The sequence below is a fragment of the Pseudomonas sp. BF-R-24 genome (assembly GCF_019947335.1).
Classification (GTDB): Bacteria; Pseudomonadota; Gammaproteobacteria; order Pseudomonadales; family Pseudomonadaceae; genus Aquipseudomonas; species Aquipseudomonas jessenii.
This window is the reverse complement of record NZ_JAGYGG010000030.1, coordinates 1-57,671: the sequence shown is the minus strand read 5'-3', so window position 1 is coordinate 57,671 and position 57,671 is coordinate 1. Positions and strand designations below refer to the sequence as shown.

Genomic DNA, 57,671 nt, shown 5'->3' with positions numbered 1-57,671 from the left:
TCGAACTCTCCGGCGATCAGGCGCAGGCTGCCGGCGTTGTCCTTCAAGGGGATGGCCGGGATGTCACGGTCGAGAATCGTCTGGTAGCCGGGGTCGGCCATTTTGTCCCTGGCCGGCAGGTTGACCCACAGTTGCACCATCTCCAGGGTGCCGCCGCTCTTGGCGAAACCTTCGGAGTGAAACTCTTCATGCAGGATCCCCGAGGCAGCGGTCATCCATTGCACATCGCCAGGGCCGATCTTGCCGCCACTGCCTGTGGAGTCCCGGTGCTCCAGTTCGCCCTTGTAAACGATAGTCACGGTTTCGAAGCCACGATGAGGATGCTGACCAACGCCACGCCGTTCGGTGGTCGGGGTGAATTCAGCGGGGCCGGCATGATCCAGCATCAGGAACGGGCTGATGTGTTTGCCCAGGTTGTCGTAGGAAAACAGCGTGCGAACCGGAAAACCGTCGCCAACCCAATGGGTCCGTGGACTGGTGTAGATACCGATGATGTTTTTCATGGTGTCTCCTGGTGAGGTGAGTGAAGCCATGGACAAAGCTTAAAACCGTGACCTTTGCTGCGCTAGACTGCAAAAATCAGCTTTAGCGTTCTATTTGGAGAACGATGGTGGAAGACCTCAACACCCTCTACTACTTCACCCAAGTGGTGGAGCATCACGGTTTCGCCGCGGCCGGCCGGGCACTGGACATGCCCAAGTCCAAGCTCAGCCGACGCATTGCCGAGCTTGAAGAACGCCTTGGCGTGCGCCTGCTGCACCGCACCAGCCGGCATTGCTCCTTGACGGAAATCGGCCAGGCCTACTACCAGCGCTGTCTGGCCATGCGGGTGGAGGCGGAAAGCGCCGCCGAACTGATCGAACGCAATCGCTCCGAGCCTCAGGGCCTGGTGCGTGTCAGTTGCCCGACGGCGCTGCTCAATTCCTGGGTCGGGCCGATGCTGACCCGCTACATGCTCAAGTACCCGCTGGTGGAGTTGTTCATCGAGAGCACCAACCGCCGGGTCGACTTGATCCATGAGGGCTTCGACATTGCCCTGCGGGTACGTTTCCCCCCGCTGGAAAACACCGACATGGTGATGAAGGTGCTGGGCAACAGCACCCAGAGCGTGGTCGGCAGCCCGGCCTTTTTATCGCGCCTGTCGACACCGGCCTCCCCGGCCGACCTCAGCGGTTTGCCGAGCCTGCACTGGGGCGCGGCGCAGCGCGAATATCAGTGGGAACTGTTCGGGGCCGATGGCAGCACCGCGATGATCCGGCATGCACCGCGCATGGTCACCGATGACCTGTTGGCCTTGCGCCATGCGGCGGTCGCCGGGATCGGCATCGTGCACCTGCCCAGTGTGGTGGTACGTGATGAAATCGCTGCCGGGCAACTGGTGGAACTGGTCCCGGGCTGGGCACCGAAAAGCGGTGTCATCCATGCGATCTTCCCCTCGCGTCGGGGCCTGCTGCCTTCGGTGCGCACGTTGATCGATTTTCTTGGGGAGGAGTTCAGCCGTAGTGATATTGCTTAGGGGCGGGGTAAGGCTTTGGACCGAGTCGCCGCCTTCGCGAGCAAGCCCGCTCCCACAGGGATTCACTGCGTCCACAGCATTTGTGTACGACCCGGATCATTGTGGGAGCGAGCTTGCTCGCGATGGCGCCAGACCAGACACCTTCAATACATCGGTCTGACCCGATTCTTGACTTGCGGTAAACATTGCTTTGCCGCTCCAGCGGTTTTTCTCACGGATACAGGCGCCGATACTGCCGCCCATTCCCACTGCAACCTCTGGAGTCTTCAATGTCTATTCCCGCTTTCGGCCTGGGTACGTTTCGCCTGCAAGGCCAGGTGGTCATCGATTCGGTGAGCACCGCCCTGGCGCTTGGCTACCGGGTGATCGATACCGCACAAATCTACGAGAACGAAGCCGACGTCGGCGAGGCTATCGCCGCCAGCGGCATCGCCCGGGAAGAGTTGTTCATCACCAGCAAGATCTGGGTCGCCAACCTGGCCGGTGATCGTCTGATCGACAGCTTGAAGGAAAGCCTGCGCAAACTGCGAACCGACTACCTGGACCTGACCCTGATCCACTGGCCGTCGCCGGACGATCAGGTGCCGGTCGAAGAATTCATGGGCGCCCTGCTCGAAGCCAAACACCTGGGCCTGACCCGGCAGATCGGCGTGTCCAACTTCACCATCGACCTGATGAAACAGGCGATCGCCGCCACGGGTGCCGAGCACATCGCCACCCACCAGATCGAACTGCACCCTTACCTGCAGAACCGCGAGGTCGTCGAGTTCGCACGCAGCCAAGGCATCGGCATCACCTCGTACATGACCCTGGCTTACGGTGAAGTCCTCAAGGATCCGCTCATCCAGCAGATCGCCGATCGTCTGCACGCGACACCGGCGCAGGTCACCCTGGCCTGGGCCATGCAATCGGGTTACGCCGTGATCCCGTCGTCCACTCGCCGGGCCAACCTTGAAAGCAACTTGAAGGCTCGCGAGTTGACCTTGAGCGAAGCCGACATGGCGTTGATCGCAACACTGGATCGCGGCCACCGTTTGACCAGCCCAAAAGGTATCGCACCGAACTGGGATTGAGCCTCAATCCTGCTCCAGATGCCGGTCCAGGCGGGCCATGGCTTGCTGTAGCTGGTCGACGGCGTCGTCGATCAGTGCCCCGCGGCCGTCATTGCACGCCTGCTCCAGTTGTTCGCAACACTCGACCAGGGCGAGCGCTCGCACCATCAGCGCCCCGCCCTTGATCCGGTGTGCCAGTTCCTGCAAGCCCGGGCGATTGCCGCCGGCATGCAAGGCCAGTAAATGCACGCGATCCTCGCGGTTGCTCAGCGCCAGATCGTGCAACAGTTGATCGATCAGCTCACGGTCCGCATCCGCAAAGCGCTCCAGCCCGCTCAAATCGAATTCGGCGACGCCATGGTCGTCAGTTGGCGCGGAGGGTGCGCTGGAAAACCGCTGGGCGAGCCACGCCTGCAAATCCACCAGGCGAATGGGTTTGAACAGGCAATCGTCCATGCCCGCCGCCAGGCATCGGACTTTCTCCTCGGCCTGCGCATTGGCGGTAAATCCCAGAATCAGCGTCGGCGACAGCCCCTGCACCCGCTCTTGCTCACGTATTGCACCCGCCAATTCGTAACCACTGAGCACCGGCATGTTGCAGTCGGTGATGACCAGGTCGAACCCTTGCCCACGCCACTGCTCAAGCCCCTGCACCCCGTCTTCAGCCAGCACCACGCGATGGCCCAGGTAGCTCAGCTGCCGCGAGAGCAACAGGCGATTGGCCGGATAATCGTCGACCACCAGAATCGACAACGCCCGGGTCGTGAGCTGCGCCGGATCCAGGGGTTTGCCCCCCGCGGGTAACGCTTGCAGGGCGGGCAGCACCAGGCTGATGTCCACCCGCGTCCCATGCCCAGGCTGACTGTCGAGTTGCAACCGGCCGCCCATCATTTCGCACAGGGTACGACTGATCACCAGACCCAGGCCGGATCCTTGCCGGGCGCTCTGCTGGTTGTTGCCCGCCTGCACGAACGGGCTGAACAGGCGTTGCTGGTCGAAAGCGCTGATGCCGATGCCGCTGTCCTCGATCTGTACGCTGACGGCGAGGTGCGCCGGGGCTTGAGGTCGCACTCCCAGCGTCAGCTTCACCTGGCCTTCCCGGGTGAACTTGATCGCATTGCTCAGCAGATTCGACAGCACCTGTTTGAAGCGCGTGGGGTCGAGCATCACGTCACAGTCACTGTGTTCGTCGAGTTCGACCCGCCACTGCAGATTCTTCTGCACCGCCAGCCCTTCGAAAACCCGGCAGACCGACGTCACCAGCGCCTGCAGATTGACCCGCTCCGGCGCCAGCGACAAATGCCCGGATTCGATCCGCGCGACGTCCAGAATGTCGCCGATCAAATCCAGCAATTGTTGCCCGGCGTTGGACGCGACCTCGATGGCGGCGCGGTCGGTCTCCCCTTCATCGGCCCGCTTCAGCGCCAGTTCGAGCATGCCGATCAAGGCGTTCATCGGCGTGCGGATTTCATGGCTCATGGTGGCCAGGAATGTGGTCTTGGCCCGGTTGGCGTCGTCCGCCGCGTCCTTGGCTTCCTGCAGTTGTCCGAGCAATTGCTGACGCTGGCGAATCTGGCGCCGCTGCCAGACGATCCCGGCCAACGCGAGTAACAGCAAGACACCCGCCACTGCAAACGCCTTCACGATCGCCTGCCGGTGTCGCAACCAGTAACTCTGCTCGACCATCGAGTCATAGCGCCAGGGCTGGGTCAGCTCGTCAATTTCTTCGGGAGGGATGCTCAACAGCGCCTTGTCCAGGATCGAATGCAGCTCGGTGGCCTCGCGACTGGTCGCCAGGGTGCTTCGTGCAGGGTCAGTGCCCACGGTGCTGGTCACTTGCAGGCGATCGCGATACTGCCGGGAAATCAGGTAACGGGCGCTGATCAAGGAGTTGATGCCGCCGTGGGTCTTGCCTTGGGCGACCATTTCCATGGCGTCCGTCGACAATGGTGCATCCACCAGCTGGATCAGCGGGTAATGCTGGCGAAGGTACTCGCCGACAATGTTGCCCTGGGTCAGTGCCAGGGTTCGCCCTGCCATGTCATCCAGCGTCCCGGGGCTGTCCGCGGCCACGCGGGTCACCAGCACCGAAGGGCTGCTCAGGAACGCCCGGGTGAACAGCAATTGATCTTCACGCTGGGAACTGAGGCCGATACCGGCCAGCACATCGATCTGCCCGCCCCTGATGCCGGTCATCATCTCGGCTACCGATTTCATGCCCCGGATGTCGAATTGCAGGCCGGTGCGCAAACTGATTTTCGTCAGCACATCGACGCCAATACCGCGGAACTTGCCTTCGCTGTCGATAAATGAAATCGGCGGAATGTTTTCGTTGATCGCGACCCTCACCCGTGGGTGGCGTTCGAGCCAGCGTTGTTCGGCCACGCTCAATTGCAATGACTGGGTGCCGGGGATAGACACCCCGTTTGCCCCCCAACGACGCAGGATGTTCATTTGTTCATTGGTGGTGATGGCCGCCAGCGCCTTGTTGACGATGCGCAACAGCGAATCGTTGTCGCGGGCCATCGCAAAGGCAAAACGCCCGGACTCCATGGGCGAGAAGTCCGTCAGGTGTACGTTGTTCAGGTAATTTCTGCTGATCAGGTAATGGGCATTGATCGCATCGCCCAGGTAGACATCGGCCTGGCCGAAAGCCACGGCGCCCATCGCCGCCAATGTCGAAGGAAACAGCTGGACCTGCGCCCTGGAATAGAACTGTTGCACGCTGTATTCGGGCAGGTAGTGATACAGCATCACCAGCCGCTTGCCGGCCAGTGTCGGGTCGAGCACTGGAGGGAAATCGGTGCGCGTGACCAGCACCGGTTGATCGACCGCGTACGCGCTGGACATCTGTAACTGCGGATCTTCGGCTTCAAATCGATTGGCCGTTCCCAGCAGATCTGCCTGCCCTTCCTTGATGGCCTGCACCGCGTCGGCCCGCGACGGATAACATTGGACCTCAATGACGACGTTCAGCAATTGTTCGAGCAAGCCGGCGTAATCGGCTGTCAGGCCTTCGAACACCTTGCCCGCCGTGTTGAACTCGAAGGGCGGATAGTCCGGCGCCGAGACAGCCAGCACCAATCGGCCCTTTTGCTGTAACCAGCGCGACTCGGTTTCCGACAACCTGACGCTCAGGCCTTCGACACTCGAGCGTCCCAACAGGGTCAACGACTGTTGCGCACAGACCGTCGATGCCCAGAGAAAAAGGCCGATCAGCACCCCACCTGCCAGTCGTCGGAGTGCGTTCATTCAGATCAGATGATTGCGCAGGGCGAAATCCCTCAAGTGCACCGACGAGCTCACGTTGAGCTTGAGGGTGAGTCGGGTCTTGTAGGTACTGACGGTCTTGTAGCTCAGGTGCATGATCTCGGCGATTTCGAGGTTTTTCGACCCCCGGGCCAGGTACTGCAGGATGGTCAACTCACGATTGGACAGCCTGTCGATCAACTGCTTTTCGCTGCGTTGCAACTCCCCCATCGACACGGAACTGGAGGGAATCTGAGCGAAATAGGTGTAGCCGGCCATCACGCAATTCACCGCCGCCTTCAGGTCATCCAGGTCCTTGCTCTTGCAAACATAGGCAACAGCCCCGGCACGCATGCAGCGGTCCTGATAGAACTGGGCCTCCAGCGAGGTGAACACCACCACGCGACATCGCATCTTTTCGGTCTTGATACGGTCCATCACCTCAAGCCCCGCCACACCGGGAAGGCCCAGATCAAGCAGCACGACATCCGGTTGATGCTCCCGGATCAACGTCAGGACCTTATCGCCACGGCAGGCCTCGTAAATCCGCTTGAACCCTTCGCCCTTGAGTACGAGTTTGATCATGGAGCGAACCACCGGATGATCTTCCGCAATCAGTGCTGACTTCATGACATCTCCCGTGCAAACCAACACGATCGGGCAAAAAATGCCCTCCAGGCACCGCAGCGGTTGGACATAACGCTGCGCATAGACTTTTGCATGGAAGGCTGGAAAGAACTACCTGACAGAAATGACAGTTCCGACGAACGGTAGCCGACGATCGACAGCGCTCATCAGCTGCGTAATGGACACCAGGTCAGGCAGGGCAGTCCGGCTGACCTGGACATTGCCCGCGACACGCGGCAACGGCGTCTGCTGTTCATTGAAGATAAACGCGTGATGAACCTGCGGGTTGTCGGCAAAGAAACTCAACAGGTCCAGCCCTTCGCTGGCCATCGCCCCGTTGATAAGCACCAGGTCCAAAGGCTCGCAACCGTACTCCACCAGTGGCAGGAGCTCGTCGAGGCTCTGCACCGGTGCTACGCGAAAGTAGCCGAGCTGATTGAACAGCCGCTCGATCCGCAGGCGGTTGAAGTGCTGCGTATCGGCGATCAGGATGCGCAAGGATTTGTTCGGCATGGTGACCTCCAAAAGGATGTCGATTTCAAGAGGTCGCAAAGCCTACGGAAGACCTTCCTGGGTTTATGTAGGAATTTTCCTAAATAAATACCGGTTAGTCTGACGCTTGCCAGGGAAACCTCGGCCCTTACTCCGTGGTACTCGGACTCCAGAACGCCTGCACCACCAGGGTCGATGTCGAAATCCGTGCCACCAGCGCATCCAGCTCATCACCATCGACCGAAGTGGTGGCCAGGGTGGCTTCGATTTCAATTTCATCCGTGCCGAAGGCGTGCACATCGACATCGCTGGCCGGGTAGTTGCTGCGTTCCAGCTCGGCTTCGAGCAAGGCCAGCACGGCTTTCTGCTGCGTGCGTCGGGCTATGACATAGACGATGTTGGTGACCTCCGCCGAAATCACATCCAGCGGCTGACGGTTGATGTTGTTGACGATCGGCCGCAGCAAGGTGTTGGCCGCGAGCACAAACAAGGTGCCAAGCAGCGCCTCGGCCAGCAGGTCGGCACCGGCGCAGGCACCGACTGCCGCCGAGGTCCAGAGCGTGGCGGCCGTGTTGAGACCGCGCACGTTGCCCTCTTCGCGCATGATCACCCCGGCACCGAGGAAGCCGATGCCGGAAACTACGTAAGCTACGACCCGCACGGCACCTTCGGCACCGGCGAGACGGTTGGCCATGTCGACGAAAATCGCCGCGCCCACCGCCACCAGCACGTTGGTGCGCAGGCCGGCGGTGCGCTGCCGGTACTGGCGTTCGAAACCGATCAGGCCACCGAGGATGAAGGCCGCGCTGAGGCTGACCAGGGTGTCGAGCAGGGAGGTCAGGTTGAGGTTGTTCAGTGCTTGCATGATGAATCCTTTGAAAAACACACGATCCCCTGTGGCGAGGGGGCTTGCCCCCGTACGACTGCGCAGCAGTCGCAAAGCCTGCCAACTCAATCTATCTGATCGTTCGCGTCGCTTTGTTTTGGGACTGCTTCGCAGCCCAACGGGGGCAAGCCCCCTCGCCACAGAGTTATATGCGGTCGCAGTGACAGCCACTGTTATTGCCAGCCAAACCGGCGAATGTAGAACCCCTTCACCGCCTGGGTCAGTGCCATGTACGCCAGCAGGATCACCGGCAGGAACACGAAATACAGCGAAGGCAACGCCTGCAATTTGAAGTAATGGGCCAACGGTCCCATCGGCAGGAAAATCCCCACGGCCATGATCAGCCCGGTCATCACCAGCAAGGGCATGGCCGCGCGGCTTTGCAGGAACGGGATCTTCGGCGTGCGGATCATGTGCACGATCAGCGTCTGGGTCAGCAGCCCGACCACGAACCAGCCAGACTGGAACAGGGTCTGGTGATCCGGGGTGTTGGCATCGAACACGTACCACATCAAGGCGAACGTGGTGATGTCGAAGATCGAACTGATCGGCCCGAAAAACAGCATGAAGCGCCCGACATCCGCCGGCTGCCAGCGCTGCGGTTGCTTGAGCATTTCGTCATCGACGTTATCGAACGGAATGGCGATCTGCGAAATGTCATAGAGCAGGTTCTGCACCAGCAGGTGCATCGGCAGCATCGGCAGGAACGGGATGAACGCACTGGCCACCAGCACCGAGAACACGTTGCCGAAGTTCGAACTGGCGGTCATCTTGATGTACTTGAGCATGTTGGCGAAGGTCCGGCGCCCTTCCAGCACACCCTCCTCCAGCACCATCAGGCTCTTTTCCAGCAGGATGATATCGGCCGCTTCCTTGGCGATGTCCACGGCGCTGTCCACCGAAATACCGATGTCGGCGGTACGCAGGGCCGGGGCGTCGTTGATGCCGTCGCCCATGAAACCGACCACATGGCCGTTGCCCTTGAGCAGACGGACAATGCGCTCCTTGTGCGAGGGCGTCAGTTTGGCGAAGACGTTGGTGGTCTCCACGGCTTTCGCCAGTTCGGCGTCGCTCATGCGTTCGATGTCATTGCCCATCAGCAGGCCCTGCTGCTCCAGGCCGACTTCGCGGCAGATTTTCGCCGTCACCAGTTCGTTGTCGCCGGTCAGCACTTTCACCGCCACGCCATGGGCGGCCAGGGCCTTGATGGCCGGTGCGGTGCTTTCTTTCGGCGGATCGAGAAATGCCACGTAACCGATCAGCGTCAGTGCCTGTTCGTCTGCCAGGCTGTAGGTATCGCGGCCTTCGACCATTGGCCGTGCCGCTACCGCAACCACCCGCAGGCCCTCGGCGTTGAACGTGGCCGTGACCTGACGGATGCGCGCCAGCAGTTCTTCGGTCAAGGCTTCATCGACTTCGCCATGACGCACCCGCGAGCAGACCGAAAGCACCTCCTCCACCGCGCCCTTGCAGATCAGCAGGTGCGGATGATCGCGCTCGGCGACCACCACCGACATGCGCCGACGGGTGAAGTCGAACGGAATCTCGTCGACCTTGCGAAACGCCGTGCCGACTTTCAATTCACGATGGATTTCGACGTGTTCGAGCACCGCCACATCCAGCAGGTTTTTCAGCCCGGTCTGGTAGTAGCTGTTGAGGTAGGCCATTTCCAGCACGTCATCGGAGTCATGGCCCCAAACATCAACGTTACGCGCCAGGAAGATCTTGTCCTGGGTCAGGGTGCCGGTCTTGTCGGTGCACAGCACGTCCATGGCGCCGAAGTTCTGGATAGCGTCGAGGCGTTTGACGATGACTTTCTTGCGCGACAGGAACACCGCGCCCTTGGCCAGGGTCGAGGTGACGATCATCGGCAGCATTTCCGGGGTCAGGCCCACGGCGATCGACAGCGCGAACAGCAGCGCTTCGGTCCAGTCGCCCTTGGTGAAACCGTTGATGAACAACACCAGCGGCGCCATCACGAACATGAAGCGGATCAGCAGCCAGCTGACTTTGTTGACCCCGGTCTGGAACGAAGTCGGCGCCCGGTCGGTGGCGCCGACCCGCTGGGCCAGGGCACCGAAATAGGTGCTGTTGCCGGTGGTGAGAATCACCGCCATGGCCGTGCCGGACACCACGTTGGTGCCCATGAACAGGATGTTGTCCAGGTCCAGGGGATTGAGCGTGTCACGGTCCTGCTGGCGGGGAAACTTTTCCACCGGCATCGATTCGCCGGTCATGGCTGCCTGGCTGACGAACAGGTCCTTGGCGCTGAGCACCCGGCAATCGGCGGGAATCATGTCGCCGGCAGACAACACGATCAGATCGCCCGGCACCAGGTGCCTGATCGGCAATTCGATACGCTGCGCGCCGCGGTCCTCAAGGTCCCGGCGCATCACCGTGGCGGTGTTGCTGACCATCGCCTTGAGGGCATCGGCGGCCTGGTTGGATTTGGTTTCCTGCCAGAAACGCAGGAAGGTCGAGAGCACCACCATGGAAAAAATCACGATGGCGGCTTTCATGTCTTCGGTCAGCCAGGAGATGACCGCCAGCAACGTCAGCAGCAGGTTGAACGGATTCTTGTAGCAGTGCCACAGGTGCGTCCACCAGGGCAGTGGTTGTTCGTGCTCGACTTCATTGAGGCCGAACTGCTCGCGCAAGGCATCGGCTTCAAGCTCGCTCAAGCCGTCGGTGTGACTGCCCAGGGTGTTGAGCAATTGACCCGTGTCGCTGCCGGCAGCGGCCACCAGGGTTTGCGCCAGGCTGGGCGGGACTTCACGGCTGACCGTGGTGTCGGTGAAGGTTTCCAGCAACGCCAGGCTACGGAAGTGCCGGGCGATGTGGCGGTTACGCAGGAAGCCTGCGAAGAATTCCTTGAGGTTAAGTTTCATGGCTGGTGCCCCTTTGGTCAGCCGGGAAACCGTCGAGCAGGCGGGTCCACGCCTCTTGCGCCGGAACAACCGGCAAAGCAAGGCCTGGCACGCCGGTCACGAATGACAGGCGTGTCGATAGAGCGGCGGCCACGACAACAAGTCGAAACCACGCACTGTTCAGCGTCGATGAGAGGGGCGTCGGGACACGGCCAGGACGGGCCATGATCGGGATGCCGCTGCTCGCTTGTCGGCGAGACAACGGCACAGGAGACTGCGCGTTATCTTGCCGAGAAAATGCCGGTTACCGAGACCGGCCGACAACTGTCACTCGAACAAGTACCCACTGTGGGTCTCCGTAATGGATGAAAACGCGCGAAGCTTACGCCCCGAAGTTTGGAGAGTAAACCCGCTATAAAAGCTTACCGGGGGGAATCGCGGGGTTCTTCAGGAAGGGTTCAGGATTCAATATTTGCGGTGTTCTTTCTGGCCTCTTCGCGAGCAAGCCCGCTCCCACAATTGATCTGTGAACACAGGTCAAAATGTGGGAGCGGGCTTGCTCGCGAAGAGGGCCTTACAGCCACCGAAAATCTCAGCTCGCCGTGGCCAACAACAAATCCACCACCGACCGGCCATGCCCGCGATGCTTGCCGTGTTCATACAGCGAGCCGGCAATTTCATCGGCGCGAATCGGCAGGATCGACAGCAAGGTGTCGCTCAGCCCATGGCTGGCCTGGCAAAAGCCCTGCATGTAGAGGCCGGCCTTGCAGCGTTCATCGGTGATCAGTTTGTAGTTGCGGTCGACCTCGAAATCACCCAGGTACTCTTCGAGCGGTGCCAGCAGCTTGCGGTGCATCTGCCGCTCGTAACCGGTGGCCAGCACCACAGCGTCGTAGTGACGCATCGAGACTTCGCCAGTGGCGTTGTTGCGCAACACCAGTTCGATGCCCCGTTCGTTGGCGGTGGCCTTTTCGATGGTGGTGAGGGTGTGGAACGCATGACGGGCGATGCCCGAGACTTTCTGCCGATAGAAGATGCCGTAGATTCGCTCGATCAGATCGATGTCCACCACCGAGTAGTTGGTGTTGTGGTACTCGTTCACCAGCCGCTCGCGCTCGCTGCCTGGCTGCTGGAACACCAGGTCGGTGAACTCCGGGGAAAACACTTCGTTGACGAAGGGGCTGTCGTCGGCCGGCTTGAGTGCCGAGCCGCGCAGGATCATGTCCACCTGCACCGACGGGAAGCTGTCGTTCAAATCGATGAAGGCCTCTGCCGCGCTCTGCCCGCCTCCGATGATCGCGATGCTCATCGGCCGGTTGTCCACGCACGGCTGCTTGGCCATCTGCGCCAGGTACTGGGAGTGATGGAACACCCGGCCGTCATCCCTGAGTGCCTTGAATACCTCGGGAATACGTGGCGTGCCACCGGCGCTGACCACCACCGACCGGGTGGTGCGCACCTGCTGATGCCCGGTCGCATCGCGGGAAATCACCCGCAACGCCTCGACCTGATGGTTGTGCAGCACCGGCTCGATGGTCAGCACTTCTTCGCCGTAGCGGCTTTGCGCGGTGAACTGTCCGGCGACCCAACGCAGATAGTCGTTGTACTCCATGCGGCACGGATAGAAGGTGCCCAGGTTGATGAAGTCCACCAGGCGCCCGTGGGCCTTGAGGTAATTGACGAACGAGTAAGGGCTGGTCGGATTGCGCAGGGTCACCAGGTCCTTGAGGAAGGAAATCTGCAACTCGCTCTGGGTCACCAGGGTGTTGCCGTGCCAGCGGTAGTCGGCCTGCTTGTCGAGAAACAGCACATCCAGGTTGCCCTGGCTCGCCCCGCGCTCTTGCAGTGCGATGGCCAGTGCCAGGTTCGAGGGGCCGAAACCGACGCCGATCAGGTCGTGAACGAGGGGCGATGCAATTGCCTGTGTCATTTCCAGTGTCCTCTGGATGTTCCCCTCAAAAGCGGGGGCATTGAACCTAAGTGACCTGACCGACCAAGGGCCGCACAACAGGTCGTCTGTTGAGTAGGAACGAGGACCGTGAAAAAAAATTTAACCGCGCAGGCTCACTGGGTGTCCCACTGTCGCATCCGTATACGGCAATGCTTCATGGCATTGACAATGTGCTTCTCGACCATTGCCCGGGAAATGCCCAGTTGCTCGGCAATTTGCGGATGGGACAGGCCTTCGATCTTGCGCAGCAGGAAACTCTCGCGGCACAACCTCGGCAACTCCGCCAGGGCACACTGGAGCATTTCCAGACGCTGGCCATGATCGAGCACGTTATGCGGCGAAGGGGTGAAATAGCGCTCTTCATTGTCGAGCACCTCAAGAGGTTCGGCCTGACGCAGGGTGTTGCGCCGATGGTCGTCGATAACCAGGTTGAGGGCGGTGCGATAAAGGAACGCCCGGGGTTGCTCGATCGGCGTATCACTGGAACGCTCCAGGACCCGCAGATAAGCGTCATGCACCACATCTTCGGCCACCTGACGGTTGCCCAGCCTGGCGTTCAGGAAACACACCAGTTCGCGATAGTAGTTTTCCAACATGACTCCCGTCCGCACGGGGGTGCGGTTTCTGTCCTTGAGCCCTTTGCGTGACCGTTGAAATAAGCAGTGGCACGATAATGGCAGTTCGAGTCGCGTAATTTATAGTAATTCTCATATAGATTTAAAGTACTGCTTCAACTTGCCTGGTATTTAGTCACAAACCCTGTAGGAGCGAGCTTGCTTGCGAAGGCATCAAGGACAACGTGTTGACCCAGACAGCACGCGTTATCGTTGACGTCCATCGCGAGCAAGCTCGCTCCTACATTAGTTTGTGTCAGCACCTAAATTCCCCGGCGCTTTCTACGTTTACAGGACAGCTCCCCGTCCCTGTCCGGCCCTGCCGGCAGCGTTCAGCCATCGACCCGCTGCTGAACGACGGGCCGATTTCCCTAGGCTGGAACCCTGCATGAAACGTCCCCGACAGACCCGACGCGCCCTGCTTGCAGCACTTTGTCTGATCCCTGTGGTTGCCGTCGCCGCCTGGCAGTTCATCCCGCCGGGCCGCGACGGGCTCGTCACCGTTCAGGTCAGCCGCACCGACATTGAAAGCAGCGTCACGGCATTGGGCACCCTGCAACCGCGGCGCTATGTCGACGTCGGCGCCCAGGCCTCCGGGCAGATCCACAAGATTCACGTGGAAGTCGGCGACGTGGTCAAGGAAGGCCAGTTGCTGGTGGAAATCGACCCGTCCACGCAACAGGCCAAACTCGATGCCGGGCGCTTCTCCATCGAAAACCTCAAGGCGCAGCTGCAGGAGCAGCGAGCGCAGCACGACCTGGCCCGGCAGAAACACCAGCGTCAACAGAACCTGGCCGCCGGCGGCGCCACCCGTGAAGAAGACGTGCAGACCGCCCAGGCCGAACTGCGCGCCACCCAGGCACGGGTCGACATGTTCCAGGCGCAGATCCGCCAGGCCGAAGCCAGCCTGCGCAGCGATCAGGCGGAGCTCGGCTACACGCGAATTTATGCGCCGATGGCCGGCACCGTGGTGGCGCTGGATGCCCGGGTCGGCCAGACCCTCAACGCCCAGCAGCAAACGCCGCTGATCCTGCGCATCGCCAAGCTGTCGCCGATGACCGTGTGGGCCGAGGTCTCGGAGGCCGACATCGGCCACGTCAAACCCGGCATGCACGCCTGGTTCACCACCCTGAGCGGCGGCACCCGGCGCTGGACCAGCACCGTGCGGCAAATCCTCCCCGTTCCGCCCAAGCCGCTGGACCAGACCAGCCAGGGCGGCGGCAGCCCCGCCAGCACCAGCAAAAGCGGGAGTGCCCGCGTGGTGCTGTACACCGTATTGTTGGACGTCGACAACGCCGACAACGCCTTGATGGCGGAAATGACCACCCAGGTATTTTTCGTCGCCAATCAGGCGCAGAACGTTCTCACCGCGCCCATCGCCGCCCTGCAGGCAGGCCCGCAGACAGACCGGCAGACCGCGCAAGTGGTCGCCAGCAACGGCAGCATCGAGCAGCGCAACGTGCGCACCGGCATCAGCGACCGCCTGCGGGTGCAGATCCTCGATGGCCTGCAGGAGGGCGATCACCTGTTGATCGGCCCGATCGACGGGAGTGGCGGCTGAATGCACACGCCCCTGATCGACCTTTCGGACATCCGCAAAGCCTACGGCGGTGGCGACGCGCCTGAAGTCCATGTGCTGCGCGGCATCGACCTGTCGATCCATGCCGGGGAGTTCGTGGCAATCGTCGGCGCTTCCGGCTCCGGCAAATCGACGCTGATGAACATCCTCGGCTGCCTCGACCGCCCGACCTCGGGCGAATACCGCTTCGCCGGGGAAAACGTCGCGGCGCTGGACAGTGACGAACTGGCCTGGCTGCGTCGTGAAGCCTTCGGTTTTGTGTTCCAGGGCTACCACCTGATTCCCTCCGGTTCGGCCCAGGAAAACGTCGAGATGCCGGCCATCTACGCAGGCACCCCAGCCGTTGAACGCCACGCCCGCGCCGCCGCCCTGCTCGACCGTCTCGGCCTGGCTTCGCGCACCGGCAACCGCCCCCATCAACTCTCCGGCGGGCAGCAGCAACGGGTGTCGATTGCCCGCGCATTGATGAATGGCGGCCACATCATCCTGGCTGACGAACCCACCGGTGCCCTCGACAGCCACAGCGGCGCCGAGGTCATGGCCCTGCTCGACGAACTGGCCAGCCAGGGCCACGTGGTGATCCTCATCACCCACGACCGCGAAGTGGCGGCCCGGGCCAAACGCATCATTGAAATTCGCGACGGCGAGATCATCAGCGACAGCGCCCGGGACAATCCCACCGCGCAAAACTCTGCCAACCCCGGCGCCCTGCAAGCCGTCGATTTGCGCAAGCGCCTGAGCGAAGGCGCCGAAGCCACCGGCGCCTGGAAAGGCGAATTGGTCGATGCCGTGCATGCGGCGTGGCGAGTGATGTGGATCAACAAGTTCCGCACCGCGCTGACCTTGCTCGGCATCATCATAGGCGTCGCCTCGGTGGTGGTGATGCTGGCCGTGGGCGAAGGCAGCAAGCGCCAGGTGATGGCGCAGATGGGCGCGTTCGGCTCCAACATCATTTACCTCAGCGGCTCGGCGCCCAACCCGCGCACGCCCATGGGCATCGTCACCCTCGATGAGGTCGCCGCGATTGCCAGCTTGCCCCAGGTGATGCGGATCATGCCGGTCAACGGCCAGGAGGCCGGGGTGCGCTTTGGCAACCTTGATCACATGAGCTACGTCGGCGGCAACGACACCAACTTCCCGGCGATTTTCAACTGGCCGGTGGTCGAAGGCAGCTACTTCACCCACGCCGATGAACAGAACGCCGCGGCGGTCGCGGTGATCGGGCACAAGGTGCGGACCAAATTGCTCAAGGACGTGGCCAACCCGATCGGCCAGTACATCCTGATCGAAAACGTACCCTTCCAGGTGGTCGGCGTGCTCGCGGAAAAAGGCGCCAGCTCCGGCGACTCCGACAGCGACGACCGTATCGCCATCCCCTACTCCGCCGCGAGCGTGCGCCTGTTCGGCACCCACAATCCCGAGTACATCGCCATCGCCGCCGCCGACGCGCGCAAGGTCAAGGAAACCGAAAAAGCCATCGAGCAACTGATGCTGCGTCTGCACGACGGCAAGCGCGACTTCGAACTGACCAACAACGCGGCGATGATCCAGGCCGAGGCGCGCACGCAAAACACCCTATCGCTGATGCTCGGCTCGATTGCGGCCATTTCGCTGCTGGTGGGTGGGATCGGCGTGATGAACATCATGCTCATGACTGTGCGTGAGCGGACTCGCGAGATCGGTATCCGCATGGCCACCGGTGCCCGCCAGCGCGACATCCTGCGCCAGTTCCTCACCGAAGCGGTGATGCTCTCGGTGGTGGGCGGCCTCACCGGGATTGCCCTGGCGCTGATCGTCGGTGGCGTGCTGATTTTCAGCGAAGTCGCTGTCGCGTTCTCCCTGATAGCGGTGCTGGGTGCCTTCGGCTGCGCCCTGGTCACCGGTGTCGTTTTCGGCTACATGCCGGCCCGCAAGGCTGCCCGACTAGACCCGGTCACGGCCCTTACCAGTGAATGATCGATTGATGAAGCCGCCACTCAGTGTGTTAACCCTGTGCCTGTTGCTCGGCGCCTGCGGCACCCCGCCACAGCGCCCCGACAGCGGCGTCCAGCCGCCGGCTGCCTGGCAATCCCGGCACACCGCAGGCGCTGTCCATGACAACCAGCAATGGTGGAACCGCTTCGGCAGCCCGCAACTGGGTCGCCTGATCGAACAGGCGCGGCTCGGCAGTTACGACCTGGCCGCGGCCATCGCCAGAGTGCGCCAGGCCCAGGCCGACACGGTGATTGCCGGCGGCTCGCAACTGCCCGAAGTCAAGGCGGGGGTCAACGCCAACCGCCAGAAATTGCTGCGCGGCAGCGGCTACAGCCAGCTCGATGCCGACAGCGATAACGACGCCGTCGACTACTTCACGGCGAACCTGGTTGCCAGCTACGAAATCGATTTCTGGGGTGGCCAGCGGGCCAGCCGCGACAGCGCGCAATTCAGTCTCAAAGCCAGCGAGTTCGATCAGGCCACCGTGGAACTGACGTTGCTCAGCGGTGTGGCCAACGGTTACGCGCAAGCCTTGTCGTTGCAGGAGCAGAGCCGCATTGCCGAGTTGAATCTGGCCAATGCCCAAAGCGTGTTGAAACTGGTGCAGACCCGTTTCGATTCGGGTTCGGCCACAGCCCTGGAACTGGCACAGCAAAAAAGCCTGGTGGCGGCGCAGCAACGCCAGCTGCCGCTGGTGCAGCAACAGGCCGAGGATGCACGGATCAGCCTCGCCGCCCTGCTCGGCCGCCCGGTTCAGGCGCTGTCGCTGGGGCAGGAACGCTTCGATCAACTGACCTGGCCTGCGATTGACGCCGGGGTACCCAGCCAGTTGCTCAGCCGCCGTCCGGACATTGCCCGGGCCGAGGCGCAACTGGCCGCGGCCCAGGCCGACGTCACCGTCGCCCGGGCCGCGATGCTGCCGACCGTGACCCTCACCGCCGAAATCGGCTCCGGTGCCGACCGGGCCGACGACATCCTGCGCAGCCCCTTCTACAACCTCACCGCCGGGCTGCTTGCGCCGGTGTTCAACAATGGCCGCCTCGGCGCCCAGCGCGACAAGGCCACGGCGCGTCAGCAAGAACTGCTGGAAACCTATCGCGGCGCGATCATCAACGGCTTCGCCGACGTCGAAAAAGCCCTCAACAGCATTCGCGGACTGGATGAGCAGCGCGGGTGGCAGAGTGAAGAACTGAGCCAGGCGCAGACCGCCTTCAATATCGCGCAAAGCCGTTATCAGGCCGGGGCCGAGGATTTGCTGACGGTGCTGGAGACCCAGCGCACCTTGTACGCGGCGCAGGATTTGAACGTGCAGCTGCGGTTGTCGCGGATGCAGGCGAGTATTGCCCTGTACAAGGCGCTTGGGGGTGGGTGGCAAGTCTTGTAGTTGCTGGGCCTGTCAGGACGCCATCGCGAGCAAGCTCGCTCCCACAGGTCATGCGTCGTGCCCGGATCATGCGGCAAACACAAAACCCTGTGGGAGCGGGCTTGCTCGCGAAGGCGCCGGCACATCCAACATCAACATTGCCTGACAGGACGCCTTCGCGAGCAAGCTCGCTCCCACAGTGGATCGTCAGTGAACACAAAGTCTGTGTACGACCAGGTTCAAATGTGGGAGCGAGCTTGCTCGCGATTGAACGATAACGCGGCGTCAAGCCAGGCTCTGCTTAGCCTTCAGATTGCGCGCATACCACGGCCGCTGCGGCACTTTGCGGAACAAATCCTTCAGTTTCGTCTCGTCCTCGCCAAAGGTAATGCGCAACGCCAGCTTCATGGTTTCCGGGTCCATTTCCACTGACTTGCCGGCCTGCAACCCCGGTGTGGTGCTGCAACCGTGGGTGCTCGGGCCGAGCCACGGGTCGCCGATCTCGACCCAGCGTCCCGGCGCGAACCATTGCACGCCGTTGACCTGCAGCCGACTGACCTGCCCCGGATGAAAACGCTCGTGGGCGCGGAACCAGTCTTCCAGGCGATCGTCGATCCAGCCATGGAAATGCCAGAACACCGGGCTGACATGGGAAGAAAACGGGTCGCCGAGAAAATCGTTTTCCGGTGCAAACCAGCGTGCGGAAAAGTCCGCCGGATCCCGGGCGAACGGCACCGGCTGACCGTTGGACGGATCACGCGGCACCGAAGCCCAGCGCATGTGCAGCCAGTCGTGCAGGCCCAGTTCGACTTCCGAGCCGAACTGACCGAGGGTCAGCGTCGACAGGTAACGCGGATCGCGGTAGCGGGATTCCCAGACCTGGAAATTGCTGTGATACGTCTCGCCGGTCTTGATGTCGCTGACCCATTGCGTGTACTCGTCATCGTCCTCGGCCAGCCAGGTCGGCGGCAGCGCGGTGCCGTCGTGATTGTCGAAGTAACGCGCAAAGCCGAGCCGGTCCCGCGCCAGCTCCGGTTGCGGCAACGGGAAATGCGTCCAGGACGGCAGGTCCTGCATCGAACGCGCGGTGCCGAGCATGTGCCGGTGCATGAAGAAAAAGTCCACGCCAGAACCGTTGCGATCCTTGCGCACACCTCGGGCATCGCGCTCCTGGTCCCGCGGTCCGGGTTGCCAGCCGAGCCCGCGCAAGGCGCCGCGCTGGTCTTCGGACAGCTTGTGCCACTTGTCCCGGGAGGCATGCCAGAGCTGGTGGAACAACCTGTGCTCCGGCGATACCAGCCAGGCGAGCAGGGTCGGATTGAGGCCGGCGCGCTCGCGAGCTTCAGGGAATACCCGTTTGACGGCGATGAAGCGATTGTCCTGGGCGGTCAGCATCAGTGGCCGATTCAGGTCCAGCACACGTCCACTGAGACTGCCGCTGACAGCATTGCCGAAACCGGCCCAGACCTCGTCCAGGGTCATGTCGAACTCGTAATCGCAACAGCCGCTGGCGCCCAGCAGACGCCAACCCAGCTGCTTCGGGTTGGTCCCGGACAGATCGCCGAGCACCCGGTAACGGGGCGCTTCGGTGGAGCGCAAACGCTCCGCGGTGTCGAGATAACCACTGACACCGCGCCCCTTGTGGCCGATGTCGAGGAACACTTCCAGGCCTTCGAGGGGCAAGCCTTCGATACCGGCGTCACGACCTTCGAAACGAATCTGCCAGACCCCGCGCAATGTATCCGCCAAGCGTTGGCCGGCAACATCCGCCACCTCGAACGAAGCTTCGCCAGGGGTGATCGTCGGGTCCGGCCTGGTCAGTTCGCGATGCCCGTAATACACCGCCGGCACGGCGGCACCGGTCAGCGCCAGACCCGCGAGGAACCATCGTCGAGAAATCGTCATTGCCCTACCTGTGTCAGCCATGGAGCAGGCTTTATCCAAGCTAGAACGATTGTTGCCCCGCAGAATTTAAGAGCATCGCGAGCAAGCCCGCTCCCACATTGGAATGCGGTCACCTGTGGGAGCGGGCTTGCTCGCGAAGAGGCCGGCACAAACACCTAAATTATTGGATCAGCCACTCGTTCCCCCCAGATAGCAAAGGCCCCTGCGCCTGATCCGGGGCGGCGAACCTGACTGAGACGGCAATGACAAAACCACGTTCGAAAAAGGCTCTTTTCATCGGCCTGCCGCTGGCCCTGGCGATCAACGCGGGTGCAGGCTTCGCGGTCTGGGATCACTGGTTCAGGGACAACCCCGGCTACCCGGTCAAGGTGATGAAACAGGCCGAGCAACTGCAGGAACGCATCCTCTCGTTCGACAGCCACATCACGGTGCCCATGGATTTCGGCACCGCCGGCAACGAAGTCGACAAGGACGGTGAAGGCCAGTTCGACCTGGTCAAGACTGGTCGCGGGCGTCTGTCCGGGGCGGCACTGACGATTTTCGGCTGGCCGGAAATCTGGAACGGTCCCAACGCGCCCCATCGCCCTACCGCCGGCTTCGTCGACGAAGCCCGCTTTGAGCAGGAAACCCGCTACAAGATCATCAGCGCGATGGTGCGTGACTTCCCCAATCAAGTGGCCATCGCCTACACCCCCGACGACTTGCGCCGCCTGCACGGCGAAGGCAAGTTCGCGGTGTTCATCAGCATGCTCAACGCCTACCCGCTGGGCAATGACCTCAATGCCCTGGACAAGTGGGCAGCGCGCGGCATGCGCATGTTCGGCTTCAGCTACGTGGGCAACAACGCCTGGGCCGACTCGTCGCGGCCGCTGCCGTTCTTCAACGATTCCCGGGATGCCTTGGGCGGGCTGTCGGACATCGGCAAGCAAGCGGTGCATCGCCTCAACGACCTGGGCGTGATCATCGATGTGTCGCAGATGTCGACCAAGGCCCTGGAGCAAGTGGCGCAACTGAGCCGCACGCCGATGGTCGCCTCCCACTCGGCACCGCGCGCCCTGGTGGACATCCCGCGCAACCTCAGCGACACGGAAATGCAATTGATCAAGCACAGCGGCGGGGTGGTGCAGATCGTCGGCTTCCCCACCTACATCCGCCCGCTGAGCCAGGCCACCCAGGACAAACTCAACGCTCTGCGCGCCCGTTTCGACCTGCAACCGCTGCAAGGCCTGGAGATGGCATTGATGCCCGGCGACCCGGTGATCACCGTCTGGCCCGAGCAGCGTTTCGGCGAGTACGCCAGCCAGCTCTATTCGATCCTCGACGAAGAACCCAAGGCCACCCTCAAGGATTACGGCGATGCAATCGACTACACAGTGAAAAAAATCGGCATCGACCACGTCGGCATCAGTTCCGACTTCAACGACGGCGGCGGCCTGGACGGTTGGAAAGACGTCAGCGAGGCCCGCAACGTGACCGCCGAACTGATCAGCCGCGGCTACAGCGACGCCGACATCGCCAAGCTCTGGGGCGGCAACTTCCTGCGGGTCTGGGACCAGGTGCAGAAGTCCTCCCGGCCTGTCGTAAAAAACTGATTTTTCCTTTTGCCAAAGCGAACCGAATCCATGACCAACCGCCGTTCATTCCTCAAGCACGCCGGCATCCTCGCGGCCGGCCTTCCCCTGGCCTCCGCCGTGAGCCTGCCAGCACGGGCCGCCAGCCCCGCGCCGTTGCCCAAGGACAAATGGGACCAGTTGCGCCAACTGTTCACGCAGGACCCGAACTACCTGCACTTCGCCAACTTCCTGGTGACCTCGCACCCGCTGCCTGTGCGTGAAGCCATCGAGATGCATCGCGCCAATCTCGATCGCAATCCGGGCCTGGCCATGGACTGGCATCGCGGCGAAACCGAACGCCGCGAAGAAGAGGTGCGCGTGTGGGCCGGTCGCTACTTGAAGGCCAAGCCGTCGCAAATCGCCCTGACCGGCAGCACCACCGAAGGCCTGGCGATGATCTACGCCGGTATCCACGTGCGCCCGGACCAGGAGATCCTCACCAGCGAACACGAGCACTACGCCGCCAACAGTGTGTTCGAATACCGCACCCAAAAGGACGGCACCCAGGTTCGCAAGATCAAATTGTTCGAAGACCCGTACAAAGTCTCGACCGCCGAAGTGCTGGCCGCGATTGAACGCAACATCCGCCCCGAAACCCGTGTACTGGGCATGACCTGGGTGCATTCCGGCAGCGGCGTGAAGCTGCCCATCGGCGAGATCGGCAAACTGGTGGAGGAGAAAAACCGTGGCCGCGCCGACAAGGACCGCATCCTCTACGTGATCGATGGCGTACACGGCTTCGGCGTGGAGAACGTCGACTTCCCGGACATGCACTGCGATTTCTTCATTGCCGGCACCCACAAATGGATGTTCGGCCCACGGGGCACGGGGATCATCTGCGCCCGCTCCGACGAGCTCAAGGACGTGACCCCGACCATCCCGACCTTCTCTGAAGCCACCCGGTTTTCCACCGTGATGACCTACGGAGGCTACCACTCGTTCGAACACCGCTGGGCACTGACCGAAGCTTTCAAATTGCACCTGGAGCTGGGCAAGGCCGAGGTCGCGACGCGCATTCACGACATCAACAGCTACCTGAAGAAACGCTTGCAGGCACACCCGTCGGTGGAGCTGGTCACGCCGCTGTCGCCGGAGTATTCCGCCGGTTTCACCTTCTTCCGCATCAAGAACCAGGACTGCGACGAAGTCGCCAACTTCCTGATGGATCAGCGCGTGGTGTGTGACGCCGTGGACCGTGATGTCGGGCCGATCATTCGTGTGTCGCCGGGGCTGCTCAATACCCAAGCGCACGTCGACAAGTTGATGGAACTGATGGCCAGCAAGCTCTGAACCGCCGATTCCCTTTAGCGAGAACCCTTATGAAAAACATCCTGAACAGGGGGCGCGCCAAAGGCCTGGGCGCCCTGATGCTGCTGGCATTGCTCGGCAGTGCCATGCCCGGCCTCGCCCAGGCGTATACGGCGCCGCTGCCGGGCAAGGTCTTCAAGGATTGCCGTAACTGCCCGGAAATGGTCGTGCTGCCCGCCGGCACGTTCACCATGGGCACCCCGGAAGACGAAGTCGGCCGTGAGCCTGATGAAGGCCCGATGCATGAAGTGACGTTCGACAAGCCGTTCGCCATGAGCCGCTACCAGATCACCGCTGGCGAATGGGACCAGTACCTCAAGGAAACCGGAATCACCCTGCCCGATGGCGACACCCGCCCCGGCCGCGAGTGCATCAACAGCAAGCCGCGTTATCCACAGAGCCCGCGCCAGCCGGCGGTGTGCATGAACTTCGCCGAGGTCAGTGCCTACGTCGCCTGGCTGTCGATGAAGACCGGCCAGCACTACCACATCGTCAGCGAGGCCCAGCGCGAATACGCCGCCCGCGCAGGATCAACGGAGCCCTTCCCCTTCCCGTTCGACCCCGGCACCGAGTACAGCATCGCCACCCACGCCAACACCTACGGCCCCACCGATGGCTACAGCTACAGTTCGCCGGTCGGCAGCTACCCGCCCAACGCCTTCGGCATGTACGACATGCACGGTAACGTCTACGAGTGGATCGCCGACTGCTACCATCCGGACTACGCCGGCGCTCCCACCGATGGCAGCGCCTGGACCGAACCGAACTGCGATACCTTGCGCATCCGTGGCAACGACTGGGGCGAAGCACCGGTGTTTTCCCGCTCGGGCAACCGCAATGACATCGACCCGCAAACCCGTGGCGACTGGATCGGTTTTCGCGTCGTACGCACTCTCTGACCCCCCTTGCCCTTGTGGGAGCGGGCTTGCTCGCGAAGGCGTCGTGTCAGCCAACATCAACTTTTCTGATCCACCGCTTTCGCGAGCAAGCCCGCTCCCACAGGTTTGGCACCACCTGTCTCCCACCGTTTAAATTAAGCCCATCACCAGACGTTCTACTGGGTATCTGCCTTACGACCCAAGGAACTGTCTGCCATGACCCAGCCTACCCGAGGCGCCATCGGCGAATTACTGGCCCTGTTGAAACCGTTTCGACTGATCGTCGCCGCGTCCATTTTCCTGGGCATGGTGGGTGGCCTGAGCGTGACGGTGTTGCTGGCCACCATCAACAACGCGCTGCATTCGCCGCACGGCCTGACCCAAGGCGTGGTCGCGCTGTTCGGCGGCCTGAGCCTGCTGGCTCTGGGCAGTTCGATCTGCTCCGACATCGGCACCAACTATGTTGGCCAGCACATCATTGCCAGGCTGCGCAAAACGCTGGGGGAGAAAGTCCTTTCGGCGCCCATCGAGCAGATCGAGCGCTACCGCAGCCACCGGCTGATCCCGGTGCTGACCCACGACGTCGACACCATCAGTGACTTCGCCTTCGCCTTCGCGCCGCTGGCGATTTCCCTGACCGTGACCCTCGGCTGCATGGGTTACCTGGCGATGTTGTCGTGGCCGATGTTCCTGATGATGGTGCTGGCGATTGCCATCGGCACCGGCATCCAGTTCTACGCCCAGGGCAAGGGTATCCAGGGTTTCATGGCCGCCCGCGATGCCGAGGACGACCTGCAAAAGCACTACAACGCCATTGCCGGTGGTGCCAAGGAGTTGCGCATCCACCGCCCGCGCCGCCAGCGCATGTTCGTCAAGGGCATCCAGGGCACCGCCGATTTCATCTGTAACACCCAGGTGCGTTCGATCAACACCTTCGTGATCGCCAAGACGCTGGGCTCGATGTTGTTCTTCGTGGTCATCGGCCTGGCGCTGGCGCTGCAATCGTTCTGGCCGAGCGCCGACCAAGCGGTGATGAGCGGTTTCGTGCTGGTGTTGCTGTACATGAAAGGCCCGATCGAGCATCTGGTCAGCACCTTGCCGATCGTGAGCCGGGCACGGATTGCCTTCCGCCGCATTGCCGAACTGTCCAGCCAGTTTTCCTCGCCCGAGCCGCACCTGCTGCTCAACGACAACGGCATCCGGCCAACCGTGGTCGACCGCCTGCAACTGAACAATGTCAGCTACGCCTTCCCCGCCGCACCGGGCAGTGACGCGTTTCGCCTGGGCCCGGTGAACCTGACCATCGAGCAGGGCGACATCATTTTCATCGTCGGCGAAAACGGCTGCGGCAAGACCACCCTGATCAAGTTGCTGCTGGGCCTCTACGCGCCGCAACAGGGTTCGATCCTGCTCAACGGCCAGGGCATCGATGCGCACAATCGCGACGACTATCGCCAATTGTTCACCACGATTTTTGCCGATTACTACCTGTTCGATGACGTGGTCCAGGGCGACCAGCACATCCCCGAAGATGCCAACGCCTACCTGCAACGGCTGGAGATCGCGCACAAGGTCAGCGTCAGGGACGGCAGCTTCACCACCACCGACCTGTCCACCGGCCAGCGCAAGCGCCTGGCGCTGGTCAATGCCTGGCTGGAAGAACGCCCGGTGCTGGTGTTCGACGAATGGGCCGCCGACCAGGACCCGACCTTCCGCCGCATCTTCTACACCGAGCTGCTGCCGGACCTCAAACGCCTGGGCAAAACCATCATCGTCATCTCCCACGACGACCGTTATTTCGATATGGCCGATCAACTGGTGCGCATGGAATCGGGCCGGGTCGTCACCGAGCGCGCAACCGCCTGAGCGCCGTGGCCGCACGCAAATCATTGTTTTTTGAAGTTTGTTTTCCGGTTTAGCCAAAGTGGCCCGTCTAATAATAATTATCATTAACTAAAAACTGCACACACCATTCTGGAGCGATTCGAGCAATGCAAAGCCTTACTCTGTCCCGCGCACCCTTGGCGTTAGCCATCGAACGGCAAAAGAAATTCCGAACGGTCGTGCCGGGCGCGCTGCTGACCCTGTTGCTGCTGGGTACGTCCCAGGTCGAGGCAGCCCCGGTGAACGTCAATGTACCGGCTCAGTCGCTGGCCAGTGCATTGCGCCAACTGGGCCAGCAGACCAACCTGCAGATTCTCTACAGCCAGGACATGGTCAACGGCATCAAGTCCACGGCGGTGTCCGGCAACATGGAACCGGAACAGGCACTGAAAACCTTGCTGCTGGGGAGCGGCATCAATTTTCAGTTGAATGGCAACACCGTGTCGCTGGTGCCATCGGCCGGTGACTCCAGTGCATTGCAACTGGGTGCGACGTCCATCACCGGCGTGGCGCTGGGGCCGACAACCGAAGGCTCGCACTCCTACACCACCAATGAAGTCACCATCGGCAAAGGCAACATCAAGCTCAAGGACATCCCGCAGTCGGTGTCCGTCGTCACGCGCCAGCGCATGGACGACCAGAACCTGAACAGCCTGCAGGACGCCATGCGTCAGGTCACCGGCGTGACCATCAAGACCTACAACTCCGGCTCCAGCCTCAATGACGTCTACATGCGTGGCTTCCTCGTCGACCAGGTGCAGGTCGACGGCGTCTCGCAGCCCACCGGCCAGGGCGACATGGCCACCAGTTTCGACCTGGCGATGTACGACCGCATCGAAGTGCTGCGCGGCCCGTCGGGCCTGTACCAGGGCGCGGGCGAACCCGGCGGTACGATCAACGTGGTGCGCAAGCGCGCCCTGAGCAAATTCGCCCTCGGTGGCGAACTGGCCGCCGGCTCTTACGATCGCTACCGTTCTTCGGTGGATGTCACCGGCCCGTTGAACGAACAGGGCACCGTGCGCGGTCGTTTCATCACCGCCTACGAGAACAACCAGTCTTTCGTCGACTACGCGCAGAACGAACGCCCGATGGTCTACGGTCGCCTGGAATTCGACCTCGACCCGGCCACCACCCTGTCGGTCGGCGGCGCTTACCAGAAGAACAACTCCACCCCGGCCTTCGGCCTGCCGGCCTACGCCGACGGCTCATTGCTCGACGTGCCGCGCTCGACCTTCGTCGATGCCAAGTGGAACACCCTCAACGAAAAAGTCTGGGAATCCTTCGCCGAGCTCGACCACGAACTGGACAACGGCGGTCAGTTCAAGACCACCCTGACCTACCGCGATGCCGAAACCCCGGAGCGTAACTTCACCTGGGCCGACGGCGCGGTCGACCCGGCCACCGGTGACAGCTGGGCCGTGGCCTACGACTACTACACCCACATCAAGACCGTCGGCGTCGACAGCTTTGTCACCACGCCGTTCGAGTTCGCCGATCGCCGACACGAGTTCACCGTGGGTGCCGAGTACCAGCACCTGGACAAGGATTTCACCTACGGCGGCGGCGAGTACTTCCCGATCAACGTGTGGAATCCGGGCAGCATCGACATTCCCCGCAACGACTATGCGCACGTCAATGGCAACTGGTCCAAGTCCGATCAGTACGGCGTCTACACCCGCGCCAAGTTCAACGTCACCGACTGGCTCGATGTCATCGGCGGCAGCCGCGTGACCTGGTACGAAAGCGATGCGAAAAACGCCAACGCCTTCTTCAACAACTTCGGCGAAGCCCACACCAGCATCAACCGCAAGGTCGTGCCGTACGGCGCCATCATCGGCAAGATCACCCCTGAACTGTCGACCTACTTCAGCTACACCGGCGTGTTCAAACCGCAGAGCGAAATCGGCACAAACGGCGAGCCGGTCGGCCCGCGCGAAGGCAAGCAATACGAAATCGGCCTCAAGCGCGAATTCTACGACGGTCGCCTGAACGCCAGCATCGCCGCCTTTCGCATCTACGATGAAAACCGCGCCGAATACGACAACACCTCCGGTGCCTACATGACCGAAGGCAAGGCACGCAGCGAGGGTTGGGAAACCGAGCTGAGCGGCAACCTGACCGACAACTGGAGCATCGTCACCGGTTACGCCTACACCTCCACCAAGTTCCTGGACGGCGACCAGGCCAACAAAGGCAAGACCTTCAGCACCATCACGCCCAAGCACAACTTCAACCTGTGGACCAAGTACGAATTCACCGACGGCCCGCTCAAGGACTTCAGCGTCGCCGGTGGCCTGCGTGTGGTCAGCGACACCTACTACCAGCGTGACGTGAAGTTCGAACAAGGCGGCTATGCCGTTACCTCGGCGCAAGTCGGCTACAAGTTCAACGAACACCTGTCGTCGACACTGACCGCCAACAACCTGTTCGACCGCAAGTACTACGACCGCGTCGATGCCTCCTGGGGCACCAACTTCTACGGCGACCCGCGCACCCTGACCCTGAGCCTGCGCGCGCAGTACTGATGGCTGAGTGCTCTCACTTGTAGGAGCGAGCTTGCTCGCGATGGTCGTTAACGATAACGCGTGTTTACTGGTTAAACGCTGCGCCTATGAGTCCATCGCGAGCAAGCTCGCTCCTACAGCGGCCCTGATGGCTGACGGCGACCACTTGTAGGAGCGAGCTTGCTCGCGATGGTCGTTAACGATAACGCGTGTTTACTGGTTGAACGCTGCGCCTGTGAGTCCATCGTGAGCGAGCTCGCTCCTACAGTGGCCCGGTTCCGTTTTCTGCTTGCGCAGCGGCCCTGAGTTGCTCGGTATCGACACGGACAAATGTGGAGTCCCCGACAGCGGTCAGGACATCCCCGGCGAAGACCTCGCAAATAACCCGACTTTTGCGCCCGACCTCGCCCTCGACTTTTGCACGCAGTGTCAGGGGGACACCCATCGGGGTGGGCTTGATGTACTTGATTCCCAGGTTACCGGTGACGCAGGTGATGTGGGGCAAGCTGCCCACCTCGCGCTGTTCTGCCCGGTAGTGATATGCCATCGCTGCCCAGTTGGAGTGGCAATCGACCAGCATTGCGATCAAACCGCCGTAAACCAGCCCCGGCCAGCCGCAGTACTTGTCATCCGGCATGTGCTGCGCCATGACATGCACCCCGTCTTCATGCCAGAAGCTCTTGATGTGCAGCCCGTGCGGGTTTTGGCTGCCGCAGCCATAACAAACGCCTTCAGGCGCGGCGATGTCTTGAAGCGAAATGTCCTGCGTGGTCATACCGTGTCCATCCTTAATACCGGGGGCCAATCGTCGTGGTTGAAAGCGGCGGGCAGCATCGGGCCGTAATGATCATACACAGCCGTTACTGAGCGAAAAAGTGGGTTAGGTACTTCAAAAGCGATGTCCCATTGTCTATAGGACATCCACCAATGACTTCATATGCGTCGCAAAATCATTCTGGATCGGCCGGAACCCGCAGCGCAGGTAAAAGGCGGCGCCCTCGGGTGTGTCCGTGGACAGTCGTACAACGCGAAAATGCTCACACGCCAACTCCAGCAGGTGCTGCACCAACGCTTTGCCCACGTTCTGGCCCCTTGATGCACGTGCGACGTAGACCCGTCGTAATCTTCCTGTGTCCCGCCCGGCAAATGGATCGCAGGAGAGCCCGCCAATGGCAATCAGCCGCCCGTTCCGGAACGCCCCGAAAAGACACTCACCCTGCTGATCGAATCGATTGGCACCGCTTTCCCATTCCTCGATCAACCGGGAGAGGAACCTGAAGCCTTCTGCAACGGCCTGCGTTTCCAACTCCCGGAGTTGCGGCGTAATCCCTGAGATTTCAAGTATCGCCAAAGGGTCCGTTGACGTGACCACTTGCAGGTTACTGCCAGACTTGTCTGCGTGGTTCCCTTCGCGCCCGGCTTTCAAGACTCACTCTCGGTAGCGTTTACGGGTGTGCACAGCTCAACCAGCGTTCCGTCAGGGCATCGAACGTAAGACACGGTTTGCCCCCAGGGCTTGGTAGTCGGGGTAGCGATTTCGCTGGCCCCTGCTTGAATCGCTTTGGCATGGGCCACGGGGACATCCTCGGTTACCAGCCCGACTTCGATGCCTAGCGGCTTGAGGGATGAGTGCGCCGGGACATGACCGGTGCTGAAGTTCGATGCGGCCAGTTCATCGGCGGCGAATGCCAGCGCGGTTTCGCCGGTTTCCAGTTCGCCATAGGTGCCGGACTCATGGATGAACCGAACGCCGAGCCCGAAGGCCGATGAGAAGAACTTGAGAGAGGCCTCTACATCCTTGACGTAGATGATCAGGTAGCCAAATTTCATGAACGAACATTCCTTGTCGTGCCAATCGAGCGGTGAATCTAGCAGTTTTGAGTGAAGTGTCGAGGGACATCAAACCGAAAAGCCCATCAGATGTTTCCCGTTTATTTGCTCGAAACACAATCGGTACAGAAATCAGATCGTCGCTGACAAACACCAGTCAGCAGCACTTGTTTAAGCGCCCTACAGGCTACTTCGTGAAAGCTACAACGCCTTGCGTCGTTGCCTACAGGTACGCCAGAATCCGCCGGCTTGTGCGCCTTGGGGGTCGTCGGTAACTTGATTCGGGTCACTGATTGTCGGTGATCGGGTTTAGTAGCCCGGCCAAGGTTAGAACGGTCGCATGAGTATCATCAGTCAGGCATCCGCCTGTGCTTGATGGTGGCTGTACGCATGGCGCCCCCGGGCGCGCCGGTTCCTCACCTTGCCGGTCTACTAACTTGCGCACAGCTGCCACCCTTTCGTTTAGTAGCGAACTGGTGCTGCCCTACTTTAAAGGTAAGTATCGATGTTCAAGGTAACGCCAAATCCGCCGGATTCCGACCCGGCCTCGACGTACGAAAGCCCCGACTCAAAACAATTCCACGAAGCCGCCGAGCGCGCGCTCAATCACCACCTCAACCCTGGCCCCAACATCATGGCCACTCCGCGCACACCCAGCACGATGTTCATCGTCAATCCCGAACTCAGTACCGAAACCCTGCTGGTGCATGCCTGTGAGTCGCTGGCGTCGGCCAATGTCATGGCCAACGATCTGGTGGATCATCTACAGGGGACGAGTCGCAATGCGCTGTTGGGGATTGCGCAGGTGATCATGCTGGGGGAACTGGCGGTGAATCGGGCGCTGGATCGGCTTGATCCGCCCTGACCACTATCTCCGGATCACCGATAGACCTGTGGGAGCGGGCTTGCTCGCGAAGGCGGTGTGTCAGGCAACTTATGTGGCGGCTGAAATATCGCTTTCGCGAGCAAGCCCGCTCCCACAGGGGGACGGCGTCGCTGATCACTACGCCATGCGTCAGGCCAAACTCTCGCTGATCTGCGCCGCCAGTTGCCCCAGCATCCCCGGCACTTCCTGGACCATCTCGCCCATGCGCGCAAAGTCGTGGGTCATGCCGGCCTTGACCTCCAACACCAGGGGTTGCCCCGCAGTACGCAGTTTCTCGGCCCAGGCCAGGCCTTCATCGAGCAACGGGTCGTATTCGGCCAGCCACAGGACGGTGGGTGTCAGACTTTGCAAACGCTCGACGTACAGCGGTGAAAAACGCCAGTCGCTGCGGTCGGCTTCGCCGCGTTGATATTGTTGATAGAACCATTCCAGCGTGGTGGCTTCCAGCAGATAGCCTTCGGCGAATCGCTCGAGGGATGGGCGTTTTTTTACCGCGTCGATCACCGGGTACAGCAACACTTGCAGGCGCGGCACAAGCGGCCATCCCAACGGGTCCTGGGCAATGGCGATGCACAGCGATGCCACCAGGCTGCCGCCGACGCTGTCCCCCGCCAGCGCAATGCGCCTGGCGTCCAGCCCCAGCGCCTTGGCTCCGGTGATGGCCAACCAACGCGTGATGTCTTCGGCATCGTTGTAAGCGGTGGGAAAACGGTGCTCAGGCGCCAAGCGATAGTCCGCTGACAACACGGCAAACTCCCCCGCCAGCGCCAGTCGCCGGCACAGGGTGTCGTGGGAATCGAGGCTGCCCACCACGTACCCGCCGCCATGGAAGTACAGCAACACCGGGCGCGGCTCGTTGTCCGGTTGTGGTTTGGCGTACAGCCGCGCATTGAGCACATGCCCATCCCGTGCAGCAATGCTGACCTCCGTCACCGTCAACGCCCCCGTTGGCGCCGCATCGAGCAACTGCGAAGTCTGTTCGAATTGCTGCCGCGCTTCGCTCGGGTTCAGCTCATGCATGGGTTGGCTTTTGCCGCTGAGGCGGCCGAACTCGGCCAGCTCTAGAAAACCTTCGATGTCCGGGTGCAGTGCCATGGGCGGTAGTCTCCAAAAATAAACAGTCTTGCCCTGGTAAACGAACCGGGCGGGATGTTCATTAGGGCTCAATGAAGACCCTCCCATGCCGAACGAAAACATGTGGCGAGGGGGCCTGACCACGAATGAACGGTTTAGACCTGCGGCACCACCTCCCGGCCAAGCGCCGCCACCACGGCGTCCAGACACTCCTCCTGCTGCAGGATATCGAAGTGGCCGGCCGTTACCGTTTGCACCTTGCGCAGCCGTGGTTGCTGACGCTCCAGGGTCGCGCGTTCGGCCGTCGGGTTGCCATCGGCCCACCAGCAATGCAGCTCGGCCTGCGGAATCGGCAAGGTCTCGACCTGTCGCGACAGCGCCTTCAACCGCGTGCTGACCATGAACGTCTGGGCCAACTCATCGGCACCGAGCAGCGCGTAGCCGCTGGCCTGATCGCTTTCGCTGTCGATCACCGCACGAATGATCCGCGCCACTGCCTCGTGGTCCCCCGTCGACTCGGTACTCAACACCCGGGCAATCACCTCGCCATCCATGCCCAAGGTTGCACCGAGGAACTCGGCCAGATCCGTGCGCCACTCATCCGGGCTGGCGACGGCATTGACCTGGGTTGGCACAAAGCTGTCCACCAGGCCGACAAACGCCACTCGCTGGCCCTGCTGTTCGAAGAAGTCACTCACCATCAACGCCAACGCCCCGCCCAGCGACCAGCCCAGCACGTGGTACGGCCCCAGGGGTTGCCGGGCGCGGATCGCCTCGACGTAATCTTGGGCCATCTGCGCAAGCGAGCTGTCGTGCCACTGCCGGTCGAGCAGCATCCGGCATTGCACGCCGTACACCGTGCGCTCGCCATCCAGGCGTCGGGCCAACGGCTCGTAGTCGAACACCGTGCCGAAACCGGCGTGCAGGCAGAACAGCGGCGGCTGATCATTCACCACCTGGTTTAGCAGCAACAGCGGTTGCGGACTGTGTCGCAGCGGCTGTTCATCGACACCGGACAACCCGGCAATCGTCGGCTTGGCCATCATGTCCCGCAGCTTGAGCTGGAAGCCCGGCTGATTCAGGGCGCGCACTTTCGAGATCACCTTGAGGGTACGCAGCGAATCGCCGCCCAACTCGAAGAAGTTGTCGATAATGCCGACCTTCTCGATGCCCAGCACCTGTTGCCAGATATCCGCCAGCGCCCATTCCAGCGGCGTGCGCGGCGCCACGTAGTCACGGCCGGTGAAGGCCGGGTCCGGCAAGGCCTTGCGGTCGAGCTTGCCGTTAGGGGTCAACGGGAAGCGCGGCAGCACCACGACCTGGGTCGGCACCATATAGTCGGGCAAGCTCTCGCGCAATGCCGCCTGGCAACGCGGGCCGAGGCCATCGTCTTGCGCCGCTACCACATAGCCCACCAGCTGCGGCCCCTGACCGTTGTCACGCACCACCACCAGCGCATCGTTGACCCCGGCCTGCTCGCGCAGGCGGGCTTCGATTTCACCCAGTTCGATGCGGAAGCCGCGCACCTTGACCTGGTGGTCGATACGCCCGACGTAATCGAACACACCATCCTCGCGACGGCGCACCAGGTCGCCGGTGCGGTACAGGCGCCCGCCTTCGGTGCTGAACGGATCGGCAACGAAGCGCTCGGCGCTCTGCCACGGGTGGCGATGGTAGCCGCGCGCGACACCCCGTCCGCCGATGTACAACTCACCGACCATGCCCACCGGCAGCGGGTTGAGGTCCATGTCCAGTACGTGCAGGCTGCGGCTGCCGACACGTTGGCCAATCGGCGCGTACATCGCCTGGCAGTGGCCGTCGGCGGCGATTTTCCACAGCAGCGGCGTGACCACGGTTTCCGTCGGCCCATAGCCGTTGACCAGGAATTGCGGCTTGAGTGTGTGCTTGACCCGCTCGAACGTGGCGTCCGGCACCGCGTCGCCACCGAAGCAATAGATGCGCACCGGCGGCGGATCGCCGCCCTGCAATTCGGCGTGTTCGGCCAGTTGCAGCAGATAGGCCGGCGGGAAGCAGGCGACGCTGATGCGCTGACGGTGCAGCACCGCCAGGGTCTGCTCGGCGGTCCACAGATTGTTGTCGCGGATCACCAGGGTCGAGCCGCTGATCAGCGCGGTGATCCAGCGTTCATGGGCGCCGTCGAAGGCGAACGACATGAAATGCAGCTCGCGATTGTCCGGGTCCATCTCGTACAGCTCGGCGATGGCTTGCACGTGCATGCTCAAAGGCCCGTGGGCGACGGCGACGCTTTTCGGCTTGCCGGTGGAGCCCGAGGTGTAGATCAGGTAGGCCAGTTGCCCGGCGTGCACGGAACTCGATGGCACCGCCACATCGACGTCGAGGTTGAAGCGATCCACTGCGACCATCGCCGTGCCCGGATTGAGTTGCGCGCTATCGCACAGACGCTCCTGGGTCAGCAGCAAGCGCATGTCACTGTCGGCCATCATGTAGCGCAGGCGTTCCTGCGGGTATTGCGGGTCCAGCGGCACGTAGGCCGCACCGCACTTCATCACCGCCAGCAGCGACACCACCAGCTCCAGCGAGCGCTCCATGAACACACCGATCACGTCTTCGGCCTGCACGCCTTGCTCCAGCAGATGCACTGCCAGGGCATCGGAGCGATGGTCCAGCTCGGCATAACTCAACTGCTCGGCGTCGCGATCGGCATAACTGAGCACCAGCGCCGTGTGATCCGGTTGCAGTCGCGCACGCTGACGGATCAGTTCGTGCACCGGCGTCTCGTCACCCTCGGCCACCCCCGGCAGTTCGCCGTCCAGCGCCCGGCCTTCGTCCAGGGTCAGCAGGCCCAGCTCACCGACGGCGCGCCCGGCGTCGTCGCACAAGCGCTGCATCAGGCTTTCCATGTGGCTGCGCAGGATTTCCACGGTGGCCAGATCGAACTGATCGCGCTGGTGCATGTACTCGATGCGCAGCCCTTCGTCGAGGCTGACCATCAGGTCCATGGCGAAGCTGGTCAGGCCGAAATCGGAGACGTCCTCGAAGCGCAGGGAATCGCCGTTCCACTCGCGAAGGGTACGGTCCACCGGCTGGTTTTCGAACACGATGATGCTGTCGAACAACGACTGCCCGCCCTGCCCGGCCCAGCGCTGAATATCACTGAGCGGGGTTTGCTGGAAGTCGCGGATGTCGAGGTTGCAGGCCTGGATCTCCCGCAGCCAGTCGCCGACGCTGGCTTCGGTCGGCACCGTGTTGACCACCGGCAAGGTGTTGATGAACAGCCCGAGCATGTTCTCCGAGCCGTTGAGTGTTTCCGGGCGCCCGGACACCGTGGCGCCGAAGGTCACCGTGCGCTGGCCGGTGTAGCGCTGCAACAGCAGCAACCACGCGGCTTGCACCAGGGTGTTGAGGGTCACTTGCTGTTGCTGGGCAAAGGCCTGCAAACCCGCGGTCTGCCCGGCGCTCAGGTGCGTATAGATCGCGTGATAACCGGCTTGCGGCGCCTTGACCGGCAGTGCGCGGGCCAGGTGCGTGGCGCCTTCGAGGTTACTGAGTTTGTCTTTCCAGAACGCTTCGCTGGCCTCGGCGACTTGCTGGCCGAGCCAGTCGATGTAGTCGCGATAGGCGGCCACCGGCTCGTGCTCCTCACCGCTGTAATGGCGCAGCACTTCACCGATCAGGCGCGACACGCTCCAGCCATCCATGAGGATGTGGTGGTAGGTCCAGATCAGGCGATAGCGGTCGTCTTCCAGGCGCACCAGCAACAGGCGCAACAGCGGCGCACGGTTCAACGAGAAGCCGCGTTCGCGCTCCTCGAGGGCCAGTTGGCGGACGCGCCCAGGCTGATCATCGAGCCCGCGCCAGTCCAATTCAGTGAGCAGTGACGGCGCGTCACGCAGCACCACTTGCAGCGGTTCCTTGTCGCCTTCCCAGAGGAATGCGGTGCGCAGAATCCCGTGACGTAGGGCAGCATCCGCCCAGGCTGCGCGGAAACGCGCACCGTCGACGCCACGCACACCCACTTCGATCTGATTGACGTACAGCCCCGAGTCGCCGTCCTGCACCGAGTGGAACAGCATGCCCTGCTGCATCGGCGACAGCGGATAAACATCCTCGACTTCGTCCGCTGTCAGTTCCAGCGTCTGATACTGCGCGTCACTCAGGTCGATGTTCGCGGTCGGTGCAAACACCGTCTGTACGGCTTGATCTGCCGTGAGCGGTTGAGCGACCGTGGCCAGTTCGGCGATGGTCGGATGGCTGAACACGTCTTTGGGCGAAATGCTCAACCCGGCCTTGCGTGCGCGACTGACAGCCTGGATCGAGACGATTGAATCGCCGCCCAGTTCGAAGAAGTTGTCGTGCATGCCAATCTGCGGCACTTCGAACAACGCCTGCCACACGGCTTGCAGCGTCGCCTCCACGGCACTGCGCGGCGCAACGTATTCGCGCACTTGCAGGTCCGGTTGCGGCAATGCGCGGCGGTCGAGCTTGCCGTTGGGCGTCACCGGCAACTGATCGAGCAGCAGCACGTGGCTCGGCTGCATGTGCTCGGGCAGTGCGTTGCGCAGGTGTTGCTTGAGTGGATCAACGGCAACAGGACCTGTGACGTAAGCCACCAGTTGCTTGGACTTGCCAACGTCGAGGGCGATCACCACGGCCTCGCGCACCGATGGATGCTCCAGCAGGCAGGCTTCGATTTCCCCCAGCTCGATGCGCAAGCCGCGGATCTTCACTTGATGGTCGATGCGCCCGACGTATTCGATCACGCCGTCCGCGCGGTAACGCGCCAGGTCGCCAGTGCGGTACAGGCGCTCACCCTGCTCGCCGAACGGGCTGGCGACGAAGCGTTCGGCGGTCAGCTCCGGACGGTTGTGATAACCACGGGCCAGGCCGATGCCGCCCAGATACAGCTCACCCACACACCCTTGCACTTGCGGTTGCAGGCTGTCGTCGAGGATGTAGGTCACCAGGTTGGCAATCGGCTGACCGATCGGCACGCTAAAGCCGCCGTCGTCGACACAAGTCCAGTGGGTCACGTCGATGGCCGCTTCGGTCGGGCCGTACAGGTTGTACAGGCCAACGTTGGGCAGCACGCGGAACAGGCTGTGCTGCAAGTCCGCCGACAGGGCTTCGCCGCTGCACATGACCTGTCGCAGGCTGGCGCAACGCTCGAAGCCTTCGCCCTGAACGAACGCCTGCAGCATCGACGGCACGAAATGCAGGGTGCTGACCCGGTACTGCTCGATCAGGCTGACCAGTTGCGCCGGATCGCGATGGGCACCCGGCTCGGCCACGGCCAGGCGTGCACCGGTCATCAATGGCCAGAAAAACTCCCAGACCGACACGTCGAAACTGAACGGGGTTTTCTGCAAGACGGTGTCGCGCCCGTCCAGCGGATAGGCGCCCTGCATCCACGCCAAGCGGTTGTACAAGGCCTCATGGTGGTTGGCCGCGCCCTTGGGTTTGCCGGTGGAACCGGAGGTGTAGATCATGTAGGCCAGCGATTGCAGCTCGACCACACAGGGCAGGTTTTCGTTGCTCAGGCCGTCCAGCAAACCGGCCATGTCATCGAGACAAATCGCCGTGGCGGCGGGCGGAATCGGCAACTGCTCAAGCAAATGACGCTGGGTCAGCAGCAGGTGTACGCCGCTGTCGTCGAACATGTGCTCCAGGCGTTCGCGCGGGTAGTCCGGGTCCAGCGGCACGTAGGCGCCACCGGCCTTCATGATCGCCAGCAGGCCGATCACCAGTTCCAGCGAACGCTCGGCGGCAATGCCCACCAGCACTTCGGCGCCGACGCCCTGGCTGCGCAGGTAGTGCGCCAGCCGGTTGGCCTGTTGATTGAGTTCGCGATAGCTGAGGGTCTGGCCGGCAAACACCAGGGCCGGAGCCTCCGGGGTTCGCAGCACCTGGGCTTCGAAGCACTGGTAAACCGGACGCACATCCGGCCAGGCCTGCGCGGTGCGGTTGAAGTCCTCGATCTGCTGCGCCGTTTGTGCGGCATCGAGCAGGTTCAAGCGGCCCAATGGCTGCTGCGGCGCACTGACCATGGCATCGAGCAATGCCAGCAGACGTGTGCTCAAGCCTTCAATGGCTTCTGCGCTGAACAGCGCCGTGTCGTAGTTGAAACGCAAATCCAGGCATTCACCCAGCTCGGCGGCGATGGCCAAGGGGAAGCTGGTCTGGTCGTGGTTGCTGATGCCGGAGAACTTCAGCGCGCTGGCATTGCCCTCCTCCAGCGCCTGGGCCACCGGGTAGTTTTCGAACACCAGCAGCGTGTCGAACAGCGCCTCGCCAGAGTGACCGGCCCAACGCTGCACATCCGCCAGCGGTGTGTATTCGACTTCGCGCAACTTGAGGTTGAGCGCCTGGACTTCATCGATCCATTGGCTGACCGTGCGCTCGGGGTGCGGTGTGGCGATCACCGGCAAGGTGTTGATGAACAGACCGATCTGCTGCTCGATGCCTTGCAATTCGCTTGGACGCCCCGACACCGTGGCGCCGAACGCCACTGTTTGCTGCCCGGTGTAGCGCTGCAACAGCAACAGCCACGCCGCTTGCAGCACCGTGTTGGGCGTGACGCGGGTCTGACGGGCGAACCCGCTCAGGCGCTCGGTGGCCGTGCGGTCCAGGCTCAGGTGCAGGGTGCGATGAGCATCGCCCTGCCCGGCAACCGGCCCCGGCAAGGCGCCGGCCAGTCGCGTCGGTTCGGTGATCGACTGCAATTGCTCCAGCCAGAACGCTTCGCACGCGGCGCGATCCCGGGTGCCCAGCCAAGTCATGTAATCGCGATAACCGCCAACACTCGGCGCCGGCATGATTCCGCAATACCGCTGCAGCACTTCGCCGAACAACTGCGAAGTGCTCCAGCCGTCGAGCAGGATGTGGTGGTTGGTGAAGATCAGGTGATGGCGGTCATCGGCGGTCTGCACCAGGGTCAGGCGCAGCAACGGCGCCAATGTCAGGTCGAAACCGCGCAGACGGTCGTCCTCGGCCAGGCGATCCAGCGCTTCGGTAACCTTGGGTTGATCGCGCCAGTCGAGCACGGTCAGCGGCAGCGTGGCGTCGGCCAGGATCACTTGCAACGGCCGCGAGCCGTTGCTTTCGCTGAAGAACGCCGCGCGCAGCACTTCATGGCGCTGCAGCGTCTGCTGCCAGGCATCGCGGAACGCCTCGACGTCGAGCCCCTGCACATCCACGCGCATCTGCGGGATGTAGGCCCCGGCATCCGGGGCGAACAGGCTATGAAACAGCATGCCCTGCTGCATCGGCGACAGCGGCAGGATGTCTTCGATCTGGCTGGCCGCCAACGGCAAGGCATCCAGCTGCGCCTGATCGACGCGCACCAGTGGCACGTCGCTCGGGGTCAACCCGCCGGCACCGCTCAGGCAATGTTCGATCAGCTGTTGCAGCTCCAGGGCGTAGGCATCGGCCAGACGTTGCACGGTCTGCGGGTTGAACACGTCACCGCTGAAAGTCCAGCTCAGGCGCAGCTGCCCGGCATACACCTGACCATTGATGCTCAGGCCCCGGTCCAGTTCGACCGATGCGCCCTGCTCGGCACCACCGTTTTCCCGGGCCGGGCGCCACGGCGCCTGTTCGTCGAAACTGGCGTCGAACTGGCCCATGTAGTTGAAGGTGACCTGCGGTGACGACAGATCCTCAAGGCCGGCGTCGGCCAGATAGCGCAGGATGCCGAAGCCGATACCTTTGTCGGGCACGGCGCGCAGCTGTTCCTTGACCGCTTTGATGCTTGCAGCCAGATCGCCCGCCGGGGTGAGTTTCACCGGGAAGATCGAGGTGAACCAGCCCAGGGTGCGGGTCAGGTCGATGTCGTCGAACAAGTCTTCGCGGCCATGGCCTTCCAGTTTCACCAGCGTCGAAGTTTGACCGGTCCAGTTGCCCAACACCCGCGCCAGTGCCGTCAGCAACAGGTCGTTGACCTGGGTGCGGTAAGCCGCCGGGGCGTCCTGCAGCAGTTGGCGGGTCAATGTGCTGTCGAGCAAAGTTTCCACGCTCACGGCATGCTGGCTGGCCAGGCTGCCTTGGGGGTTGTCGGCGGGCAGTTGCACCTGTACGTCGCGGTACTGGTCTTGCCAGTAACTGGTTTGGCTGGCCAATGCAGCACTTTGCGCATGAGTTTGCAGGCGAGCGGCCCAGGCCTGATAGGCGCTGGTTTTCGATGGCAGACGCAGGGGTTGAGCTTGCTGCACTTGTTGATACGCGGTTTGCAAATCTTCCAGCAGCAATCGCCAGGACACGCCGTCCACCGCCAGGTGATGCACCACCAGCAGCAGGCGCTGGCCCGCCGCGCCCATGTCCACCAGCAAGGCACACAACAGCGGGCCGTCCTGCAGATTCAGGCTGGCTTGCGCGGCGTTGCACAGTTCAAGCAGTTCATCGGCATTGGCGGCCTGGCGCTGCCACAGCACCTCGGCACTGTTCCACTGCTCGGCCTGGGCCTGTTGCCAGACGCCGTCGACCTGACGCAACCGCAGACGCAACGCGTCGTGATGTTCTACCAGCGCGGCCAAGGCCTGTTGCAGGCTGTCGCTGTCCAGCGGCTCGCGCAGTTCCAGCAGCAGCGACTGGTTCCAGTGGTGACGGGCCTCGATGTCTTGCTCGAAGAACCAGTGCTGGATCGGCGTCAGCAGCACCTCGCCACGCACCGGCCCCTGGTCGATGACCAACCCGGCGCTGCGTACCGCGACCTTCGCCAGGCTCTGCACGGTCTGGTGCTGGAACAGGTCCCGCGGGGTGATGCGAATCCCGGCCTGACGCGCGCGGCTGACCACCTGGATCGAGATGATCGAGTCGCCGCCCAGTTCGAAGAAGTTGTCGTCAATGCCTACGCGCTCGAGCTTGAGCACGTCTTGCCAGATCGCCGCCAACTCGGTTTGCAGCTCATCCATCGGCGCCGTGTATGCCTGCTGCGCCAGCGTTGCGTCGGGCTTGGGCAATGCAGCGCGATCCAGTTTGCCGTTACCGGTCAGCGGCCATTGGTCGAGTTTGATCAGATGCGCCGGCACCATGTAGTCCGGCAAACCGGCCTGCAAATGTTCACGCAGGGAGTGGCGCAAATCGCTGTCGTCGCCGCTCGCGGTGAACCACGCGACCAATTGCGGGCTGCCATTGACCTGCGGTGCCAGGACCAGCGCCTGCTCGATGGCCGGATGGCTTTGCAGACGATCCTGGATTTCCCCCAGTTCGATGCGGAAACCACGGATCTTCACCTGATGGTCGATACGCCCGGCGTACTCGATGCTGCCATCGGCGCAATAACGCGCCAGATCGCCAGTGCGATACAGGCGCGCGCCCGACTCGGCGGCGAACAGGTCCGGCACAAACCGTGTGGCGGTCAGGTCGGCACGCTGGTGATAGCCGCGAGCAAGGCCGGCACCGCCGACATACAGCTCACCGACGCAGCCCTTGGCCACCGGGTTCAGGCGCGCGTCGAGCACGTACCAGCGCAGATCGCCGATCGGCTCCCCCAGCGGCGAGCTATTGGCGCCATCGAGGTCGGCACGGGCCAGCGGCCGGTAGGTCACATGCACGGTGGTTTCGGTGATGCCGTACATATTGATCAGCAACGGCTGCCGGTCGTCGAAGGCGTCATACCACGGACGCAGGCTGGCCACGTCCAGCGCCTCGCCACCGAACACCACATACCGCAGGGACATGTCTGGCGCATTGGCGCAGGCGAACGGCATCAACTGGCGAAAGGCCGAAGGGGTCTGGTTGAGTACCGTGACTCCCTCATCACTGAGCAAGCAGGCGAAGTCTTCCGGGGAGCGGCTGACCGCGTGGGGCACCACCACCAGCTTGCCGCCGTAGAACAACGCGCCAAATATTTCCCACACGGAAAAGTCGAAGGCATAGGAGTGGAACAGGCTCCACACATCTTGCGCATTGAAACCGAACCAGTGCTCGGTGGCGCTGAACAGCCGCGTCAGGTTGCTGTGGGGCAGCAGCGTGCCTTTGGGTTTGCCGGTGGAACCGGAGGTGTAGATGACGTAGGCCAGGTTCGCTGGAGCGGTCAGGTTCGGCAGGTTGTCGGCACTGGCTTCAAGCAGCCAGTCGCTGGCGTGATCGAGGCAGATCACTTCAATGCCTTCGTTCAACGGCAGCTGTGGCAACAGCGCGGAATCGGTCAGCAACAGGCGCGTGCCGCTGTCGGCGAGCATCCAGGCCAGGCGGTCCTGCGGGTATTGCGGGTCCAGCGGCACGTAGGCGCCACCGGCCTTGAGGATCGCCAACAGGCTGACGATCATCTCCAGCGAACGCTCCAGGGCGATGCCCACCAACACATCGGGGCCGACGCCGCGCTCGCGCAGGCGATGGGCGATGCGGTTGGCGCTTCGGTTCAGTTCGGCGTAAGTGAGGGTGACGCCGTCGCAGGTCACGGCGATGTTGTTCGGGTGCGCGGCGGCCTGGGCTTCGATCAGTTGATGGGCACACAGCAGGTTCGCCTGATCGCTGTTCAACCCGGCAGTGCGATTCCAGTCGCGCAAGGTGGCCTGCTGCTCGGAGGCGTCGAGCATGCACAGGTCCGCCAAGGCAATCGTGCTGTCAGTGCAAATCGCCTGCAACAGGTTCAGCCAGTGCCGGCCGAGACGCTCAATGGTCGAGGCGTCGAACAGCTCAGTGGCGTAGACGAACGACGCGTGGATGCCCTCGTCGCCCTCGACGGTGTCGAGCATCAGATCGAACTTGGTGGTTTTCTCATCCCAGATCAGCGGTTCGACGCTCAGCCCCGGCAGGTCCCAGCGTTGCGGACCACCACTGTCGCGCTGGTGGTTGAACATCACCTGGAACAGAGGCGTGTGGCTCAGGCTGCGCTCCACGCCCAGGCCATCGACCAGTTGCTCGAACGGCAGGTCCTGATGGGCCTGTGCGCCGAGCGCCGCGGCCTTGATCTCGGCCAGCAATTGCCCAAACGGCTGGTCGGCCCGTGGCTGGCTGCGCAACACCTGGGTATTGACGAAAAAGCCCAGCAGGTTTTCCACGTCCTGGCGGGTGCGGTTGGCAATCGGCACGCCGACACGAATGTCCTGCTCGCCGCTGTAGCGATGCAACAGTGTCTGCAACGCTGCCATCAGCACCATGAACAGGGTGCAGCCTTCGCGGCGGGCAAGATCACGCAGTTGGGCGGTCAACGCAGTGGAGATTTCCAGCTCGACGCTGGCACCCTGCTGGCTCGGGATCGCCGGGCGACGACGGTCGGTCGGCAGGTTCAGTGGCGGGTGTTCGCGGCCCAACTGCACGCGCCAGTAATCGAGCTGGCGTTCGGCCTCGCCGGCCTCCAGCCACAGGCGCTGCCAGCGGGCGAAGTCGGCGTACTGAATGCCCGGCTCCGGTAGTTGCGGGGCCTGCCCGGCGCTCAGTTGTGCATAGAGCCGGGTGAACTCCTGCAACAGGATCGGCAGCGAACCGCCGTCGGTGACAATGTGGTGGAAGGTCAGCACCAGCACATGTTGCTGCGCATCGAGGCGGATCAAGCGGCAGCGCATCAACGGACCGCTATGCAGGTCGAACGGCTGCTCGGCGTTCAGGGCGATCTGCCGCTGCAGTTCGGCCTCGTCGCCAGCGCTGACTTCGAGCAGCGGCGCATCCATCCGTGGGTGAATCTTTTGCAGCACTTGCCGGTCGTCAAAAACGAAGGTAGTGCGCAGCACTTCGTGACGCTGCACCAGCGCGCTCAGGGTCTGCGCCAGCGCCTCAGGGTTGAGTTCGCCGCTCAGGCGGAAGGCACCGGTCAGGTTGTAGGCAGTGGCCTGGGGCTGCATCTGCCAGAGGAACCACAAGCGCTGCTGCGCGTAGGACGCCGGCAGCGTGTCGACGGCGCGGTCCCGTGGCGGGATCGGCAGCAGTTCCAGGGTCAGCCCCTGGGCATGCATCTTCTGTTGCAACGCGCGCCGGGCGTCCGCGCTCAAGCCGCAGAAACGCTGGGCCAGGGTCATCATTCTGTCCGGTGCAGCACTCATCGCGCGTGTTCCTCATCCACTTCGTCGAACAACGCTTCAAGGGCGTCTACATCGTTTTCTTTATGTTCACTGTGCTGACGGAACTGCTCGATCTGCGCCGCCAGGCGTTCCAGGGTGTCACCGTCGAAAAACAACTTGAGCGGGATCGCCAGGTTCAGTTCTTCCTGAATCCGCGCACGAATGCGCGTGGCCAGCAGCGAGTGCCCGCCGAGTTCGAAAAAGTTGTCGTGCACGCCGACGCGTTCGACGTGCAGCGCTTCGGCCCAGATCGCCGCCAGGGTTTTTTCCAGGTCGTTGCGTGGCGCGACGAAGACGCTGCGGCGCACATCGAGATCGAGCAAGGCCTGGCGATTGAGTTTGCCGTTGGGCATCAACGGGAAGCGCTCCAGCACCTGCAAGCGCGCCGGTTGCATGTGCTCGGGCAGTGCCTCGGCCAAGTGGCTGCGCAATTCGTTGAGGCGGATGTCGGCGGTGTCGGCCGGGGACACCACGAAGCCCAGCAGTTGCGGGCCGGTCGGGGTTTCCCGGGCAATCACGGCGGCGTCCTCGATGCCCGGCGCGTTGCGCATGGCCGACTCGATTTCGCCCAGCTCAATGCGGAAGCCACGGATTTTCACCTGGTGATCGACCCGGCCCAGATACTCCAACACGCCATCGGCGCGATAGCGCGCCAGGTCGCCGGTGCGGTACAGGCGCTGGCCCGCCGCCTTCGCGAACAGGTCGGGGACAAAACGCTCGGCCGTCAGCGCGGCCCGTTGCAGATAACCTCGGGCAATGCCGGCCCCGCCGACATACAACTCGCCTTCGACGCCCACGGCCACCGGTTGCAGGTCCGGGCCGAGCACATGGATGCGCATGCCGGCAATCGGTTGGCCGATGGGAATGCTGTCGTCATCGTCGCTGAGGGGCAACTCCCAGGCCGAACACCACACGGTGCCCTCGGTCGGGCCGTATTCGTTGACCAGCGCCACCCCCGGCAATGCCTCGCGATGTCGCTGTACCAGTGCGTTGCTGCAGGCTTCGCCGGCGACGATCACACAGGCCAGCGCCTGGCGGTCGACGTGTTCGAGAATCTGTGCGTGGTACGACGGCAAGGTCAGGTAGTGGGAAATCTCTTCGCGCTGGATCAGCGCCGCCAGTTGCGCCGGATCCTTGTAGCTGTCTTCGTCCGGCAGGCACAGGGTCGCGCCCTGCCCCAACGCCCAGAAAACCCCGGCCACCGAGCTGTCGAAGGAGAACGACGAGAGCATCAGGAACCCGCGCAGCGGCTGGCGATAAAAGGCATTGCGCGCCAGGGTCGAGGCCACGGCGTTGGCATGGCTGATCATCACGCCCTTGGGTTTGCCGGTGGAACCGGAGGTGTAGATGACGTAGGCCAGATTGGCGCTGTCGCCTTGTGGCTCAGGCCGGGTTTGCGCGGCGGACCAGACTTCGGCCCCTGGCATCAGGGAAATTGTCCGCTCACCAGGTAATGCATCCGGCAGCGTTTGGCAGGCCAGCACATGGCGCGCGCCGGTATCGGCGAGCATGAACGCCAGACGCTCGATCGGGTAGTTCGGGTCCAGCGGCAAGTACGCAGCGCCAGCCTTGAGCGTGCCCAACAGGGCGATGACCATTTCCAGGGAGCGCTGGCCGTAGACCGCAACAATTTCATCCGGTGTCACGCCTTGGCCGCGCAAGGCATTGGCCACCTGATTGGAGCGCGCATCCAGTTCGGCATAGCTCAGGCGCTGACCGTTGACGCTCAGGGCGATGCGTTGCGGATGCAGGCGCGCCTGTTCGCTGAACAGCTCTTGCAGGAAGCGGAACGGCAATGCCAGCTCGGTGGCGTTCGGGTTGAAGCCTTCGACCAATCGGGTCAGTTGTGCGTCATTGACCAGAGTCGCCTGAGCCAGGGTCATTTCGGGCGAGCCCAGCAATTGGTGACTGAACTCGACAAACTGCTCCAGCCATTCAACCAGCATCGATTCGGGCAGCGCACCGTCAAGACACGACAACTGCAACTGATCGCCCTGCACTCGCAGGCGAAGGACTTCGGGGTTGCCGTCGTCCACCTCGATAGCGCTTTCAATGGCGGCCTGATAGACGAAGCCGTAACGCAGCGGCGCGGTACCTTCGGCGCTCAGTTCGAATTCATTGAGGCAATCGAGCCACGACAGCGACTGTTCGACGCTGGCGGCAAACGCCACCAACGCTTGTGCCAGTGTCTGCTGGCTGCGGTGATCGAAGGCCACCGGCAAACGCCGGGCGAAACGTCCGAGGGTGGCGATGGTTTGCTCGTTGCGCCCCTCCACCTGCCAGCCCATCAGCAGCTTTTCCTGGTGGCCGATGCGTGCAACGAATGCAGTCCACAGCAAAAGCGCCAATTGCTCTGCCTCAACGCCTGCTCCAGCAGCGGCCCGTTGCACGCCAGCCAACCACGGGGCGTCAATCAACGTTGCCTGACGACGAACCAGAGTGACTTCGACGGCTTTTTCGAACGGCACGCGATGAGCCACGACGAACTGCGATTGCAGGTTGCGCCAGAACGCCGCGCCTTGGTGGCCGATGTCCTCTTCGCGCAGTTCTTCCTGCCATGCGCTGTAGTCCAGATATTGCAGCGCGTCCTCGTCGTCGCCCAGGGTTTCACCGCGCAACAGGCTGCCAAGTTCACTCGCCAGCACCCGCAGCGATGCCTCGTCGATGCTGCATGCCGGGGCCAGCAGGGTGATGAAAGGCTGTCCTGCCTCGTCTTCAACCTGCGCCACCACCAGCGCCTGATTCGAATGTTCAACCATGACTTCACGGCTGCGGCTCAAGGCCTCGGCCACTGAAGGCTGGTTACCCGGAAGGGTGAGCGGCAACCCATCGCACAGGCTCTGCACCGGCCACTTCATGCCCGGCAGACGACGGTACAGCGTGCGCAGGATTTCATGGCGCTGACTGAGTGTTTCCAGTGCCCTGCGCAATGCCTGGGCGTCCACTGGCCGGGCGACCGGCAACGTCAGCGCCGCGAACAGCGGTCGTGCGCCCAGCTCCTGGGCCCGCAAATAAAAGGCCTGCTGGGCCGAAGTCTGGAATACGTCTACCGAAGGTTCGAGGGCGGTGGTGTTCATGTCGGGTGTCCTTATTCCTGATCCAGGTCGGCGCTTTTCTGCGCGATGGCCATGGCCGTGAGGATTTTTCTGTAGCCGGTGAATTCGTTGCGCGCATGCACGCTGAGGATGTTGTCGAGCAGGACCACGTCGCCCCTCTCCCAGGCGAACTCGACCATCACCTCGCGGTAGATGCCTTGCAGGTGACGAATCACGTCCTCGGGAATCGGCGAGCCGTCGCCGAAGAAGGTGTTTTGCGGCAAATCTTGCGGGCCGAATTCACGCAGCAGGTTGTCGCGGATGCTGTCCGGCAGGGTCAGTGCGTTGAAGAAGGTGCCGTGGTTGAACCAGATGCGCTCGCCGGTCAGTGGATGGCGCACGATGGCCGGGCCGTTCTGCCGGGTGCGCAGGCGGTTGCCCGGCTTCCATTCGGCCTGGATGCCGATTTTGGCGCAGTAGGCCTCGACTTCGCTGCGATCCTCGCTCTGGAACACGGTCTGCCATGGCAGGCCCATGCCGTCGCCGTAGTTGCGCACGTACATGATGCGTTTGCGGGCAAATTCTTCGCGCACCGCCGGGTCGATCCGTGCGAGGATCCGGCGGGTATCGCCAAAGGGTGTTTCACCACCGGTGGTCGACGGCGTGTCGCAGTAGAAATACAGGTGACGCGGGAACACCGGTGAATACGAGTGTTCGTTGTGCGGGAAGATTTTCTCCGGCGCCGGGTAATCGGTGGAGCTGTAGATCTTGAACTGGCCGCTGATCTGGGTCCGTGGCGAGGCGCGGAACAGGTACTCCAGGGCACCGCCGGAAATCCCGTCGACGCAGCGGTTGAACTCGCCGATATCAGCCACCTGGAAGCCACGGAACAGGATCACCGCGTGTTCCAGCAGCTTGCTTTCGATCAGCGCGCGATTCTGGGTCGCCCATTCCACCAGGCTCACGCCGGACACGGCCGGACGGCACACCAGCGGCATGCTGAGGCCTTCGAACATCGGCGCAAAACTCACCAGCCGCGTCGGATCGGTGGACAGGCTCTTGCGGGCACCACGACCCATCTTGGGAATGGACTTGGTCGTTGAAACGGTCATAAACCCCTCCAGAAAATATTGACGGCGGCGCTCAAAGGCGCCGCCGACTGAATCAGTCCGCCGCGGATTGCGTTGCCGGTGCGCCACGGTTCGCCGAGCGGCGCTTGATCGCCATGGCGCCGCCGAGCAACGCCTTGCGTTGTTCGCTCAAGCGCGCATCGGCCCGGCGTTGCACATCGGCGGCCAGGTCCAGCAACTCACCGACCTGCACTCCGTCAGCGCGTATCAGCGCCTGGAGTACCGCCCGGATCTGTTCGAACAAACACTCCAGCGTGCTCGGCAGGTACTGGCCCACCGGCGTTTCGAAACTCAGGTGAATGTGCTCGGCATCGTTGTAGAACGCGGCGACCATGCCGATCTCGGCGGCCTGGCGCCCGGACGGGAAGTCCTCGACCTCCAGGCCCTCCATCGACGACAAGCGACCGACGCCTTCCTGGTAGATCAGCTTGATGTCGAACAGCGGCGAACGGCCGGCCCGGCGCGGCAAGCGCAAGGCTTCCACCAGACGCTCGAACGGCAGGTCCTGATGGTCCGAAGCCTCCAGCACCGCCCGGCGACAGGCCTCCAGCAACTGCGCCGCCGACTGCTCGGCATCGACCTCCACTTGCAGTACTAATTGGTTAACGAAGAAGCCGACCATTTCTTCAAGCTCGGCTTGATTTCGGTTGGCGATATCGGTGCCGATACGCACCCGACTGACCTCGGTACGCTGGCGCAGGACGAGGGTGAAACCGGCCAGCAGCAGCATGAACAGCGACAGATCGCGCTGTTGGGCAAAGTCGCGCACCTGCTGGCTGAGTTCGGCGCTGAAGGTGAAATGAGCACTGGCGCCTTCTTGCGCCGTGCGCCGGTCGCCATCGGCGGGCAACTCGAGCACCGCTTGTGGCTCGGCAAGGCGCTGCTGCCAGTAGTCGAGTTGGCGCTGCAACTCGCCGCCCTGCTCCAGCCACTGGCGCTGCCATTTGGCGAAGTCGGCGTACTGCACGCTGTGCGCCGGCAGTTGCGGGGTCTGGCCACGGTTGAGGGTTGGATAGAGCGTGACGAATTCATTGATCAGGACGCGGAACGACCAGTCATCGGCGACGATGTGGTGCACCGTCAGCAACAGCACATGTTCGTCATCCGCGACCCGCAGCACCCGCACCCGCAGCAACGGACCGTGACGCAGGTCGAATGGCCGGGCGACCTCCTCGCGGGCCAGTTGCTGCGCTTCGACGTCCGGCGCCGGTCGATGCCGCAGGTCGTTGGCCTCGAAGCTCAACGGCAATTGCCCGTGCACCCGCTGCCAGGCCTGGCCGTCTTCTTCGTAAAAGGTGGTGCGCAATACGGCGTGACGCTGCACCAGGGTTTCGAAGGTTCGGTGCAGGGCATCGAGGTTCAGTTCGCCGCGCAGGCGCAAGGCACCCGGCATGTTGTACATCGAACTGTCCGGTTCCAGGTTCCACAGGAACCACAAGCGCTGCTGGGCAAAGGACAACGGCTGGCGTTCGCCAGAGGTATCCGCCACCAGCGCCGGGCGCTCACAGCTGTGTTGCAGCGCCTGCACCTGAGCGGCGAAATCCTCGAGGCGCGGATGTTCGAACAGGCTGCGCAAACTCACCGAAAGGCCCAGGCGCTGGCGGATCTGCGAGACGATTTGCGTCGCCAGCAACGAGTGCCCGCCCAATTCGAAGAAGCTGTTTTCCCGATCGACGCGATTGACCTGCAACACCTGCCGCCAGATCTGCGCCAGTTCGATTTCCAGTGCGCCTTGCGGGGCGCTGCCAACGTCGGCCTCCCAGACCTGCGGGGCCGGCAACGCGGCGCGGTCGAGTTTGCCGTTGCGGTTGAGCGGCAACGCGGCCAGCAACACCAGTTGCGCCGGCAGCATGTACTCCGGCAGGCGCTCGCCCAGGGCGCGGCGTACGGTGTCGGTGAGTTGACGGGGATCCGAGTTCAGCCATTCATCACTGGCCGGCACTACGTAGCCGATCAATTGCTTGCCACCAACGCCTTCGTGCACCAGCACCGCGGCTTCGCTGATCATCGGCAAGCCTTGCAGATGCGCTTGCAGCTCACCCAACTCAACCCGGAAACCACGGATTTTCACTTGATGATCGATGCGTCCCAGGTACTCCAGCGCACCGTCCTCGCGATAGCGCGCCAGGTCGCCGCTGCGGTACAGCCGCGCGCCCTGCGTGCTGGAAAACGGATCGGCAATGAAGCGCTCGGCGCTCAAGCCCGGTCGCTGGTGATAACGTTGGGCAAGGCCGGCGTCGCCGCCGATGCACAATTCGCCGACGCAACCGGTCGGCAGCAGGTGGCCTTCGCTGTCCAGCACATACAGCGCACGCCCCGGCAGGGCTTTGCCGATGGGCACGCCAATGTGATTGCGGGTATCGGCCAGTGTGCATTCGTGGGTACTGGACACCACCGTGGCTTCGGTTGGCCCATAGGTGTTGAGCAGGCGCACATCGCCCAGGCCGGCGGCGTGCCACAGCTTCAAACCTTCCAGCGACATGGCTTCGCCGCCGACGTGGACCTGACGCAAACGCCCCTTGTCCCGCTGCGGGTGCGCGGCCCACTCCTGAGACAGCAGGAACCAGTAGGCCGCCGGCAAATCCGCCAGGGTCACGCCATGCTCGATGATCTGGCGATAGAGGGTGTCGGTGTCCCACAGTTCATCACCGCGCATCACCAGCGCCGCGCCCACGCACAATGGCGGGTAGCACTGCTCGACAAAGCCGTCGAAGCTGAACGTTGCGAATTGCAGCACGCGGTCTTGCGGGGTGAGTTGTGAATAGTGCGCCGCGATCACGCAAAACTCGCGCAGTGCGGCATGGGCCAGGCACACGCCTTTCGGGCGTCCGGTGGAGCCGGAGGTGTAGATCAGATAGGCCAGGTCTTCGGCGCTGGCGAGGTTGATCAGGTTGTCGGTGGAATACCCGGTGTCTGCGCCCGGCTCCAGCGCCAGGCGCGGCAAACCTTGCGGCAGCGCTACATCGGCCAACAGGCCCGGTTGCGCCAGCAGCAGGTCCATGCCGCTGTCTTCGATCATGCAGGCCAGGCGCTCGGCCGGGTAATCCGGGTCCAGCGGCACATAACCGGCGCCGGACTTGAGGATCGCCATCAGGCTGACGATCATCTGCCCATTGCGCCGCACCGACAGGCCCACCCGCTGCCCCGGCGCCACGCCCTGGGCACGCAGGCGATGGGCGAGCTGGTTGGCTTGCGCATTGAGCTGGGCGTAGGTCAGGCGCTCGTCACCGACCATCACCGCCAGCGCATCGGGGGTGCGTGCCGCTTGTTGCTCAAACCGCTGATGAGCCAACAACGGGCTATCGATTGGCGGCGCCGGCGGACGGGAATACGCCAGCACCATTGCTTGCGCCTGTGCATCCAGCAAGCTGACCGCGCCCAATGCCTGTTGTGGCTGTGCGACGAACTGCCCCAGCACCTGCAACAGGCTGGCGCCCAACTGGCTGATCTGCGCGGCACTGAACCGGGTTCGGTCGAAACTGAAATCCAGGCGCAGGCTGGCGCCGACTTCGATGCCCAGGGTCAGCGGGTAACTGGTGATTTCGTGATTGTGCAGCGCACCGAAGGTCAGGCCCGCCGGCGCCCCTTGCTTGAGGGCTTCGGCCACCGGGAAGTTCTCGAACACCAGCAGGCTGTCGAACAGCGCCCCCTGTTGCCCGGCCCAGCCCTGAATGTCGTACAGCGGCACGTGTTCGAACTCGCGCAGGCTCAGGTTCAGGGCTTGCAGGTCGCTGAGCCACTGGGCCACCGACTGCCCCGCTTGCGGCGCGGCGATGATCGGCAAGGTGTTGATGAACAGCCCCAACTGCTGCTCTATGCCCGGCAGCGGCGCGGAGCGTCCGGCAATCGTTGCGCCAAACGCCACACAGGACTGGCCCGTGTAGCGTTGCAACAGCAGGCCCCAGGCGCCTTGCAGCAAGGTGTTGAGGGTGATTTTCTGCTGGCGGGCAAAATCGCTCAGGCGCTGTAGCGCGGCGCTCTCAAGGGTCAATTGATGTTCACCCATGCCGTACCCTTGGGCAGGCGTCGGCAAGGCTTGCGCCAGCAGCGTCGGCGTTTCCAGCGGCGCCAGCGCCTGTCTCCAGAACTGTTCGGCGGCCAGCAGCGGCTGCTGTTGAATCCAGCCCAGATAGTCGCGGTATTGCCCCAACGGCCTGGCCAACGTCTGGCCGGCATAGTGCTGGATCACTTCGTCGAGCAAATGCGCGTTGCTCCAGCCGTCCATGAGGATGTGATGGCTGGTATGGATCAGGTGCCAGCCTTCACTGCCCCGACGCACCAGCAGCAGGCGGAACAATGGCGCGGCGCTGAGTTCGAAGCCACGGCTGCGCTCCTCGGCGGCCAGTGCATCGAGATCGATGTCGGCTGCTTCGATCACTTGCAGTTGCAGATCGATCTGGCGATGAATCACCTGATGCGCGCACTCAAGCCCCAGCCAGTGAAAGCTGCTGCGCAGGATGTCGTGTCGGTTGATCGCCGCCTGCCAGGCCCGGCCGAATGCCGCCAACTCCAGCCCCTGGATGTCCAGGCGCAATTGATTGATGTAGGCCTCGGCCTGGGGTTCGTACAGGGTGTGGAACAGCATGCCCTGTTGCATCGGCGTCAGCGGGTAAACGTCCTCGATGGCCGGCGCCGCAACAGGCAAGGCATCGAGTTGTGCCTGGGTGATGCGCGCCAGCGGGAAGTCCGACGGCGTAACCTGGCCTGGCGCTGTCGCGCAGCAATGTTCGATCAGTGTCTTGAGTTCTTCGGTATAGGCATCGGCCAGTCGTTGCACCGTGGACTCGGCAAACATGTCACGGCTGAAGCCCCATTGCAGCGAGAGCTGCCCGCCATAGACCTGGCCCTCCACGGTCAGCCAGTTGGCCAGCGGCGCATCATCGCCCTGAGCCTGGCCGCCACTTTCCGGGGCCGGGACGAACAGCGCGGCGTCGTCGAACTGACGATCGAACTGCCCCAGGTAGTTGAAGGTGATCCGTGGCGCCGGCAAGTCTTGCAGGGCCTGGCGCTGCGCCGGTTCGCCCAGGTAGCGCAGCAGTCCATAGCCCAGGCCTTTGCCGGGAATGGCGCGCAGTTGCTCCTTGATCGACTTGATCGAATTTGCCACCCCGGCCTCGGGTTGCAGGCGGACCGGAAACAGGCTGGTGAACCAGCCGACGGTGCGGCTCAGGTCGAGGTCGTCGGACAGGTCTTCGCGGCCGTGGCCTTCCAGCTGGATCAGCGTCGAGCCCTGCCCGCTCCAGCGGCAGATGACCCGCGCCAACGCCGTGAGCAACAGATCATTGACTTGGGTGCGATAGGCCGCCGGGGCCTGTTGCAGCAACTGGCGGGTCAGTTCGGCATCCAGTTTCGATTCGATCTTGTGCCCGTGGCGCTGCTGCAAGCTGCCCTGGGGGTTGTCGCACGGCAGGTCCCGGGCGTCCGCCAGTTGCGCCTGCCAGTACGGCATTTGCCCAGGCAAGGCGCCGGCATGCTGTTGCAGATGCGCGGCCCAGGCTTGATAGGCGCTGGTTTTCTCGGGCAGCGCCACTTGCCGGTAAGCCTGTTGCAAGTCTTCGAGCAACACCCGCCATGACACCCCGTCCACGGCCAAATGATGAACCACCAGCAACAGGCGCTGGCTGCCATCGTCGAGGCTGATCAGCAAGGCACGCAGCAGCGGCCCGCTTGCCAGATCGAGGCTGCGTTGCGCTTCATCGCACAGGCCGGTCAAGGCTTCGGTCGAAGACGCCCGACGTTGCCACAATCCAGCTGACTCGACTGGCTCTGCGTGGCGCTGCTGCCAGCCGTCGGCACCGTCGATGAAGCGCAGGCGCAAGGCGTCGTGGTGGTTGATGACGGTAACCAAGGCCTGCTCCAACACCTCAGGATTCAACGCGTCCCGGGGCGTCAACAGCAGCGACTGGTTCCAGTGCTGACGCTGGGCGATGGCCTGTTCGAAGAAGTAATGCTGTGCCGGGGTCAGGATCACCTCGCCACTGACCGGGCCTTGATCGACAGTGCTGCGGCTGTCGAACGCCGCGACCAGCGCCAGGCTACGCACGGTCTGGTACTGGAACAAGTCGCGCGGGCTGAGGCGAATGCCCGCCTGGCGGGCACGGCTGACCACCTGGATGGAAATGATCGAGTCGCCGCCGAGCTCGAAGAAATTGTCTTCGAGGCCCACGGGTTCTGCGCCCAGTACCTCTTGCCAGATCTGCGCCAGCGCGATCTGCATCGCATCTTGTGGCGCAACGAATGCCTGTTGCGGCGTGGCGTCGGGTGGCGGCAAAGCCTTGCGGTCGAGCTTGCCGTTGGCGGTCACCGGCAAGGCGTCCAGCGGCATCAGGTAGGTGGGCACCATGTATTCCGGCAGGCTGTCGAGCAGCCAGGCCTTGAGGGTTTGTGGCCACTGCGCATCGGTGTCGGCGTTTTCCAGCACCAGATACGCCACCAGATGCTTGCCGCCCTGCACCAGCACCACGGCCTCACGCACCAACGCATGCTGCATCAGCCGGGTTTCGATTTCCCCCAGTTCGATGCGCAGGCCGCGCAATTTGACTTGATGGTCGAGGCGCCCGAGGTACTCGATCACCCCATCGGCGCGCTGCCGCACGCGGTCGCCGGTGCGGTACAAGCGCGCACCGTCATGGAAGGGGCACGGCACAAAACGCTCGGCGCTGAGCGCCGGACGCCGGTGATAACTGCGCGCCAGCCCGGCGCCACCGAGGTACAACTCCCCCGCCACGCCGGCCGGAACCGGCAGTAATTGTGCATCCAGCACATGGGTGCGCAGGTTGGCGATGGGCCGGCCGATGGGCACGCTGTCGGCGCCTTCGTCGATGCAGGTCCAGTGGGTGACGTCGATGGCCGCCTCGGTCGGGCCGTAAAGGTTGTACAACCCGGCACCCGGCAGCTTTTTGAACACCTGCAATTGGGCATCCAGCGGCAAGGCTTCACCGCTGCAGACGATGCGCTTGAGGCCGGCGCACGCCTCGACACCCGGCTCGTGGATGAACGCCTGGAGCATCGACGGCACAAAGTGCAGCGTACTGATGCCGTGGTCACCGATCAGGCGGGTCAACCGCGCCGGTTCACGATGCGCCCCCGGCGGCGCCACTACCAGGCGCGCGCCGGTCATCAGCGGCCAGAAGAATTCCCACACCGACACATCGAAACTGAACGGGGTCTTCTGCAACACCGAGTCGCTGCCATCCAGCCGGTAAGCCTGCTGCATCCAGCACAAGCGGTTGACCAGCGCCGCGTGACTGTTGCCAGCGCCTTTGGGCTTGCCGGTGGAACCGGAGGTGTAGATCACATAGGCCAGGTTCAGTGGATGCACTTCAACTGGCGGGCAGGACTCGCTGTAGCCGTCGAGCCAGTCTTGCTCCTGATCCAGGGCGATGACCTTGACGCCCTCGGTGGGCAGTGCGCCGAGTAAAGTGCTTTGGGTGAGCAGCAAGCCAATCGCACTGTCTTCGATCATGTAGGCCAGGCGTTCAGCCGGGTATTCCGGGTCCAGCGGTACGTAGGCACCACCGGCCTTGTGAATCGCCAGCAGGCCGATGACCATTTCCAGTGAACGCTCGACACAGATCCCCACCAGCACATCCGGGCCGACACCCTGCTCGCGCAAGCAGTGCGCCAGTTGATTGCTGCGGGCGTCGAGTTGCGCGTAGCTGAGCTGACGATCGCCAAACACCAGTGCCGGCGCGCCGGGGGTGCGTCGGGCCTGGGCCTGAATCAACTGGTGCATGCACTGCTCGACCGGATAGATCTCGGCGGTGCGGTTCCAGCCCTGCACTAGCACTTGCTGCTCATCCGCCGTCAGCATCGGCAACTCGCCGATTTTTTGCGTCGAGTCGTCGACTATCGCCTGCAACAGGCTCGTCCAGTGCCGGGCCATGCGCGCGATGGTATCGGCCTCGAACAGGTCGCTGGCGTAGGTCAGCGCGGCGTGCAGCTTGCCGCCCTTTTCCCAGGTGTCGAGGGTCAGGTCGAACTGGGTGGTGCGGCTTTGCCAGTCGATGCTGCCCAGCTCCAGGCCGGACGCAGTGCTGACCGAGGCCATGTCGGCCACATGCGGCTGGTGGTTGTACATCACCTGGAACAGCGGCGTGTGGCTGAGGCTGCGCTCCAGTTTCAGCGCTTCGACCAGGCGCTCGAACGGCAGGTCCTGATGGGCCTGGGCGCCAAGGGCGGTTTCCTTGATGGCGCGCAGCAGGTCGTCGACCCGGGTCTGGCCGTCCAGTTGGGTGCGCAACACCTGGGTGTTGACGAAGAAGCCGATCAGGCCTTCGATTTCCGCGCGGTTGCGGTTGGCGATGGGCACGCCGACGCGGATGTCGGTTTGCCCGGTGTAGCGATGCAGTAAAGTGTTGAAAGCGCCGAGCAACAGCATGAACAGGGTGATGTTGTGCTTCTGTGCGGTGCTGCGCAGTTGCTCGGCCAGTTGCGCCTGGACCGCGAATTCGTAGCGGGTACCGCGATAGCTCGGCATCGCCGGGCGCGAATGATCCAGCGGCAGTTCCAGCACAGGATGTTCATCGCCCAATTGCGCCTGCCAGTACGCCAGTTGCCGCGCCTGCTCGCCCGCCTCCAGCCAGCGGCGCTGCCACAGGGCGTAGTCGCTGTACTGGATAGGCAGCGGCGTCAGCTGCGGTTGCGTGCCGGCATCGAAGGCGTCGTAGCAGCGGATGAATTCGTCGATCAGCACGTTCATCGACCAGCCGTCGGAGACGATGTGGTGCAGGGTCAGTAACAGCACGTGCTCAAGCCCTGCGAGCTTGAGCAAGGTGACCCGCAGCAGCGGACCGGTCGACAGATCGAACGGCAGTACCGATTGCTGTTCGGCGGTTTCAGCCACGGCACGTTCGCGCTCCTCGGCGGGCAGTGCGCTGAAATCCACCTGCTCGATGACCAGCGGCGCGGTGGCCGGGACTTGCAACAGGCTGTCATCGGCTTGACGGGCGAACACCGTGCGCAGGGTTTCATGCCGCGCCACCAGGCTGGCGAACGCCTGCTCCAGCGCCGACAGGTTCAGGCACCCGGTCAGCCGGACCGCGCCCGGCAGGTTGTAGGCACCGCTGTGGGGATCCAGTTGCCAGAGAAACCACATGCGTTGCTGGGCGTACGACAGCGCCAGGCGATCCTCAGCCTCGATGCTGGCCGGAATCGGAAAACGGGCGAAATCCACGCCCTCCTTGTGCAAGGCCGCAAGGAACATTTGACGCTTTTCCAGGGGCAACCCGATAAACCGGCGAGCGAGTTTCAAGGAGTCTTCAGCATTCATCTATCGGCATCCGCATCAGTAGGCAGCAGGCGCAAGGGCGCGTCGTCCCTATAAAACGAATGCAGGCGGGAAAAATTAGCGGATGGGAACAAGTATCAGGAGGGCGGTAGAGCGCGGGTTACAAGAACATCACACCCCCTTGTGGGAGCGGGCTTGCTCGCGAAGGCGGTGTGTCAGGTGCCATGTATGTGGCTGACGCACCGCC

General features: G+C 62.8%; 28 protein-coding genes (1 of these 28 running past the window's edge). 11 read left to right on the top strand and 17 right to left on the bottom strand.

The window, feature by feature from the left end:
• Positions 1–503 carry the 5' portion of a pirin family protein gene (locus KGA98_RS21300; protein ID WP_090456881.1) on the bottom strand. It extends 364 nt beyond the left edge of the window, so the window shows 503 of its 867 coding nt (coding positions 1–503); its start codon is at positions 501–503; its stop codon lies off the left edge, out of view.
• Positions 504–607: 104 nt separating this feature from the next.
• Here KGA98_RS21300 and KGA98_RS21295 point away from each other — a divergent pair, with 104 nt between their 5' ends.
• Both KGA98_RS21295 and dkgB read left to right on the top strand, forming a co-directional pair.
• Entirely contained in the window at positions 608–1,516 is a 909-nt protein-coding gene (locus KGA98_RS21295) for a LysR family transcriptional regulator (RefSeq protein WP_057713960.1), read from the top strand.
• A gap of 269 nt (positions 1,517–1,785) precedes the next feature.
• The gene (dkgB, locus tag KGA98_RS21290) at positions 1,786–2,589 is read left to right on the top strand and encodes a 2,5-didehydrogluconate reductase DkgB (RefSeq protein WP_223503651.1); all 804 of its coding nucleotides are present in this window, start codon (positions 1,786–1,788) and stop codon (positions 2,587–2,589) included.
• 3 nt (positions 2,590–2,592) lie between these two features.
• Here dkgB and KGA98_RS21285 read toward each other — a convergent pair whose 3' ends face one another.
• From KGA98_RS21285 to KGA98_RS21255, 7 genes are all read right to left on the bottom strand, one after another.
• Positions 2,593–5,820, bottom strand: a complete 3,228-nt coding sequence (locus tag KGA98_RS21285) for a transporter substrate-binding domain-containing protein (protein WP_223503648.1) — start codon at positions 5,818–5,820, stop codon at positions 2,593–2,595.
• The gene (locus tag KGA98_RS21280; RefSeq protein WP_223503646.1) at positions 5,821–6,447 is read right to left on the bottom strand and encodes a response regulator transcription factor; all 627 of its coding nucleotides are present in this window, start codon (positions 6,445–6,447) and stop codon (positions 5,821–5,823) included.
• A gap of 108 nt (positions 6,448–6,555) precedes the next feature.
• Entirely contained in the window at positions 6,556–6,957 is a 402-nt protein-coding gene (locus tag KGA98_RS21275) for a chemotaxis protein CheY (RefSeq protein WP_223503644.1), read from the bottom strand.
• Positions 6,958–7,084: 127 nt separating this feature from the next.
• The gene (locus KGA98_RS21270) at positions 7,085–7,801 is read right to left on the bottom strand and encodes an MgtC/SapB family protein (RefSeq protein ID WP_057713955.1); all 717 of its coding nucleotides are present in this window, start codon (positions 7,799–7,801) and stop codon (positions 7,085–7,087) included.
• Between the two features lie 194 nt (positions 7,802–7,995).
• Positions 7,996–10,710 carry a magnesium-translocating P-type ATPase gene (gene mgtA / locus KGA98_RS21265; protein WP_223503641.1) on the bottom strand — a complete coding sequence of 905 codons (2,715 nt, stop codon included), beginning with the start codon at positions 10,708–10,710 and terminating at the stop codon, positions 7,996–7,998.
• A 571-nt stretch (positions 10,711–11,281) separates the two neighbouring features.
• Positions 11,282–12,619, bottom strand: a complete 1,338-nt coding sequence (locus tag KGA98_RS21260) for a lysine N(6)-hydroxylase/L-ornithine N(5)-oxygenase family protein (protein ID WP_223503639.1) — start codon at positions 12,617–12,619, stop codon at positions 11,282–11,284.
• 134 nt (positions 12,620–12,753) lie between these two features.
• Positions 12,754–13,236 (bottom strand): sigma-70 family RNA polymerase sigma factor, encoded by a 483-nt coding sequence (locus KGA98_RS21255; protein WP_057713952.1) that lies wholly within the window; start codon positions 13,234–13,236, stop codon positions 12,754–12,756.
• A 406-nt stretch (positions 13,237–13,642) separates the two neighbouring features.
• On the opposite strand from KGA98_RS21255, the gene KGA98_RS21250 reads away from it, so the two are divergent.
• Genes KGA98_RS21250 through KGA98_RS21240 form a run of 3 tightly spaced genes read left to right on the top strand, consistent with a single transcriptional unit; the run spans position 13,643 to position 18,191 of the window.
• Positions 13,643–14,815 carry an efflux RND transporter periplasmic adaptor subunit gene (locus KGA98_RS21250; protein WP_154947196.1) on the top strand — a complete coding sequence of 391 codons (1,173 nt, stop codon included), beginning with the start codon at positions 13,643–13,645 and terminating at the stop codon, positions 14,813–14,815.
• On the top strand, positions 14,816–16,789 hold the full coding sequence (locus KGA98_RS21245) for a MacB family efflux pump subunit (protein ID WP_223503637.1): 1,974 nt from the start codon (positions 14,816–14,818) through the stop codon (positions 16,787–16,789). It begins immediately after the preceding gene.
• Between the two features lie 7 nt (positions 16,790–16,796).
• Positions 16,797–18,191 carry an efflux transporter outer membrane subunit gene (locus KGA98_RS21240; RefSeq protein ID WP_223503634.1) on the top strand — a complete coding sequence of 465 codons (1,395 nt, stop codon included), beginning with the start codon at positions 16,797–16,799 and terminating at the stop codon, positions 18,189–18,191.
• Positions 18,192–18,455: 264 nt separating this feature from the next.
• On the opposite strand, the gene KGA98_RS21235 is transcribed toward KGA98_RS21240, so the two are convergent.
• Positions 18,456–20,075 carry a PvdJ/PvdD/PvdP-like protein gene (locus KGA98_RS21235; RefSeq protein ID WP_223503631.1) on the bottom strand — a complete coding sequence of 540 codons (1,620 nt, stop codon included), beginning with the start codon at positions 20,073–20,075 and terminating at the stop codon, positions 18,456–18,458.
• A gap of 242 nt (positions 20,076–20,317) precedes the next feature.
• Here KGA98_RS21235 and pvdM point away from each other — a divergent pair, with 242 nt between their 5' ends.
• From pvdM to KGA98_RS21210, 5 genes are all read left to right on the top strand, one after another.
• Positions 20,318–21,667, top strand: a complete 1,350-nt coding sequence (pvdM, locus tag KGA98_RS21230) for a pyoverdine-tailoring dipeptidase-like protein PvdM (protein ID WP_223503629.1) — start codon at positions 20,318–20,320, stop codon at positions 21,665–21,667.
• A 30-nt stretch (positions 21,668–21,697) separates the two neighbouring features.
• Positions 21,698–22,978: an aminotransferase class V-fold PLP-dependent enzyme gene (locus tag KGA98_RS21225; RefSeq protein WP_223503627.1), complete on the top strand. Its 1,281-nt coding sequence runs from the start codon at positions 21,698–21,700 to the stop codon at positions 22,976–22,978.
• A 29-nt stretch (positions 22,979–23,007) separates the two neighbouring features.
• Entirely contained in the window at positions 23,008–23,895 is an 888-nt protein-coding gene (locus tag KGA98_RS21220) for a formylglycine-generating enzyme family protein (protein WP_223503625.1), read from the top strand.
• Between the two features lie 195 nt (positions 23,896–24,090).
• On the top strand, positions 24,091–25,740 hold the full coding sequence (locus tag KGA98_RS21215; RefSeq protein ID WP_223503623.1) for a cyclic peptide export ABC transporter: 1,650 nt from the start codon (positions 24,091–24,093) through the stop codon (positions 25,738–25,740).
• Positions 25,741–25,865: 125 nt separating this feature from the next.
• Positions 25,866–28,283 (top strand): TonB-dependent siderophore receptor, encoded by a 2,418-nt coding sequence (locus KGA98_RS21210; RefSeq protein ID WP_223503620.1) that lies wholly within the window; start codon positions 25,866–25,868, stop codon positions 28,281–28,283.
• Positions 28,284–28,524: 241 nt separating this feature from the next.
• Here the strand turns inward: KGA98_RS21210 and KGA98_RS21205 are convergent, their stop codons facing one another.
• From KGA98_RS21205 to KGA98_RS21195, 3 genes are all read right to left on the bottom strand, one after another.
• Positions 28,525–29,037, bottom strand: coding sequence for a PaaI family thioesterase (locus KGA98_RS21205; protein ID WP_102671086.1), 513 nt, complete (start codon positions 29,035–29,037; stop codon positions 28,525–28,527).
• 135 nt (positions 29,038–29,172) lie between these two features.
• Positions 29,173–29,634 carry a GNAT family N-acetyltransferase gene (locus KGA98_RS21200; RefSeq protein WP_223503670.1) on the bottom strand — a complete coding sequence of 154 codons (462 nt, stop codon included), beginning with the start codon at positions 29,632–29,634 and terminating at the stop codon, positions 29,173–29,175.
• A 50-nt stretch (positions 29,635–29,684) separates the two neighbouring features.
• Positions 29,685–30,092 (bottom strand): VOC family protein, encoded by a 408-nt coding sequence (locus KGA98_RS21195; RefSeq protein ID WP_223503618.1) that lies wholly within the window; start codon positions 30,090–30,092, stop codon positions 29,685–29,687.
• Positions 30,093–30,597: 505 nt separating this feature from the next.
• On the opposite strand from KGA98_RS21195, the gene KGA98_RS21190 reads away from it, so the two are divergent.
• Entirely contained in the window at positions 30,598–30,957 is a 360-nt protein-coding gene (locus KGA98_RS21190; RefSeq protein ID WP_223503616.1) for a DUF6124 family protein, read from the top strand.
• Positions 30,958–31,107: 150 nt separating this feature from the next.
• Here KGA98_RS21190 and KGA98_RS21185 read toward each other — a convergent pair whose 3' ends face one another.
• From KGA98_RS21185 to KGA98_RS21165, 5 genes are all read right to left on the bottom strand, one after another.
• Positions 31,108–32,073: an alpha/beta hydrolase gene (locus KGA98_RS21185; protein WP_223503613.1), complete on the bottom strand. Its 966-nt coding sequence runs from the start codon at positions 32,071–32,073 to the stop codon at positions 31,108–31,110.
• Between the two features lie 134 nt (positions 32,074–32,207).
• On the bottom strand, positions 32,208–44,012 hold the full coding sequence (locus KGA98_RS21180) for a non-ribosomal peptide synthetase (protein WP_223503611.1): 11,805 nt from the start codon (positions 44,010–44,012) through the stop codon (positions 32,208–32,210).
• Positions 44,009–47,107 carry a non-ribosomal peptide synthetase gene (locus tag KGA98_RS21175; protein WP_223503608.1) on the bottom strand — a complete coding sequence of 1,033 codons (3,099 nt, stop codon included), beginning with the start codon at positions 47,105–47,107 and terminating at the stop codon, positions 44,009–44,011. The genes KGA98_RS21180 and KGA98_RS21175 overlap by 4 nt, the downstream gene beginning before the upstream one ends.
• Before the next feature lie 11 nt (positions 47,108–47,118).
• Positions 47,119–48,177: a TauD/TfdA family dioxygenase gene (locus KGA98_RS21170; RefSeq protein WP_223503606.1), complete on the bottom strand. Its 1,059-nt coding sequence runs from the start codon at positions 48,175–48,177 to the stop codon at positions 47,119–47,121.
• Positions 48,178–48,229: 52 nt separating this feature from the next.
• Positions 48,230–57,466, bottom strand: a complete 9,237-nt coding sequence (locus tag KGA98_RS21165) for a non-ribosomal peptide synthetase (RefSeq protein WP_223503604.1) — start codon at positions 57,464–57,466, stop codon at positions 48,230–48,232.
• Positions 57,467–57,671 lie beyond the last annotated feature (205 nt).

What these genes read in the sequence shown, in the direction of transcription:
- KGA98_RS21295 (WP_057713960.1), top strand. Translation starts at nt 608, where the DNA reads ATGGTGGAAGACCTCAACACCCTCTACTACTTCACCCAAGTGGTGGAG.
- dkgB (WP_223503651.1), top strand. Translation starts at nt 1,786, where the DNA reads ATGTCTATTCCCGCTTTCGGCCTGGGTACGTTTCGCCTGCAAGGCCAG.
- KGA98_RS21285 (WP_223503648.1), bottom strand. Translation starts at nt 5,820, where the DNA reads ATGAACGCACTCCGACGACTGGCAGGTGGGGTGCTGATCGGCCTTTTT.
- KGA98_RS21280 (WP_223503646.1), bottom strand. Translation starts at nt 6,447, where the DNA reads ATGAAGTCAGCACTGATTGCGGAAGATCATCCGGTGGTTCGCTCCATG.
- KGA98_RS21275 (WP_223503644.1), bottom strand. Translation starts at nt 6,957, where the DNA reads ATGCCGAACAAATCCTTGCGCATCCTGATCGCCGATACGCAGCACTTC.
- KGA98_RS21270 (WP_057713955.1), bottom strand. Translation starts at nt 7,801, where the DNA reads ATGCAAGCACTGAACAACCTCAACCTGACCTCCCTGCTCGACACCCTG.
- mgtA (WP_223503641.1), bottom strand. Translation starts at nt 10,710, where the DNA reads ATGAAACTTAACCTCAAGGAATTCTTCGCAGGCTTCCTGCGTAACCGC.
- KGA98_RS21260 (WP_223503639.1), bottom strand. Translation starts at nt 12,619, where the DNA reads ATGACACAGGCAATTGCATCGCCCCTCGTTCACGACCTGATCGGCGTC.
- KGA98_RS21255 (WP_057713952.1), bottom strand. Translation starts at nt 13,236, where the DNA reads ATGTTGGAAAACTACTATCGCGAACTGGTGTGTTTCCTGAACGCCAGG.
- KGA98_RS21250 (WP_154947196.1), top strand. Translation starts at nt 13,643, where the DNA reads ATGAAACGTCCCCGACAGACCCGACGCGCCCTGCTTGCAGCACTTTGT.
- KGA98_RS21245 (WP_223503637.1), top strand. Translation starts at nt 14,816, where the DNA reads ATGCACACGCCCCTGATCGACCTTTCGGACATCCGCAAAGCCTACGGC.
- KGA98_RS21240 (WP_223503634.1), top strand. Translation starts at nt 16,797, where the DNA reads ATGAAGCCGCCACTCAGTGTGTTAACCCTGTGCCTGTTGCTCGGCGCC.
- KGA98_RS21235 (WP_223503631.1), bottom strand. Translation starts at nt 20,075, where the DNA reads ATGACGATTTCTCGACGATGGTTCCTCGCGGGTCTGGCGCTGACCGGT.
- pvdM (WP_223503629.1), top strand. Translation starts at nt 20,318, where the DNA reads ATGACAAAACCACGTTCGAAAAAGGCTCTTTTCATCGGCCTGCCGCTG.
- KGA98_RS21225 (WP_223503627.1), top strand. Translation starts at nt 21,698, where the DNA reads ATGACCAACCGCCGTTCATTCCTCAAGCACGCCGGCATCCTCGCGGCC.
- KGA98_RS21220 (WP_223503625.1), top strand. Translation starts at nt 23,008, where the DNA reads ATGAAAAACATCCTGAACAGGGGGCGCGCCAAAGGCCTGGGCGCCCTG.
- KGA98_RS21215 (WP_223503623.1), top strand. Translation starts at nt 24,091, where the DNA reads ATGACCCAGCCTACCCGAGGCGCCATCGGCGAATTACTGGCCCTGTTG.
- KGA98_RS21210 (WP_223503620.1), top strand. Translation starts at nt 25,866, where the DNA reads ATGCAAAGCCTTACTCTGTCCCGCGCACCCTTGGCGTTAGCCATCGAA.
- KGA98_RS21205 (WP_102671086.1), bottom strand. Translation starts at nt 29,037, where the DNA reads ATGACCACGCAGGACATTTCGCTTCAAGACATCGCCGCGCCTGAAGGC.
- KGA98_RS21195 (WP_223503618.1), bottom strand. Translation starts at nt 30,092, where the DNA reads ATGAAATTTGGCTACCTGATCATCTACGTCAAGGATGTAGAGGCCTCT.
- KGA98_RS21190 (WP_223503616.1), top strand. Translation starts at nt 30,598, where the DNA reads ATGTTCAAGGTAACGCCAAATCCGCCGGATTCCGACCCGGCCTCGACG.
- KGA98_RS21185 (WP_223503613.1), bottom strand. Translation starts at nt 32,073, where the DNA reads ATGGCACTGCACCCGGACATCGAAGGTTTTCTAGAGCTGGCCGAGTTC.
- KGA98_RS21180 (WP_223503611.1), bottom strand. Translation starts at nt 44,012, where the DNA reads ATGAGTGCTGCACCGGACAGAATGATGACCCTGGCCCAGCGTTTCTGC.
- KGA98_RS21175 (WP_223503608.1), bottom strand. Translation starts at nt 47,107, where the DNA reads ATGAACACCACCGCCCTCGAACCTTCGGTAGACGTATTCCAGACTTCG.
- KGA98_RS21170 (WP_223503606.1), bottom strand. Translation starts at nt 48,177, where the DNA reads ATGACCGTTTCAACGACCAAGTCCATTCCCAAGATGGGTCGTGGTGCC.
- KGA98_RS21165 (WP_223503604.1), bottom strand. Translation starts at nt 57,466, where the DNA reads ATGAATGCTGAAGACTCCTTGAAACTCGCTCGCCGGTTTATCGGGTTG.